The sequence below is a fragment of the Macrococcus capreoli genome, from assembly GCF_025628935.1.
Taxonomy (GTDB): Bacteria; Bacillota; Bacilli; order Staphylococcales; family Staphylococcaceae; genus Macrococcoides; species Macrococcoides capreoli.
This window is the reverse complement of the sequence record NZ_JAOTIS010000017.1, coordinates 1-50,906: the sequence shown is the minus strand read 5'-3', so window position 1 is coordinate 50,906 and position 50,906 is coordinate 1. Positions and strand designations below refer to the sequence as shown.

The 50,906-nt window shown below is 35.8% G+C and carries 46 protein-coding genes, 1 riboswitch and 1 other annotated feature; of the genes, 39 read left to right on the top strand and 7 right to left on the bottom strand.

Annotated elements, in window-relative coordinates:
- Nucleotides 1–37: 37 nt before the first annotated feature.
- Together rpsD and OCL94_RS11540 are read right to left on the bottom strand one after the other, a co-directional pair.
- Nucleotides 38–640, bottom strand: a complete 603-nt coding sequence (gene rpsD, locus OCL94_RS11545) for a 30S ribosomal protein S4 (protein WP_096076146.1) — start codon at nucleotides 638–640, stop codon at nucleotides 38–40.
- A 220-nt stretch (nucleotides 641–860) separates the two neighbouring features.
- The gene (locus OCL94_RS11540) at nucleotides 861–1,337 is read right to left on the bottom strand and encodes a GAF domain-containing protein (protein ID WP_262997077.1); all 477 of its coding nucleotides are present in this window, start codon (nucleotides 1,335–1,337) and stop codon (nucleotides 861–863) included.
- Between the two features lie 137 nt (nucleotides 1,338–1,474).
- Here OCL94_RS11540 and ezrA point away from each other — a divergent pair, with 137 nt between their 5' ends.
- The 10 genes from ezrA to OCL94_RS11490 all read left to right on the top strand — a co-directional run bounded on the left by ezrA (nucleotide 1,475) and on the right by OCL94_RS11490 (nucleotide 12,358).
- A complete protein-coding gene (gene ezrA / locus OCL94_RS11535; RefSeq protein WP_262997076.1) occupies nucleotides 1,475–3,175 on the top strand; it encodes a septation ring formation regulator EzrA in 1,701 nt (566 codons plus the stop codon).
- A 64-nt stretch (nucleotides 3,176–3,239) separates the two neighbouring features.
- Nucleotides 3,240–4,376, top strand: a complete 1,137-nt coding sequence (locus OCL94_RS11530) for a cysteine desulfurase family protein (protein ID WP_262997075.1) — start codon at nucleotides 3,240–3,242, stop codon at nucleotides 4,374–4,376.
- Entirely contained in the window at nucleotides 4,373–5,584 is a 1,212-nt protein-coding gene (thiI, locus tag OCL94_RS11525) for a tRNA uracil 4-sulfurtransferase ThiI (protein WP_262997074.1), read from the top strand. Before OCL94_RS11530 ends, thiI begins: the two co-directional genes overlap by 4 nt.
- Before the next feature lie 12 nt (nucleotides 5,585–5,596).
- Nucleotides 5,597–6,403, top strand: coding sequence for a glycerophosphodiester phosphodiesterase (locus tag OCL94_RS11520; protein WP_262997073.1), 807 nt, complete (start codon nucleotides 5,597–5,599; stop codon nucleotides 6,401–6,403).
- Between the two features lie 569 nt (nucleotides 6,404–6,972).
- On the top strand, nucleotides 6,973–7,737 hold the full coding sequence (locus OCL94_RS11515; RefSeq protein ID WP_262997072.1) for a sulfite exporter TauE/SafE family protein: 765 nt from the start codon (nucleotides 6,973–6,975) through the stop codon (nucleotides 7,735–7,737).
- A 172-nt stretch (nucleotides 7,738–7,909) separates the two neighbouring features.
- Nucleotides 7,910–8,920: a signal peptide peptidase SppA gene (sppA, locus tag OCL94_RS11510; RefSeq protein ID WP_262997071.1), complete on the top strand. Its 1,011-nt coding sequence runs from the start codon at nucleotides 7,910–7,912 to the stop codon at nucleotides 8,918–8,920.
- Between the two features lie 9 nt (nucleotides 8,921–8,929).
- Nucleotides 8,930–9,520: an RDD family protein gene (locus tag OCL94_RS11505; RefSeq protein WP_262997070.1), complete on the top strand. Its 591-nt coding sequence runs from the start codon at nucleotides 8,930–8,932 to the stop codon at nucleotides 9,518–9,520.
- Between the two features lie 75 nt (nucleotides 9,521–9,595).
- The gene (tpx, locus tag OCL94_RS11500) at nucleotides 9,596–10,093 is read left to right on the top strand and encodes a thiol peroxidase (RefSeq protein WP_262997069.1); all 498 of its coding nucleotides are present in this window, start codon (nucleotides 9,596–9,598) and stop codon (nucleotides 10,091–10,093) included.
- 63 nt (nucleotides 10,094–10,156) lie between these two features.
- Entirely contained in the window at nucleotides 10,157–11,083 is a 927-nt protein-coding gene (locus tag OCL94_RS11495) for a class I SAM-dependent methyltransferase (RefSeq protein ID WP_262997068.1), read from the top strand.
- 75 nt (nucleotides 11,084–11,158) lie between these two features.
- On the top strand, nucleotides 11,159–12,358 hold the full coding sequence (locus tag OCL94_RS11490; RefSeq protein ID WP_262997067.1) for an acetate kinase: 1,200 nt from the start codon (nucleotides 11,159–11,161) through the stop codon (nucleotides 12,356–12,358).
- 157 nt (nucleotides 12,359–12,515) lie between these two features.
- On the opposite strand, the gene OCL94_RS11485 is transcribed toward OCL94_RS11490, so the two are convergent.
- Nucleotides 12,516–13,013, bottom strand: a complete 498-nt coding sequence (locus tag OCL94_RS11485; RefSeq protein WP_262997066.1) for a universal stress protein — start codon at nucleotides 13,011–13,013, stop codon at nucleotides 12,516–12,518.
- Between the two features lie 186 nt (nucleotides 13,014–13,199).
- Between OCL94_RS11485 and ald the strand changes: the two genes are divergently transcribed.
- Complete coding sequence (ald, locus tag OCL94_RS11480; protein WP_262997065.1) at nucleotides 13,200–14,315, top strand: alanine dehydrogenase; 1,116 nt, start codon at nucleotides 13,200–13,202, stop codon at nucleotides 14,313–14,315.
- A gap of 59 nt (nucleotides 14,316–14,374) precedes the next feature.
- Here the strand turns inward: ald and OCL94_RS11475 are convergent, their stop codons facing one another.
- The gene (locus OCL94_RS11475) at nucleotides 14,375–15,445 is read right to left on the bottom strand and encodes a M24 family metallopeptidase (protein WP_262997064.1); all 1,071 of its coding nucleotides are present in this window, start codon (nucleotides 15,443–15,445) and stop codon (nucleotides 14,375–14,377) included.
- A gap of 139 nt (nucleotides 15,446–15,584) precedes the next feature.
- On the opposite strand from OCL94_RS11475, the gene OCL94_RS11470 reads away from it, so the two are divergent.
- Complete coding sequence (locus OCL94_RS11470) at nucleotides 15,585–16,268, top strand: metal-dependent hydrolase (RefSeq protein ID WP_262997063.1); 684 nt, start codon at nucleotides 15,585–15,587, stop codon at nucleotides 16,266–16,268.
- Nucleotides 16,269–16,299: 31 nt separating this feature from the next.
- Nucleotides 16,300–17,601, top strand: a complete 1,302-nt coding sequence (locus OCL94_RS11465) for a DRTGG domain-containing protein (protein ID WP_317618563.1) — start codon at nucleotides 16,300–16,302, stop codon at nucleotides 17,599–17,601.
- Nucleotides 17,602–17,642: 41 nt separating this feature from the next.
- Here OCL94_RS11465 and OCL94_RS11460 read toward each other — a convergent pair whose 3' ends face one another.
- On the bottom strand, nucleotides 17,643–17,996 hold the full coding sequence (locus OCL94_RS11460) for a YtpI family protein (protein WP_262997061.1): 354 nt from the start codon (nucleotides 17,994–17,996) through the stop codon (nucleotides 17,643–17,645).
- A 73-nt stretch (nucleotides 17,997–18,069) separates the two neighbouring features.
- On the opposite strand from OCL94_RS11460, the gene OCL94_RS11455 reads away from it, so the two are divergent.
- The 7 genes from OCL94_RS11455 to pyk all read left to right on the top strand — a co-directional run bounded on the left by OCL94_RS11455 (nucleotide 18,070) and on the right by pyk (nucleotide 27,559).
- A complete protein-coding gene (locus OCL94_RS11455; protein WP_262997060.1) occupies nucleotides 18,070–19,026 on the top strand; it encodes a DHH family phosphoesterase in 957 nt (318 codons plus the stop codon).
- A gap of 28 nt (nucleotides 19,027–19,054) precedes the next feature.
- Nucleotides 19,055–22,201, top strand: coding sequence for a DNA polymerase III subunit alpha (locus tag OCL94_RS11450; protein WP_262997059.1), 3,147 nt, complete (start codon nucleotides 19,055–19,057; stop codon nucleotides 22,199–22,201).
- A gap of 86 nt (nucleotides 22,202–22,287) precedes the next feature.
- Nucleotides 22,288–22,731, top strand: a complete 444-nt coding sequence (locus OCL94_RS11445; RefSeq protein ID WP_262997058.1) for a FadR/GntR family transcriptional regulator — start codon at nucleotides 22,288–22,290, stop codon at nucleotides 22,729–22,731.
- A 4-nt stretch (nucleotides 22,732–22,735) separates the two neighbouring features.
- Nucleotides 22,736–23,590 (top strand): acetyl-CoA carboxylase, carboxyltransferase subunit beta, encoded by an 855-nt coding sequence (accD, locus tag OCL94_RS11440; protein ID WP_262997057.1) that lies wholly within the window; start codon nucleotides 22,736–22,738, stop codon nucleotides 23,588–23,590.
- A 3-nt stretch (nucleotides 23,591–23,593) separates the two neighbouring features.
- Nucleotides 23,594–24,538: an acetyl-CoA carboxylase carboxyl transferase subunit alpha gene (gene accA / locus OCL94_RS11435; protein ID WP_262997056.1), complete on the top strand. Its 945-nt coding sequence runs from the start codon at nucleotides 23,594–23,596 to the stop codon at nucleotides 24,536–24,538.
- 208 nt (nucleotides 24,539–24,746) lie between these two features.
- On the top strand, nucleotides 24,747–25,706 hold the full coding sequence (pfkA, locus tag OCL94_RS11430; RefSeq protein WP_262997055.1) for a 6-phosphofructokinase: 960 nt from the start codon (nucleotides 24,747–24,749) through the stop codon (nucleotides 25,704–25,706).
- 92 nt (nucleotides 25,707–25,798) lie between these two features.
- Nucleotides 25,799–27,559 (top strand): pyruvate kinase, encoded by a 1,761-nt coding sequence (gene pyk / locus OCL94_RS11425; protein WP_262997054.1) that lies wholly within the window; start codon nucleotides 25,799–25,801, stop codon nucleotides 27,557–27,559.
- 177 nt (nucleotides 27,560–27,736) lie between these two features.
- Here pyk and OCL94_RS11420 read toward each other — a convergent pair whose 3' ends face one another.
- A complete protein-coding gene (locus OCL94_RS11420) occupies nucleotides 27,737–29,152 on the bottom strand; it encodes an amino acid permease (protein WP_262997053.1) in 1,416 nt (471 codons plus the stop codon).
- Nucleotides 29,153–29,473: 321 nt separating this feature from the next.
- On the opposite strand from OCL94_RS11420, the gene OCL94_RS11415 reads away from it, so the two are divergent.
- From OCL94_RS11415 to OCL94_RS11365, 11 genes are all read left to right on the top strand, one after another.
- Complete coding sequence (locus OCL94_RS11415) at nucleotides 29,474–30,592, top strand: citrate synthase (RefSeq protein ID WP_262997052.1); 1,119 nt, start codon at nucleotides 29,474–29,476, stop codon at nucleotides 30,590–30,592.
- 74 nt (nucleotides 30,593–30,666) lie between these two features.
- A complete protein-coding gene (icd, locus tag OCL94_RS11410) occupies nucleotides 30,667–31,929 on the top strand; it encodes an NADP-dependent isocitrate dehydrogenase (protein WP_262997051.1) in 1,263 nt (420 codons plus the stop codon).
- 69 nt (nucleotides 31,930–31,998) lie between these two features.
- Entirely contained in the window at nucleotides 31,999–32,937 is a 939-nt protein-coding gene (mdh, locus tag OCL94_RS11405; protein ID WP_262997079.1) for a malate dehydrogenase, read from the top strand.
- Between the two features lie 160 nt (nucleotides 32,938–33,097).
- Nucleotides 33,098–33,811, top strand: a complete 714-nt coding sequence (locus tag OCL94_RS11400) for a response regulator transcription factor (RefSeq protein ID WP_262997050.1) — start codon at nucleotides 33,098–33,100, stop codon at nucleotides 33,809–33,811.
- A 22-nt stretch (nucleotides 33,812–33,833) separates the two neighbouring features.
- Nucleotides 33,834–35,519 (top strand): two-component system histidine kinase PnpS, encoded by a 1,686-nt coding sequence (gene pnpS / locus OCL94_RS11395; RefSeq protein ID WP_262997049.1) that lies wholly within the window; start codon nucleotides 33,834–33,836, stop codon nucleotides 35,517–35,519.
- Nucleotides 35,520–35,750: 231 nt separating this feature from the next.
- Nucleotides 35,751–38,372, top strand: a complete 2,622-nt coding sequence (polA, locus tag OCL94_RS11390) for a DNA polymerase I (protein WP_262997048.1) — start codon at nucleotides 35,751–35,753, stop codon at nucleotides 38,370–38,372.
- Nucleotides 38,373–38,380: 8 nt separating this feature from the next.
- Nucleotides 38,381–39,256: a bifunctional DNA-formamidopyrimidine glycosylase/DNA-(apurinic or apyrimidinic site) lyase gene (mutM, locus tag OCL94_RS11385; RefSeq protein ID WP_262997047.1), complete on the top strand. Its 876-nt coding sequence runs from the start codon at nucleotides 38,381–38,383 to the stop codon at nucleotides 39,254–39,256.
- A gap of 5 nt (nucleotides 39,257–39,261) precedes the next feature.
- A complete protein-coding gene (coaE, locus tag OCL94_RS11380) occupies nucleotides 39,262–39,852 on the top strand; it encodes a dephospho-CoA kinase (protein ID WP_262997078.1) in 591 nt (196 codons plus the stop codon).
- 118 nt (nucleotides 39,853–39,970) lie between these two features.
- Nucleotides 39,971–40,981 (top strand): glyceraldehyde-3-phosphate dehydrogenase, encoded by a 1,011-nt coding sequence (locus OCL94_RS11375; protein WP_262997046.1) that lies wholly within the window; start codon nucleotides 39,971–39,973, stop codon nucleotides 40,979–40,981.
- Between the two features lie 142 nt (nucleotides 40,982–41,123).
- Nucleotides 41,124–41,444, top strand: coding sequence for a DMT family transporter (locus tag OCL94_RS11370; protein ID WP_262997045.1), 321 nt, complete (start codon nucleotides 41,124–41,126; stop codon nucleotides 41,442–41,444).
- Nucleotides 41,444–41,758 carry a DMT family transporter gene (locus OCL94_RS11365; RefSeq protein WP_317618562.1) on the top strand — a complete coding sequence of 105 codons (315 nt, stop codon included), beginning with the start codon at nucleotides 41,444–41,446 and terminating at the stop codon, nucleotides 41,756–41,758. Before OCL94_RS11370 ends, OCL94_RS11365 begins: the two co-directional genes overlap by 1 nt.
- A gap of 89 nt (nucleotides 41,759–41,847) precedes the next feature.
- Here OCL94_RS11365 and OCL94_RS11360 read toward each other — a convergent pair whose 3' ends face one another.
- On the bottom strand, nucleotides 41,848–42,561 hold the full coding sequence (locus OCL94_RS11360) for an SGNH/GDSL hydrolase family protein (RefSeq protein WP_262997043.1): 714 nt from the start codon (nucleotides 42,559–42,561) through the stop codon (nucleotides 41,848–41,850).
- Nucleotides 42,562–42,696: 135 nt separating this feature from the next.
- On the opposite strand from OCL94_RS11360, the gene nrdR reads away from it, so the two are divergent.
- The 8 genes from nrdR to rplT all read left to right on the top strand — a co-directional run bounded on the left by nrdR (nucleotide 42,697) and on the right by rplT (nucleotide 50,895).
- Nucleotides 42,697–43,161: a transcriptional regulator NrdR gene (gene nrdR / locus OCL94_RS11355; RefSeq protein WP_262997042.1), complete on the top strand. Its 465-nt coding sequence runs from the start codon at nucleotides 42,697–42,699 to the stop codon at nucleotides 43,159–43,161.
- A gap of 8 nt (nucleotides 43,162–43,169) precedes the next feature.
- Complete coding sequence (locus tag OCL94_RS11350; protein WP_262997041.1) at nucleotides 43,170–44,525, top strand: replication initiation and membrane attachment family protein; 1,356 nt, start codon at nucleotides 43,170–43,172, stop codon at nucleotides 44,523–44,525.
- Nucleotides 44,525–45,445 carry a primosomal protein DnaI gene (gene dnaI, locus OCL94_RS11345; protein ID WP_262997040.1) on the top strand — a complete coding sequence of 307 codons (921 nt, stop codon included), beginning with the start codon at nucleotides 44,525–44,527 and terminating at the stop codon, nucleotides 45,443–45,445. The genes OCL94_RS11350 and dnaI overlap by 1 nt, the downstream gene beginning before the upstream one ends.
- Before the next feature lie 323 nt (nucleotides 45,446–45,768).
- Nucleotides 45,769–47,697, top strand: a complete 1,929-nt coding sequence (gene thrS / locus OCL94_RS11340) for a threonine--tRNA ligase (RefSeq protein WP_262997039.1) — start codon at nucleotides 45,769–45,771, stop codon at nucleotides 47,695–47,697.
- Nucleotides 47,698–47,839: 142 nt separating this feature from the next.
- Nucleotides 47,840–48,010: riboswitch (Lysine riboswitch) on the top strand.
- A 72-nt stretch (nucleotides 48,011–48,082) separates the two neighbouring features.
- A complete protein-coding gene (locus OCL94_RS11335) occupies nucleotides 48,083–49,576 on the top strand; it encodes an amino acid permease (protein WP_262997038.1) in 1,494 nt (497 codons plus the stop codon).
- 37 nt (nucleotides 49,577–49,613) lie between these two features.
- Nucleotides 49,614–49,739: a sequence feature (ribosomal protein L20 leader region), on the top strand.
- Nucleotides 49,740–49,757: 18 nt separating this feature from the next.
- A complete protein-coding gene (infC, locus tag OCL94_RS11330; protein WP_262997037.1) occupies nucleotides 49,758–50,294 on the top strand; it encodes a translation initiation factor IF-3 in 537 nt (178 codons plus the stop codon).
- Between the two features lie 12 nt (nucleotides 50,295–50,306).
- The gene (gene rpmI, locus OCL94_RS11325) at nucleotides 50,307–50,507 is read left to right on the top strand and encodes a 50S ribosomal protein L35 (protein ID WP_012657249.1); all 201 of its coding nucleotides are present in this window, start codon (nucleotides 50,307–50,309) and stop codon (nucleotides 50,505–50,507) included.
- 28 nt (nucleotides 50,508–50,535) lie between these two features.
- Nucleotides 50,536–50,895 carry a 50S ribosomal protein L20 gene (gene rplT / locus OCL94_RS11320; protein ID WP_233680518.1) on the top strand — a complete coding sequence of 120 codons (360 nt, stop codon included), beginning with the start codon at nucleotides 50,536–50,538 and terminating at the stop codon, nucleotides 50,893–50,895.
- The last annotated feature ends 11 nt before the right edge of the window (nucleotides 50,896–50,906 follow it).

Genomic DNA, 50,906 nt, shown 5'->3' with positions numbered 1-50,906 from the left:
ACACCAATCGTTTGATTGGTGTTTTTTGTTGAACTGATTAACGAGAGTAGTACTCAACGATTAATTGTTCGTTGATTTCAGCAGATAATTCGCTACGTTCTGGAACGCGTACGAATGTACCTTCTAATTTTTCAGCATCGAAAGTTAAGTATTCAGGAACATGGTTAGATAATTCAACTGACTCAACGATGATGTTTAATTTTTGTGATTTTTCACGAACTGAAATCACTTGACCAGGTTTTAATTGGTATGATGGGATATCTACGCGAGCGCCATCTACCATGATGTGACCGTGGTTAACTAATTGACGTGCTTGACGACGTGTACGTGCTAAACCTAATTGGTATACGACTGCATCTAAACGAGAAGCAAGTAATGCCATGAAGTTAGCACCGTGAATACCTTTCATTTTACCAGCACGGTCAAAGATTGTGCGGAATTGACGTTCGTTGATTCCGTACATGTAACGTAATTTTTGTTTCTCTTGTAATTGTAAACCATACTCAGATAATTTTTTACGTTGGTTAGGACCGTGTTGTCCTGGTGCGTAAGGGCGTCTTTCTAATTCTTTACCAGTGCCGCTTAAAGAGATACCTAAACGACGAGATTTTTTCCAAGTTGAACCTGTAAAACGAGCCATAATGTGACTCCTCCTCTTATTTTGTTTTTTATGCAAAAAACAAAAACGTGATAAATGCTAAAGATCGATATAATGTCATTCCGTGCTTTCGCCTTATAGCTTCGGTTACGCAACACGCCAACATAGGGGACATCATAGAGCGTCTTAATATTTATCTGCTATCTTCGTTTATTCACATAGATGTTATTATAACATGATGAAATGCTTTGTCAACAACAAATTACACTAATTTTTCGATATGACGTTGTAATACGTCAACGAACGCTTCTAAACCTTCGTGATCCTGTTCAGTAAAGCGATCCTGAATCGGTGCATCAATATCCAGTACACCAAATACTTCATTGTTAATTATAATTGGGACTACAATCTCTGACTGACTTGCGGCATCACATGCAATGTGGCCTGGAAAGGCATGTACATCTTTAATGCGCATCGTTTTACGTTCACTTACTGCTGTGCCACAAACACCTTTACCGACAGGAATTGTGACACATGCCGGTTTGCCTTGGAAAGGGCCAAGTTGTAACTGGCCATTCTTCATCGTATAAAAACCGACCCAATTGACGTCAGTTAAAAATTCATTGAGTAATGCACTCGCATTTGCTAAATGGCTGACAATATCATCTTCACCAGACAGTAACGCATCAAGCATTTGATTTAAAGTTTTATAATCATTGATTTGGCTCATTTCAAACATAAGATCACTCCTTTTGTTATAATAAATTGTTATAGTAAGTATTAGTGTATCTAATTTGATAACTTTTCACAATTAATTGTTTTTGTAATACATAAATTACGTTATAATAGGAAAGAGTACTTTGGAAGGAATGAAAATTGATGATATATGCCATAGTGGGAATAGTCGTTATAATACTAATTATAATTGGTATTATGTTTTATTTGAGGAATCAGAAAAGAACACAAGTTGAACAAGTTGAAGCACGAAAAAATGAAATTAAAAATTTGCCATTTCAAGATGAATTAGTGAAAGTAAAAACTTTAAATTTATCAGGGCAAGCAAACAATCGCTTTGAAAAATGGAAAAGAGAATGGCAAACAGTTCTTAATGAAGATATTAAAGTTTGTGAATTAACCATTAACGATGCGGATGAAGCATTAGACAAATTTAAATTCAAAGAGAGCGAAGATAAAGTTGCTGAAAGTAACCATCTGTTAGATCAAATTGAAAAGAAATACAAACAGTTCACGGAAGATATTAATCAATATATTGCTTCAACGAAAGAAGACGATAAGAAATACGAGGAATGTAAAATTATTTATCGTGAAGCAAAACGCGATGTTTTAGCGAACCGTCATCAGTTCGGGGAAGCAGCAGACCCATTAGAAGTACAAATCGAAACATATGCCCCTAGAATTGAAGTATACGAAGGTTTGATTCAAGAAGGTAACTATGATGATGCGCATGAGCATATCACATTATTACATGATGAGATGACTGGTTTAAAAGAAGATATGGAAGATATTCCATTACTCATTCGTGATGTTCAAAAAGAGTTACCGGGTCAATTTCAGGATATTCGTTTCGGATGTCGTGATTTAAAGATTGAAGGTTATAATTTAGAGCACGTTAAAGTAGATGGTAATTTACAAACCTTAAAAGGTAAACTAAATTTAGTAGAGCCATTAATCGCTCGCCTTCAGTTAAACGATGCAGAAGCAATTATTAATGAAATCAACGATGCAATTGATGAAATGCTGGAACTGATAGAATATGAAGTGAAAGCGAAGAATAACGTTGAAACAACGAAAGAAATCATTACTGATCAGTTATTCCACGCAAAAGATATGAACTACACAATCCGTACTGAAATGGAATATGTGAAAGAAAGCTATTATATTAATGAAGAAGATATTCAAAAAGTGCGTCAATATGAAAATGAAATTCAGAGCTTAGTATCTGTATATGATGAAATATTAATGGAAACTGCGAAATCGAGCGTACGTTATACAGAAGTTGAAGATAACTTGAAGTATATTGATGAACATGTGAAAGTCATTAATGAAAACCAGGAGAAAATTCAGCAACACTTAACGAATTTACGTGAAGATGAACAAGAAGCACAGAAAAATATATTGAAAATACAAGCGAAAAAAGAAGAGATTTATCGTAGACTACTGGCGTCAAACCTTTCAAGTGTACCAGAACGATTTATCATTATGAAAAATGAAATTGATATTGAAACACGAGAAGTACATCAACTATTCAATAAACGTCCTATGAATGTGACACATGTCAGAGATAAAGTAAATAAAGTATTAGTGACAATGAATACATTTGAATCAGAAGCAGTTGATGTATTAGAACACGCACAATACGCGGAGAAGTTAATTCAGTATGGTAACCGTTTCAGAAAAGAAAGACCAGATGTGAATAAAGATTTAAATGAAGCAGAACGTTTATTTAGTAACAACCGTTATAAACGTGCTGTTGAAATTGCTGAAGCTGCAATTGAACGCGTCGAACCAGGTGTAACGGAAAAGATTGAAGCAAGTGTATTAAACCAAAGACATTAACAGAAATAATAAGAAAGTAAAAGACTTGAATTCGTTCAAGTCTTTTATTCATTGAGGTGAATATATGAACTATTTAGATAATTGTGCAACAACAAAGCCGGATCCAGAAGTTTTAAATACTTTTAACACAGTAAATACGACATATTACTTTAATCCAAGCAGTCCGCACGGAAAAGGTTTAGAAGCAAATAAATTATTGGAATCTGCACGTGACCAGATTAAAAGTTTGTTACATTTAAAACATCAAACAGTGATATTTACTAGTGGTGCGACGGAATCTAATAATTTAGTTATTACTGGTATGGCACGCAGTAAGAAACAATTCGGACAAACGATCATTACATCGAAACTGGAACATCCATCAGTATTAGAAACAGTGAGAGCATTGGAAGATGAAGGGTTTACGATTAAATATGTGAAATTTAATGAAGATGCTACGTTAGATATAGAGCATTTTAAATCATTGCTTAATCAGGATGTCGTGATGGTTTGTTTAATGCATGTTAATAACGTTATGGGAGCGATACTTCCTATAAAGGATATTCATACATTAATTCAAGATTATCCAAAGATTCATTTCCATGTAGATTGTGTGCAATCATTCGGTAAGTTACCGATTGATGCAAACTTAATGGATAGCTTTGTATTGAGTGGGCATAAATTTAATGGTTTAAAAGGGCAGGGTATACTCGTGTTTGATCAGCTTGTAACGGTTACGCATACATTGTTTGGTGGTGGCCAGGAATATGGATTTAGAAGCGGGACAGTTAATGTTGCGAGTGACGTGTCACTTGCGAAAGCGATGCGTATTGCATTAAATGAACAAGATGATTTGAATAAACGTTTACGTCATTTCAAAGCGATAATTGAAGCAACGGTGAGTGAGTATCCAGGTATTCGTGTAAATTCGGTAGCGAATGGTGCTCCGCATGTTGTAAATATATCATTTGTCGGTGTGAAGGGTGAAGTTATTGTCAATAGTTTCTCAAAACGTGGTATTATGATATCTACAACAAGTGCATGTTCTTCGAAACGCGCGAAATTAAATGAAACATTAACGGCTTTAAATGTACCGAATGATGCGATTACAGGAAGTGTACGTATTTCGTTTGATAAATATACGACGGAAGCGGACGTTCAAGCATTCATTGAGGCGTTTAAAGCAGTTTATGAAGAAATGAAGGAGTTATTAAAAAAATGAAATTTGACCACATATTAGTAAGATACGGGGAACTCACATTAAAATCAGGTAACCGTAATACATTCGTCAACCAGCTAAAAAGTAATATTAAATATACATTAATTCCGTTAGAAGGTTATAAAGTATTAGCGAATCGCGATAGAATGTATGTTGAATTGACGGAAGATGCAGACGTTGAAGAGATTATGCATCGTATTTCGAAAGTATTTGGCGTACACTCTGTAAGTCCTGTCGTTAAAGTTGACAAAGATATTGAAGCGATTAAAGAAGCGGCAATCATGCTTGCAAAAGATATTGATGAACCTGGTAAGACATTCAAAGTAGATGCGAAACGTTCAGACAAAAGCTTTGAATATGAAACATTTGATTTACAACAAGTATTAGGAAAAGCGATTCTATCCAATATTGAACATTTATCAGTAAAAGTGAAAGATCCAGACTATAAATTATTAGTTGAGATTCGTCGCGATGCCGCTTACTTATATTCACGTGTGATTAAAGGTGCAGGCGGTTTACCTGTTGGTACAGGTGGTAAGACGTTACTAATGCTGTCAGGTGGGATTGATTCACCCGTTGCAGGGATAGAAGTAATGCGCCGCGGTGTAACAATAGAAGCGATTCATTTCCATTCTCCACCTTTTACAAGTGAAGAAGCGAAACAGAAAGTTATTGATTTAACACAAATTATGGCGGAAACTGCTGGTGAAATTAAACTGCATTTAGTTCCGTTTACAGATATTCAGAAGATGATTCATAAAACAGTGCCTGAGAATTTAACGATGACTTCGACACGTCGTATGATGATGCGTATTGCAGATCAGTTTGCACGTCAAATTGATGCGAAAGCGTTGGTCAATGGAGAGAACCTGGGGCAAGTTGCTTCTCAAACGCTAGGCAGTATGTATGCAATTAATGCTGTTACGAACTTACCAATATTACGACCATTATTAACTTATGATAAAGAAGAGATTGTGATAAAAGCTAAGGAAATTGGAACTTATGAGACGTCGATTCAGCCATTTGAGGATTGCTGTACGATATTTACACCGAAAAATCCGAAGACGAATCCAAGACTGGATAAAGTAGAGAGTTTTGAATCAAATGTTGATTTCGATGCGATGATTAAAACTGCAATAGAGGGAATAGAAACATTAACACTTTCTAAAAATAATAAACAGCGTAAAAAGGACTTTTCTGACTTATTGTAAGGGGGAACGGTAATGTTAAGTAAAAATGTAGTAATCGCGCATCGTGGTGCCAGCGCCTATGCACCAGAACATAGCTTTGCATCATATGATTTAAGTCACTTTGATATGCGTGCGGATTATATTGAACTGGATGTTCAGATGACGCTGGATGGTGAAATTATTGTGATGCATGATGAGACGATAGAGCGTACGGGGTTATCACATGGTGTCATCAAAGAAATGAAGTTGAAGGAAATTAAGGAAATACGTATTGGACAATGGTTTAATGATAAATTTCCGGAGCTTGCGCATGACTATTATGCAGAACAATCGGTACCAACGCTTAAAGAAGTGTTTGAACGATATGGGAAGGCAAATTACTATATCGAAACGAAAGCGCCAGATATTTACCCAGGTATGGAAGAACAGTTGACGCGAGTATTAGAGACGTTTGAGTTGTTAACAGAAGAACGTATGGCAAATTATCAGACGGTAATTCAGTCATTTAGTCTGGAAAGTTTGATTAAGATGCATCAATTAAAGCCTGGCATTCCACTATTATTGTTGTGTAAGAAAGGAATGCTACGTGATATGAGTGATGAAGATTTGCAAAAAATTCAATCGTTCGTATATGCTGTTGGGCCGAATTATAAAGATTTGGATCAACCATTGATTGAACGTATGCACCAACTTGGCTTTTTAGTATTTCCATATACATTGAATGATGAAGGGGATATGGAGCGTCTCATTAATGAAGGCATTGACGGGGCGTTTACAAATAATCCGGACTTATTAAGAAAACAATTTAGATTAGATAATGGAGAAGTGTTTGAATCGTAAAGTGATTTAGTGAGCTAGCGATAAAAAGTAAATACCGCTAGCTCGATCCAGGAAATAGCATGAAAATGGAGTGAGCTAGCGATAAAGTGTCAATACCGCTAGCTCGGACCAGAAAATAGCGTGAAAATGGAGTGAGCTAGCGATAAAGTGTAAATACCGCTAGCTCGAGCCAGGAAATAGCATGAAAATGGATTGAGCTAGCGATAAAAAGTAAATACCGCTAGCTCGAACCAGAAAATAGCATGAAAATGGATTGAGCTAGCGATAAAGTGTAAATACCGCTAGCTCGAGCCTCAAAATAGAGAAAAAATGGAGTGAGCTAGCGATAAAGTGTAAATACCGCTAGCTCGAGCCAGGAAATAGTATGAAAATGGATTGAGCTAGCGATAAAAAGTAAATACCGCTAGCTCGAACCAGAAAATAGTATGAAAATGGAGTGAGCTAGCGATAAAAAGTAAATACCGCTAGCTCGAACCAGAAAATAGTATGAAAATGAAGTGAGCTAGCGATAAAGTGTCAATACCGCTAGCTCGATACATACTTAAGTAGTGACTAAAGGGGAGTTCAACTTGGATATACAAACTTTATTCATTTTAATTGTCTTTGGGTTCTTAGCGGCATTTATTGATTCAGTTGTCGGAGGTGGAGGGCTCATCAGTATTCCTGCATTACTTGCAACGGGTATGCCACCTTCAATTGCACTGGGTACAAACAAATTAGCCTCATCATTTGGCTCTTTCACATCAGCACTATCATTTATTCGCTCTAGAAAAGTTGATATGAATATTGTGGCGAAACTTTTTCCTTTATCTTTTCTTATGTCGATTGGTGGGGCTTTTGTTGCTACAAAACTACCGCCTGAATATCTTAAGCCATTAGCCATCATTATGTTATCGCTCGTTTTGATATATACTTTATTCAAAAAAGACTGGGGAGATATTTCAACCTATCAAAAATTAAATTTAAAGCAATTGATATTATTTGTTATTGCTATTGGATTTATTGGTTTTTATGATGGATTTCTAGGTGGGGGAACTGGAAGTTTCTTATTATTTGGCTTTTTAATGATTGGCTTTGATTTCTTAAGTGCTGCCGGCAATGCGAAAGTTTTAAACTTTGCGAGTAATTTAGGTGCTTTGTTATTGTTTATTATATTAGGCCATGTTAACTATACATATGGTTTAAGCATGGGCGCTGCGATGATTGCGGGTAGTTATGCAGGAAGCCAGTTTGCGATTCGTAAAGGTGTGTCGTATGTGAAGGTTTTATTTGTATGTGTTACTGTTTTATTAATAGGTAAAAATATATTTGATTATGTTAAAGAATACCTGTAAATTGGGTGTTCTTTTTTAGTTATATTATTTGAATTTTGTTCGAATTTTATTTTAATTTTATTTTCGGTATTAAACCTTAAATTTACCTTAAACATATGCGATATTTATTTTTTGAATTTATGCAATCTGTTATGATGAAAATGAACAAAATTCAAATTGGAGGCAAATATTAATGAGTAAAAGAGTCATAGCAATGATTATAGCAGCAGTATTATTTATTTTAGGGACTTCTGTAAGTTTCTTTACAACGGCTTTTACTTCTGATTTCTCAAAATCGTTTGAAGAAAGTATGGCGATGTCAGATGATGCATTAAATAAAAATGTCATTGAAGGTGATGATGCCGACCATCAAATTGCTCGTGTAGAAGTTGATGGCGTTATTCAGGATACTGGTGCACCTGCTTTATTTGATGAAGGTGGCTACAATCATACACAAACGTTAAAGCAATTAGAGAAGATAAAAGAGGATCAACATATTAAAGGTTTAATGCTTGTCGTCAACTCACCAGGCGGTGGCGTTTATGAAAGTGCGGAAATACATAAAGCAATCAACGCCATTAAGAAGTCTGGCAAGAAAGTGTATGTCACGATGAAAAATATGGCTGCTTCAGGTGGTTACTATATTTCTGCACCTGCAGATAAAATTTATGCATCTAATGAAACGATTACGGGTTCTTTAGGTGTAATTATGCAATCGACAAACTATAAAGAACTAGCTGATAAATATGGTGTTAAGTTCAATACTATTAAGAGTGGTCCACATAAAGATATTATGAGTCCAACGAAAGAAATGGATGCAGAAGAACGTAAAATATTACAAAGTTTCGTTGATGAAAGTTATGAAGCATTCGTTAAAGTCATTAGTGATGGGCGCCATATCGATCCCGCACAAGTGAAAAAAATTGCTGATGGTAGAATTTATTCTGGCCAACAAGCTAAAAAATTAAACTTAATAGATGAAATCGGCTTAGAAGAAGATGCACTGAAAGCATTAAAAGAAGATTTAAAAGCAAAAGATGCACAAGTCATCGAATTTAATAACGATAATTCATTCTTCGGAAAAGATTTCTTTGCAGCAAACTCGTTTGTTAAACAATTAATGGGTAAAAGTGACATTGAACGTGTACAACAAATATTAGCGAAGCGTCAAGGGCTAACGCCAATGTATTTATACGGAGAGTAGGTGAATAAGATGGCAGAACATATTGATTTTGAACAACCTGTTCATTCGAATTCAACAACACCCATTCCGGATGGACACTTCGTTGCACAGTCTAATCATGACATGTATACGAGAAAGTTAGAAGATGATATTTTGCGTTTAACACATGCAGGATTCGGTCTAAGATTTTTAGCATATATTTTAGATTTGTTATTAATTGGTGCGATAAAAGGGATAATTATTAGTCCCATTATAAATATTGGTGGTTTACAGGATGTTTATGTATGGATACCATTATTTTCAGTAGAACATATTTTAAGTACAATCATTTATTTTAGTTACTTTGTTATCATGACGTATTGCTTTAGTGCAACGTTAGGTAAAATGATAATCGGATTGAAAGTCATGAGTATTAAAAATGAAAAGCTCACGATGTCGACAGTGCTTACAAGAGAATTATTTGGGCGTTATATTAATAATTTCTTCTTATCATTACTTTATTTAGTCGTGTTGTTTAATCCCAAAAAACGTGGCATACATGATATGTTAAGCGATACTTTCGTTGTCAAAGAGGATAAAGAATACATCCGTCAATTTATTCTAAAGGAAGGTATTCGTTAAACTTGTGCGAATCATTTTATAATTCATATGATTCATGGTAAATTATTAAGTGATAACACTTAAGGAGGAACACACATGACACAAGTTACATTTAAGAATAACCCGATTACATTATTAGGTGAATTAGTAACAGTAGGTACGCAAGCACCTGATTTTTCAGTATTAGATACAGATTTAAATGTGAAAACATTAGCTGATTTCGAAGGGAAAAAGAAATTAATTTCTGTAATTCCATCAATCGATACAGGTGTTTGTGAACAACAAACACGTAAATTTAATGAAGCAGCAAGCAATGTTGAGAATGCTGTAGTTATAACAATTTCAGCTGATTTACCATTCGCACAAAAGAAATGGTGTGCTGCCAATGGTTTAGAGAATGTTGTTACTTTAAGTGACCATAAAGATTTATCATTTGGTACGAACTACGGCGTTGTTATGGAAGAGTTACGTTTATTAGCACGTTCTGTATTCGTATTAAATGAAAATAACGAAGTTGTATATACTGAAGTTGTATCTGAAGGTACTAACCACCCAGATTACGATAAAGCATTAGCTGCATTAAAATCAATCTAATATATTAATGAAACAATAGGATACTGCCCCGAGTGGGCAGTTTTTATTTGAAAGGAAATTGACATGATAGAAGAACTATTCAAATTAATCGATGATAAAGCAAAGACATTTCAACAAGAAAACGGCCATAGTTTTATTGAGAACTTAGGGTTAGCATTGGAAGATATTTATATGAATGAGCGTGATACTTTAGAGAAAAGTACAGTGATAGATCGTAGAAAAGCATTTCAATTCGCGTACTTAAGTATGTTAAAGGAAGAAATGATTCAGCCGAATCATCAAATGACACCAGATAGTATCGGTTATTTAGTGGCATACGTCATTCGTTTATTCATGCAGGACGAAAAAAATATTAAAATGATAGATTTAACGAGTGGAACAGGGCACTTGTCAGCAACAATTCATGAACAAAACCCGGAAATTACATTTGATCATGTATTAGTAGAAGTTGATCCGGTATTATCGCGTTTAAGTGTTCATTTAGCGAACTTTTTAGAAGTACCGATGGATGTCTTTCCTCAAGATGCGATTATGCCGTTACCTGAAACAGACTTTGATATTGCTGTCGGAGATTTCCCGATTGGATACTATCCAGTCGATGAAAGAAGTCACGCGATGAAGCTAGGTTTTAAAGAAGGACACAGTTTTAGTCATCATTTACTCATTGAACAAGCTGTTGCATCTTTGAAACCGGGTGGTTTAGCATTCTTAATCGTACCAAGCATGCTATTTGAAGGTGAACATGTAGAACAGCTACAAAAATTCATTGCAACAGAAACAGTGATGCAGGCATTTTTAAACTTCCCGACAAGTTTATTTAAATCAGAAAATTTGCGCAAAAGTTTATTAGTACTAGAAAATAAAAAAGTCACAGATTCAAAGCCAGTCGAAGTTTTACTAGCCAATATACCAGATTTTAAAGATGAAAGAATGATGAAATCATTTTTAGATGACTTAGAAACATGGTATTCAGAAAATCGTAACAAATAAATTCTGTATTATGATTGCTTTAAAGCTGTATTAATGATTAAATAAGTATGTTAATAATTTATTAGGAGGATTTTCATGAAGAAAATTATGGCAGTCAATGCTGGTAGCTCGTCTTTAAAGTTTCAATTATTTGAAATGCCAAGTGAGAAAGTAGTGACTAAAGGTTTAGTTGAGCGTATTGGATTAAAAAATTCGATTTTTACAATTTCAGTAGATGGTGAAAAACATACGACTACTTTAGATATTAAAGATCACGAACAGGCAGTTAACATGATGTTAGAACAAATGAAACATTATGGAATTATTGAAGATGTAAATGAATTAGATGGAACAGGTCACCGTGTTGTTCAAGGTGGAGACTTATTCCCAACATCAGCATTAGTTGATCGTGATGTAGAAGAAAAAATCGGTAAATTAATCGAATTAGCACCACTTCATAACGCAGCAAACTTAATGGGTATTCAAGCATTCAGAAGAATGTTACCAAACATTCCACACGTTGCAGTGTTTGATACATCATTCCATTCAACAATGCCTGAATCAGCATTTCTTTATAGCTTACCTTATCAATATTATACTGCGCATAAAGTACGTAAATATGGTGCACACGGTACAAGTCATAAATACGTAGCACAACGTGCTGCTGAAATGATGGAGAAGAAACCTGAAGAGGGATTAAAAATTATTTCTTGTCATATCGGTAACGGTGCTTCAATTACTGCAGTTAAAGATGGTAAATCTGTTGATACATCAATGGGCTTCACACCACTTGCTGGGGTTACAATGGGAACACGTACAGGTGATATTGATGCAGCGACAATTCCATATTTAATGGAGAAGTTACACAAGTCAGCTGAAGAATTATTAAATGTTTATAATAAAGAATCAGGTGTGTTAGGTATTACAGGTATTTCAAGTGATATGCGTGATATCGAAATTGCTGCTGAAAAAGGTGAAGGCCGTGCGCAATTAGCACTAGATATTTATGTTGATAGAATTCAAAAGTATATCGGTCAATACGCAGCAATAATGGGTGGCGTTGATGGTATCCTATTTACAGCAGGTGTTGGTGAAAACTCAGACACTATTCGTGCTGCAGTATGTGAGAAATTAGAATTCTTAGGTGTGAAAGTTGATCCTGAGAAAAACAATGGTTTACGTGGTAAAGAAGCGTTTATCTCAACTGATGATTCACGCGTTAAAGTAATGGTTATTCCAACTGATGAAGAAGTAATGATTGCTCGCGACGTTATGGAATTCGGGAAATTAGGATAATATATTAAGGACTACCTATTCGTATTGGATAGGTAGTTTTTTTGTAGAGGTGAGGGTGTGAGTAAGCGGTAGTAAAAATCAAATGCAACCGCTTCCGTAAGATGAAAATAAAATAAAGCTAAAATGACCCACGTCATTTCAGCTTTATCAATGTTACTTATTTATTTTGATCCATAAATTCTTTCGTTGCGACTTCTGGTTCGAAGTTATCTGGCATTGTTTCGGTTCTTACAACTAACACGTCACATTCAGCATGACGTACGATTGCTTCTGAAACTGATCCGATAATAAAGCGTTCCACTGCATTTAATCCAGTAGAGCCACACATAATTAAATCTGCTTGTAATTTATGTGCAATCTTTTTAGGAATGATTGTCTTTGGAGAACCATATTCAATTAACGTTTCCACTGCATTAACACCACGCGCTTGTGCAACTTTCTTATACCCGTCTAATAATGATTCAGCAAATTGAGTTGCACGTTCAGAAATTGAACGATCATATGCTTCTACACTTGCATAACTTCTTGTATCGATAACGTTAATGATATGAAGTTTCGCGTCATTACGTTTCGCTACCTCTACCGCTTTATTAAATGCCCATTCTGCTTCACTAGACCCATCCACTGCGATTAAAATATTTTTATACACTAACATGTTAATCCCTCCAGTTTCATATCTTCTATACACTTTTATTATAGCACTAAATCAATGATAATTAAGTGATTTATTTTATATTTTTGCTTTATTCAGAAAATAGCAAAAAAGTATTTGCCTTTTTAGTTTAAAGTGCTAATATGGTCATGTAAGCGTTATTATAATTTATTAAGGGGATGAATAGTAATGATTATTGGTATTCCAAAAGAGATTAAAAACAACGAGAACCGTGTCGGTTTAACGCCAGCAGGTGTACATGCGTTAGTAGAGAATGGTCATACGGTTCGTGTTGAGACAAATGCGGGTATGGGGTCGTATTTCACAGATGCTGACTATAAAGATGCAGGTGCTGAAATCGTAACAGTTGAACAAGCTTGGGATACAGAAATGGTAATAAAGGTAAAAGAACCTTTAGAAACAGAATTTAAATACTTTAAAGAAGGATTAATCCTTTTCACATATTTACATTTAGCGCCTGAAGTGGCATTAACTAATGCTTTATTAGAAAAGAAAGTGGTTGGTATCGCATATGAAACAGTTCAATTACCAACTGGAGGATTACCGTTATTATCACCAATGAGTGAAGTTGCAGGTCGTATGGCAACACAAATTGGGGCGCAATTCTTACAAAAAACAAACGGCGGTAAAGGTATTTTATTAGCAGGTGTACCAGGTGTTGAAAAAGGTAAAGTAACGATTATCGGTGGTGGACAAGCAGGTACTAACGCTGCGAAGATGGCAGTTGGTTTAGGTGCAGAAGTTACAATTTTAGATTTATCACCTGTTCGTTTACAACAATTAGATGATTTATTTGGGAATCAAGTACAAACGTTAATGTCTACACCATTTAACATCGCAGAATCTGTAAAAGAAGCAGACTTAGTTATTGGTGCAGTATTAATTCCTGGAGCTAAAGCACCGAAACTTGTAACTGAAGAAATGATTAAATCAATGAATCCTGGTTCTGTTGTAATTGATATTGCAATTGACCAAGGTGGTATTTTTGAAACTTCTGATCGTATTACAACGCATGATGATCCAACATTCATTAAGCACGATGTCGTACATTATTCTGTTGCAAATATGCCAGGTGCTGTACCGCGTACTTCTACGATGGCATTATCAAATGCTACGATTCCATATGCATTACAAATTGCAAACAAAGGTTATAAGCAAGCAGCTTTAGATAATGAAGCTATTCTTAAAGGATTTAATACTTTAGATGGACATGTAACATTTAAAGCAGTTGCAGATGACCAAGGTTTAGAATATGTAGATGCATTGTCATTATTGAATAAGTAATTGAATGTAAAAGGCACGAGTACAATGATTGATATTGTACTCGTGCCTTTTTAGGTTTTTTACTTTTCATATTGCGTTAATACTTCATATCCATCTTCTGTTACGATGATATCATCTTCAACACGAACGCCTACTTCTCCGTGTAAATAAATACCTGGCTCAATTGTAAAGCACATGCCTGGTTTTAATGTATCATCATTTGCTGATGAAATATCCGGGAATTCATGTACTGAAATACCTAATCCATGACCTAAGCGGTGTGGGAATGCCTCACCGTAACATTTTTCAGCAATATAGTCACGTGCGATGGCATCAATATCACTTACTTTAACACCAGGTTTCACTGCTTGTATTGCACGGTTATTCGCTTCAGTAACGATTGCATGTATTTCCTGATGGAATGCAGGTGGGTTACCGAATGCGATTGTACGCGTTATATCTGAGCAGTAGCCATTGTAGATGACACCTAAATCGAATAGAACGTATTCATCATTTTTAAGTTGACGATTGCCTGGTGTCCCGTGAGGACTTGCTGTATGATCTCCAAATAACACAGTCGTACTGAAACTCATGCCGCTGATACCTTCAATTTTTAAGATTTCTGATTCAAGATATTGCGCTACTTCTTTTTCAGTGACGCCTGTCTTTAACTGACTGACACCAAGTTCAAGTGCTTTATCTGCATATTGTGCTGCTTGTTTAAGAATTGTAATTTCTTCAGCAGTTTTAATGTTGCGCATATCTTTAATAATTTGATCGATTGATGCAAGTGATGTTGGTTTAAAAGTAGTGTACAATGCTTTTTCACGTTTCACTGTAACATGTTCTTCTTCGATATATAATACCGCATTATCAGGGAATTTTAAGTTAAGCTTCGCAACTTCAAACGCATCTTCAGTGTCAGAATAGCCAATTGTGTTGAGTCCAGATGCATTGACTGCATCTTCAACTTCCATGTTAGGTACTACTAGCATGGCATTATCCTGCGTAATATATAATGCAGTTAAACGCTCATGTGGATCTGATAAGAATCCGCTATAATAATTAATATTATCTGGTGTTGTAATCCATGCATATGCAATAGATTGTTCTTTCATTAATTGTTGTAAGTTGATTAATGTTTGCTTCATATTGATGCTCCTTCTTTTCTCGATACCTTTAGTTTATGCAAGTTATAAAGAATATTCAATGATTTGTTCCTTTCAATCTTTTTCATTCAAACTATTATCATGTATAATGAGGATAACAAAATGTGGAGAGGTGTTAATTATGGACATATTTTTTCACGGACAATCATGTATTTCTTTTGAGCATAATGGTAAGAAGGTTTTAGTTGACCCATTCATCACAGGAAATAAACTATCAGATTTAGATGCATCAACTGTGGAAGCTGATTTTATTTTACTGACACATGGTCACGGAGATCATATTGGAGATACGATTGAGATTGCGAAACGTACGCAAGCGACAGTCGTTGCGACACCGGAACTTGTATCGTATTTAAATGGTCAAAGTGTTGATAATGCACACCCAATGAACATTGGAGGAAAGTGGCAATTCGACTTTGGTACAGTTAAATATGTTCAAGCATTTCACAGTAATTCATTATATGACGATAACGGCAATATTATTTATTTTGGAATGCCATGTGGCTTAATTATCGAAGTGGACGGTAAAACGATTTATCATTGTGGTGATACAGGATTATTCTCAGATATGAAATTAATCGCAGAACGTCATCCAGTCGATGTTTGTTTCGTTCCTATCGGTGACAACTTTACGATGGGGATTGATGATGCGGCTTATGCCATTAATACATTCATTCAACCGAAATTAACAGTACCGATACATTATAATACTTTCCCGTATATTGAAGTAGATGTAGAGGCGTTTAAAGCGCAAGTTAAAAGTCCTGTCGCAATATTAGAAGCGGGGCATCATGTAACACTTTAAGGAATAAATGACAGAGAAACTAGGTGGCAAATTGACTAAACATGAACAAATCATTGCGCATATTTCAAGTCTTTCAGTAGGTAGTAAAATATCTGTTCGACAAATTGCGAAAGATTTAAACGTATCAGAAGGAACGGCATACCGCGCGATAAAAGAAGCAGAAAATAATGGGATTGTATCGACAATCGAGCGTGTTGGTACAGTGAGGATAGAGAAGAAAACGAGAAATTCAATTGACCGTTTAACTTTTGCAGAAATCGTTAATATTATTGATGGGCAAGTACTTGGTGGACGTAGTGGTCTTCATAAATCATTAACGAAATTCGCAATCGGTGCGATGGAAATTGAAGATGTGAGTAAATATCTCGGGGAAAATACATTGCTAATTGTAGGGAACCGTGTAGAAGTACAAAAGCTTGCATTAAGTCGAGGTTCAGCAGTGCTTGTCACGGGTGGATTTGATACGACAGAAGAAGTAAAGAATTTATCTGATCAGTTGGGCTTACCGATTATTTCATCTAATTTCGATACATTCGCAGTGGCCAATATGATCAACCGTGCTATTTATGACCAGCTTATTAAGAAAGAAGTATTAACCGCACAAGATATATTAATTAAGCTTGATGAAACAAGTTATTTAAGAGAAAGTGACTCCATTAGTGATTGGCATGCGTTATCTGAAAGCTCTAAACATACGCGATTTCCAGTATTAGACGCTAACAATAAACTGAGTGGGATGGTCACAAGCAAAGATATCTTTAATCAGAATCCATCTGAAAAGATAAAAAAAGTCATGACGAAGTCGCCAGTAACTGTCAATCTCAATACAACAGTTGCAAGTTGTGCGCATATTATGATTTGGGAAAGCATTGAATTGTTACCTGTCGTATCGCGTTATAACAATCTAGTTGGAATTGTTTCAAGAGAAGATGTATTGAAAGCAATGCAATCTGCTGATCGTCAACCCCATATGGGCGATACTTTTAACGACCAAATATTAAAGAAGATGAAATTTAATAATGACCAGATTTCTATACAGATCACACCACAAATGTCGAACCAATATGGCAGTTTAAGTAAATCGGTATTTTTGGCAATCATAGAGGAGACGGTAAAATTCCATATGAAGAAACATATTCGTGGAGATGTTTTAATTGATAGCATTAATATCTTCTTTATTCGAACGGTCCAGATTGATTCTGTATTAGATGTTGAAGTGAATTTATTAGATATGGGACGTAAGTTTGCGAAGATGGAAATTTCGATATTACAAAATAATGTCGCAGTTGCCAAAGCGATGACGATACTACAAGTGATTGAACATTATTATTAAAAAAAAAGATTGAGGCGACAATCGTCTCAATCTCTTTTTACTTATCTTCGTAACTGTTGTTTTTTGCGTAATGCTTCCCATGCTGCATCTTCATCATCAAAATGGCTTTCAAAGTGTTTTTTAGCTTTAATTGCATATTGATAATTGTAAATGGCATAAGCAATTAATAACGCGCAAATAACATAAGTTAATAATCTTGGGAATAATAATAATTGGTTACATGCAAAGGCAACCATAAAGATTGCGAAACATTGTCTTGCACGTGCTCGATACCATGCGCGTCTTACTTCTCTCACTTCTCTAAAATATTTGGCAATATTGTAAATCGTGAACATTAAAGAAAATATCATTACCGTTACGGTAATCATAATAATATAAGGATAAATCGTTTCCATCTTTAAACCTCCAGTCTTAAAAGATTATAGCATATCTTTCTAAACTGTAAATCAAACAAACTAAGGAGAAATTATGAATAAACAACAAATAAGTCAATTAATCGAATCCATTAATGCACACGAAACCATTATAATATTTAGGCATGTGCGTCCAGATCCGGATGCGCTCGGGTCACAACTTGGATTGAAATATGCAATACAGAAACTATTTCCGAATAAACGCGTTTATGCGGTGGGCACTACAGTAGACAATTTACGCTTTATTGGAGAGATGGATAAAGTACAAGATGATGTGTTTAAAGATGCATTGGCACTCGTACTCGATACAGCAAATGCACCGCGCATTGATGACGAACGCTATCAATTATGTCAAACATTAATTAAGATCGATCACCATCCACCAGTAGATCAGTATGGGCAAGTTAATATTGTTAATACAAAGAGTTCATCAACGAGTGAAATGATTTATGAAATATTAAATGATATAGGCTTTGGCAATGACTTAATAACGAGAGACGTAGCGCGTTGTTTATATATTGGAATTGTAGGAGATACTGGCCGTTTCTTATTTAATAATACGACGAGTAGAACGATGGCGATTGCAGCGGAACTGTTAACATATGACATCGATCACACACAAATGATTAATGAGATGCAGCAGCGTGATTTAAAGTCGATTCGTTTCCAGGGTTATGTACTGCAACATTTTCAATTTGAACAAAGTGTCGGAACCATTTTCATTACGAAGGACGTACTAGAACAGTTTGATATTTCTGCGAACGAGGCCTCATTATTTGTTAACAGCTTAGCAGATACGCAAGGTATACAGGCGTGGGCATTTGCGGTTGATGAGACATCAGAAATACGTGTACGATTACGCAGTAAAGGTGTAGTGATTAATGAACTTGCCGCTCAATATAATGGCGGTGGTCATCCACTCGCAAGTGGGGCATCTGTTTATAGTAAGGATGAATTAGAAGTATTATTTAATGACTTAAAGTTATTAGTTTATGCTTCAATGAAAAATTGAGTAACCGTGAAAGGAAAGTGGTGAAGCTATGGTTGTACATTTAAATATTCATTCATCATTTGATTTACTGCATTCTACTATAAGAATTGAGCAACTTATCGAACGCGTAAAAGCGCTTGGTCAGACAGCAGTCGCGATTACTGATTTGAATGTATTGTTTGGTGTGCAATCATTTTATGCCAATTGTATGCGTCATGGCTTAAAACCGATTATTGGCATGGAAGTTATCGTGACCGATGGAATTGATGATTGTCATACGGTCTTACTCGCAAAGAACAATAATGGATTTAAGAATTTAATGCAGTTATCGTCTCGCATTCAGCTGAAAAAAATGTGGAAAATCTCACCTGAAGTGCTGAATCAGTATGGGGAAGATCTCATCATCATTTATAAGCAGTTAAATGAACTTCAAGGACATTTCGTTGTGCAAAACCATGATTACTATGTTTGTCATACAAGCTCATTTCATGCGCGACAAGTGTACTTAGACGATGTACGCTATTTAACGCCGGATGGGATTGTTGATTTAAGTATCCTAAAGGCAATAGATGATAATAAAAAAATAGCGTTAGAAACTGTGCAATTGAAATCGGGCACGCATTATTTAAAAACTGAAGAAATTCTGCTTGATCTCGGGATAGCAGAAGATGTTATCCGCGCAACACATGACATTGCAGACCAATGCAATGTTGTGTTTGAAACGGCGTCGCATTTACCGAAGTTCCCTGTTCCAGACAATATGACGAGCGAAGATTATTTACTGAAGCTACTTAATAAAGGAAAGATGAAGTTACCACAGTTCGATGAACGATACGATGCACGTTTAAAATATGAATATGATGTAATTTGTCATATGGGATTTGCAGATTACTTTCTTATTGTAAGTGACTTAATTCATTTCGCTAAATCTAACAATATATTAGTAGGACCTGGCAGGGGGTCTTCAAGTGGTTCTTTAGTGAGTTACGTATTAAATATAACGACCATCGATCCGATTGCACATGATTTACTGTTTGAACGCTTTTTAAACCCGGAACGTGTAACGATGCCGGATATTGATATTGACTTTGAAGATACGCAACGTGACAAAGTCATTGAATACGTCATCAATAAATACGGTGCATTTAATGTGAGTGGCATTGTGACGTTCGGACATTTATCAATGCGTGCTGTAATGCGTGATGTCGGTCGAATTCTACAGTTCTCAGAAGGAGAATTGAAAGAAGCGAGCCAATTACTAAGTCATGGATTTCATAATTTAACGGAAGCTTATGAAGATGACGCATTCTCTCGGTTCATCGATTATAATTCACGTCGAAAAAAATGGTATACCATTGCGAAATCGTTAGAAGATTTACCGCGTCATACGTCGACACATGCAGCAGGGGTGATTATTCACGATAAACTGTTAACGGATTATGTTCCGTTAATTATGGGAGAAGAATATCCGTTAACACAATGGAATATGACAGAAGTGGAAGCAGTCGGCTTACTTAAAATAGACTTTCTTGGATTGCGTAATTTAACGATTATTCATAATATATTACGTCAAATCAAAAAACAGTATGGTAAGACAATTAATATTGAAGATATCCCTTTAGATGATAAGAAAGTATTCCAGTATTTCTCGTTAGGGGATACGATGGGCATATTTCAGTTAGAGTCGGATGGCATTCGTAACGTATTGAAACGACTGAAACCTGAGACATTTGATGACATCGTTGCAGTGCTAAGTCTTTACCGACCAGGGCCGATGGAACAAATTCCAGTATATATTGCACGTCGTCATCAACAACAAGATGTACATTTATTGCATGAAGATTTATCAGAAATTTTAGCACCAACGTATGGTGTCATTATTTATCAGGAGCAAATCATGCAAATCGCCAATAAATTTGCTGGATTTTCATATGGTGAAGCGGATATATTACGTCGTGCGATGAGTAAGAAGAACCATCAAACGTTAATTGAAGAACAACAGCACTTTGTTAATGGCAGTATGGCTAACGGTTATTCTGAGGCAGATGCTATTGCGATTTACGAGTTAATTCTTAAATTTGCAAATTACGGTTTTAACAAAGCCCATGCAGTCGCTTATGCGAAAGTATCTTATGTGATGATGTATTTTAAAGTGCATTACCCAAATATTTTCTATGCAGCGACTTTAAGTAATCAAATCGGCGTTGAAACAAAGACACGAGAAATCATCTCTGAAATAAAGTCGCGTCTAATACAAATTTATCCGGCTGATATCAATCGTGCTGGCTGGTATTATCAAGCACAAAAAGACGGTATAATGATGTCACTCGGAATGATAAAAGGTGTAGGTTACAAAAGTGTTGTTGAAATTGTTGAAGAACGCAGGAAAGGACCATATAAAGACTTATATGATTTTTGTGCGCGTATTCCAAAACGTGTGAAATCCAAAGCGTTATTAGAAGCGTTAATTCATGTCGGTGCTTTTGATACATTCGAACAAAACAGAGCAACGTTACTCGCTTCGCTTGATGCGATTCTTGATGTTGAAAAAGAAGCTTTCGGTGAAATGAACTTTTTAGAGTCGCTCGGTTTAAATAAAAAGAAAACATATCATTATCATGAAGAGATGTCAGATGACCAGAAAGCCCATTATGAACTGCAATATTTAGGTTTCTATATTTCGAAGCACCCAATCGAATCGTTATTTAATAAACTGCAATATTTACCCTTGTACCGAATCAGTCAACAATTAAATGATCACTATATATTAGTCTGGATTGAGGACATTAGACGCATTCGTACGAAGAAAGGTCAACCGATGGCTTTTGTGAATGCGATGGATGGTATACAGCATATTGATTTAGTTTGTTTTCCAACGACATTTTATCAGTATGAAACGCTGCTTCAAACGAATCAACCGATTATTATTAAAGGCAAATTTGACCAGAAGAAAGATAAACAGTTAATCGTGAATGAATGTATTGCAGTAGATCAATTTATCAACCAAATGCATCAACGAGCAAAGCAACTTTTTGTGAGAGTGCCCATTGTTAACGCGGCGTTGTTACAAACGACCGGTGATATTGAAGTGATTGATTTTGAACAGCGGCAGGCAACAACGGTCGGTTTTATTCATCATTCACAACTGCAATCATTTATGGCGGATTATGAGATGCAGGATATTCGATTAATTTAACTTTTCAAATAATAATATTTTTGATATAGTATTCCTTAGTGGTCTGACCACTAAGGTTTTTTTATTGACGATAAGGAGGTAAAGGTGTGAATCCTATACCAAACAAAGGCTTTAATGCAGTGATTACTGCTATTAATGACATTATAAAGACTAAAAATTTAACGGCCGGGGACAAGTTACCGTCAGAACGTTATTTAAGTGATAATCTTAATATTAGTCGCTCGAGTGTTCGAGAAGCATTACGCGCCCTTGAAATGTTAGGCGTTATCGAGACGCGTCGCGGAGAAGGTACGTATATTACTGAAATGGATAACAATCAATTTATTGAAATGATTGCGGGATATGTGATTACAACAGAAACGCAACAAACGGAAATTACTGATTTCATACATATAATAGAAAAGATGGCGCAAGTAGATGGCGCTGCGCAAAGTGATTTAAGTCAAGCGATTGAATCACGCAATACAATCATGTTTCGTGTCTGGAAATTGCTTAAACAGTTTGAAAAGACTTATGAAATAGAGGGGTAAAAGCATGTTCAAAGATATATTTAAGCGCAATAAAAAGAAAAAATATGTAGCTGTACAACATATGAAAGATACTGACGTTCCTGAAGGGATTATGGTTAAATGTCCAAAATGTAAGAAGATTATGTATACGAAAGAACTCAGTACCAATTTAAATGTCTGCTTTCATTGTGATCACCATATGGTGTTAAGTGCCTATGAACGCATTGAGGCAATTACTGATAAAGATAGTTTTGAAGAATTTGATCGAGTGATTGCATCTCAAAATCCTCTTTCATTTCCGAATTACGCCGAAAAGCTTGAAAGCGATAAACAGAAAACGGGACTAAATGAAGCAGTTGTGACAGGTGTTGGACGTATCGATGGCAATCCATATGGTATTTGTGTGATGGATTCAAGGTTTAGAATGGGTTCGATGGGAACTGTTGTCGGTGAAAAAATTAGTCGTGTGATTGATTATTGTACAGAACATCGTTTACCATTTGTTATTTTTACTGCAAGTGGTGGTGCGCGTATGCAGGAAGGTATTCTTTCTTTAATGCAGATGGCTAAGACGAGCGTAGCGATTGAACGTCATAGTGATGCGGGATTATTATATATTTCTTACATGACGCATCCGACGACTGGGGGGGTGTCAGCAAGTTTTGCCTCCGTTGGCGATATCAATTTTGCTGAGCCGGAAGCATTGATTGGATTTGCAGGTCGCCGCATTATTGAGCAAACCATTAATGAGAAGTTGCCAGATGATTTTCAGACGGCAGAATTTTTGTTAGACCATGGGCAACTTGATAAAGTGGTACATCGAAAAGATATGCGTAAGACGTTAAGTCAGCTGATTGCAATGCATTCAAAGGGGGAGTAAGAAGTGGCTTTAGAATTTGAAAAACCATTACTGGAACTGGATCGTAAAATTGAAGAATTAAAAAAATATATGTCAACAGAAGGTATCGATTTAAGTGATGAAGTAAAGACGTTAGAAATCTCTCGCAACGAAAAATTTAACGAAATTTATAATCATTTAACACCGTGGCAACGTGTTCAAATTGCACGATTACCAGAACGCCCAACAACGATGGACTATATACAATGTATATTTGATGATTTTATTGAATTACATGGCGATCGAAACTTTAGAGACGATCCTGCAATTATTGGAGGGTTAGCACGTTATAAAGGTCAACCTGTCACTGTGATTGGTCATCAGCGAGGAAAAGACACGAAAGATAATATTTATCGTAACTTCGGTATGGCACATCCGGAAGGTTATCGAAAAGCGTTACGTTTAATGAAACAAGCGAATAAGTTTAATCGTCCGATTATATTATTTATCGATACGAAAGGTGCTTATCCAGGGAAAGCTGCAGAAGAGCGTGGTCAAAGTGAATCGATTGCACGAAATCTTGTTGAAATGGCTGGACTTACTGTGCCTGTCATATCAATCGTTATTGGTGAAGGTGGAAGTGGTGGTGCACTCGGTTTAGGGATTTGTAATCGATTGTTGATGCTCGAGAATTCGACGTATTCTGTTATTTCTCCGGAAGGTGCTGCAGCATTGTTATGGAAAGACAGTAGTTTAGCCCAGCTCGCTGCTGAAAGTATGAGAATTACAGGGCCGGATTTACTGGATTTAAATATCGTTGATGCGCTTATTACAGAAGTGAAAGGTGGCGCACATCTTGATATACAAATGCAAAGCGAATATATTGATCGCGCTTTAGAACAACATTTAAACGCATTATTACAATTAACAGGTCAACAACTTAAAGCGCAGCGCTATGAAAAATTCAGAAATATTGGAAGTGAAATGTAAATTTATTGTGCTGTATTTAAACAGTTTGTAAATTTATGAAAAACAATTGAAAGCTTATTTTCAAACCCGTGGAAGCCGATTTTCACGGGTTTTATAAATGTTCACATATAAAACGTTTACATCTGTTATAATACATGATTTTGATGGATATACGCGTTAGATTGTGTTAATTTAAGAGTATCAATAGACAAAAGGTGAGGATAATACTATGAAAAAGATAGCGGTATTAACAAGTGGTGGAGATGCTCCAGGAATGAATGCAGCAGTACGTGCTGTCGTACGTAAAGCAATGTACCATGATATTGAAGTATACGGTATTTATCAAGGTTATCAAGGATTAGTGAATAACAATATTCATAAAATGGAACGTGGTACTGTTGGGGATAAAATTCAACGTGGTGGTACATTCTTACAATCTGCCCGTTGTCCTGAATTTAAAGAACCGGAAGTACGTAAAGTAGGTATCGAGAATTTAAATAAATTAGGAATCGAAGGCTTAATCGTTATTGGTGGTGACGGTAGTTACCGAGGTGCACAACGTTTGAATGAAGAAGGTATTAAAACAATCGGTATCCCGGGTACGATTGATAATGATATTAATGGAACGGACTTTACAATTGGATTTGATACAGCATTAAATACGATTATCGAAGCAATCGATAAGATTAGAGATACAGCATCAAGTCATGAACGTACATTTATTATTGAAGTAATGGGTCGTGATGCAGGGGATTTAGCATTATGGTCTGGATTAGCAGGCGGTGCAGAATCAGTATTAATACCTGAACATAAGAAAGATATTAAAGAAATCGCTGATAAAATTCAACAAGGGATAGAACGTGGTAAGAAACATTCTATCATCGTTGTTGCTGAAGGTGTTATGAGCGGACATGAATGCGGTGAGCAATTAAAGAAATACATTAATGTAGATACACGTATTTCTGTATTAGGTCATATGCAACGAGGTGGTTCACCATCAGGATTAGATAGAGTACTTGCCAGCCGATTAGGTGGATATGCAGTTGAATTATTAATGAATGGCGAAACAGGATTAGCTGTAGGTATCCAGAACAATAAATTATCAAAAACTTCATTTGATGATATTTTCTCTGCAACACATACAATCGACGAACAAATGTATGCCTTATCTAATGAATTATCTATTTAATTTATGTTGATTGAATGAAATAAATTATTAATATGATTCATTTAAGTAGAAAACAATTATAGATTTAAAAAAAGTTACCGGAGGCTCATAAAATGAGAAAAACAAAAATAGTATGTACGATAGGACCAGCATCAGAATCTAAGGAAATGTTAGAAAAATTAATGCTTGCTGGGATGAACGTAGCACGTTTAAACTTCTCACATGGTAGTCATGAAGAACATAAAGCAAGAATTGATGCAATTCGTGAAGTTGCACAAAAATTAAATAAAACAGTCGCAATCCTGTTAGATACGAAAGGACCTGAAATTCGTACACATAACATGGAAAACGATAAAATTGAACTTGTTAAAGGTTCAACTGTTGCGATTAATATGAAAGAAGTACTTGGTACACCTGCAGAATTTTCTGTAACATACGACAATTTAATTAATGATATTCATGTTGGTTCAACAATATTATTAGATGACGGTTTAATTGAATTAACAGTGAAAGACATTAAACACGATGAAGGTCGCATTATTTGTGATGTAATCAACGCTGGTGAATTAAAGAATAAAAAAGGTGTAAACTTACCGGGTGTTAAAGTGAACTTACCTGGTATTACAGATAAAGATGCACAAGATATCATTTTCGGTATTGAACAAAAAGTTGACTTTATTGCAGCTTCATTTGTACGACGTGCAAGTGACGTATTAGAAATTCGTAAAATTTTAGAAGATAGAAATTGTGACTTTATCAATATCATTCCTAAAATTGAGAATGAAGAAGGTATTGAAAATATTGATCAAATATTAGAAGTATCAGATGGTTTAATGGTAGCCCGTGGCGATATGGGTGTTGAAATTCCAGCTGAAAAAGTACCTTTAGTACAAAAAGATTTAATTCAAAAATGTAACGTTATGGGTAAACCAGTTATTACTGCGACGCAAATGTTAGATTCTATGCAACGTAATCCACGCTGTACACGTGCGGAAGCGAGTGACGTAGCGAATGCGATTTATGATGGAACAGATGCGGTAATGTTATCAGGTGAGACAGCAGCTGGTTTATATCCTGAAGAGTCTGTGAAGACAATGCACAATATTGCATTTGCAGCAGAAGAAGCACAAGATTATAAACGTTTATTATCTGAAAGAACGAAATTAAACCAAGCATCATTAGTCAATGCGATTGGTGTTTCTGTAGCACATACTGCTTTAAACTTAGATGTACAAACAATTGTAGCAGCTACTGAAAGTGGAACGACAGCGCAAACAATTTCAAAATATCGTCCACATGCACATATTATTGCTGTGACGCCATATGAAGAAACAGCACGTCATTTAGCATTAGTATGGGGTGTTATTCCAGTTGTGAAAACAGGTAAATCGACGACAGATGAGTTATTAGACAAATCTGTTCAAGCAGCGATTGAAGTTGGAACAGTTGAGAATGGTGATTTAGTTATTATTACTGCAGGTATTCCTACTGGAGAAGCGGGTACTACGAACTTAATGAAGATTCACTTAATTGGTGATGTTATTGCTGCAGGACAAGGTATTGGTAGAACAGCAGCTGTAGGTAAAGTATTAGCGGTAAAATCTGCTGAAGAATTAGCAGGACATGATTTATCTGATAAAGTGATTGTAGCTCCAGCAACTGATGCAGATATGGTACCTTATATCGAGCAGGCATTAGCGATCGTAACTGAAGAAGGTGGATTAACATCTCATGCAGCAGTAGTAGGATTAACATTAGGTAAACCGACAATCGTAGGTGTAGCGGATGCATTAGAAAAATTAGAAACAGGAACATTAGTAACAGTTGATGCAGAACATAATAAAGTGTATGTAGGCCATGCAAAGTTAAATTAAGAGGCCGTCGAACTTGCGACCAGTATGTATATTTTGGTTAAGGAGATATGAATATATTCATATCTTCTTTTTTTATATGAGTGCGCTGCAAAATATAGTTTGTAGCTTACTCGATCACAAAAATAGGAATGACTGAGCCACAACAACAGTTTGCAGCTCAGTCACCCCTTTAATTATTTATTTATGATAATCATGTGGATCAAAGTTATTTTTCTTAAATCCACCTTGTGCAGCATACATAATTGCTAATAATACAAACCATAACGGTGATACAAATAGTCCCATACGCGTATCTTCTGCCATGAATAATAATCCAAACATGAATAGGTAGAATGCTAAGATTGCAATGGCTGACATTTTGCCACCCGGCATCTTATATTTGCTCGTTTGATGTAATTCGGGTCTGCGCTTTAAGTACACTAAATATGCTGCGAGTATAATTGACCATACAACGATGAAGAATACTGTTGCAACAGTTGTTACTAAAGTAAAGACTGCGTTTGCATTCGGCATAAAGTAGTTTAACAATACTGATAACAGTAATAATACACTTGAGAATACTACGGCATTTGCAGGTACACCCGCTTTATTAGTACGTTGGAAGAAGCTATCATTTCCTTTTGAGTAGTTCTTACTTAATCCAAATAACATACGGCTATTTGAGAAGATACCACTGTTACAAGATGATGCTGCTGACGTAATAACAACGAAGTTAATTAAACTTGCTGCAAATCCAATTCCGATTAATCCAAAGAATTTTACGAATGGACTTTCATTCGGATCAATTTTATCCCACGGTGTAATACTCATAATAATAATTAATGAACCGATATAAAATAATACGATACGCATCGGCACGCTGTTGATGGCACGTGGTAATGTTTTTTCTGGATCTTGTGCTTCACCTGCTGTAACACCAATTAATTCGATACCGACGAAACTAAAGATTGCCATCTGGAAGCTCAGTAAGAATCCATTTGCGCCATTCGGGAATAGTCCACCATGTGACCATAAATTTGTAATCGTTGCTGTTCCGAAGTTCGTTTTGAATCCGATAAACAGTAATACAACCCCTGTAATGATTAAAGCAATAATTGTAATAACTTTAATTAATGCAAACCAGAACTCAAGTTCTCCGAATAATTTCGCTGTTAATAAATTTAAGAACATTAATACGACGATACATAACAATGATGATAACCATGTAGGGAAGTCTGGCCACCAGAACTGAACATATTTCGCGATGGCCGTTACTTCTGCCATTCCAGTGACAACCCAGCAGAACCAGTATGTCCACCCCGTAATATAACCAGCAAAGTCACCTAAATAATCTCTTGCGATATCAGTAAATGAATGATAATTCAAATTAGATAAGAGCAGTTCCCCTAAAGCCCTCATAAATAAGAATAAGAATAACCCGATTGTTAAGTACGTTAACAATATCGATGGTCCGGCTAAATGTATCGATTTACCAGCCCCTAAAAATAACCCTGTACCAATTGCGCCCCCAATCGCAATCAGTTGAATGTGACGATTTGATAATGAGCGTTGTAAGTCATTATTGTCTTCAATGTTGTGATTAATCTTTGACATATAAATCCCCTTTTCTCCATAAAGTAATTATATTATCTTATTATTTTTAGAAAATTACAAACATTATTTTAAATATTCTTAATATTTTTAAGAATTAATAAATAAATTTGAGTAAATATAAATAAGTAAAGTCGCATAAATAAACGGTTTTTACTAATTAAATGATGACGACTTTTAAGATTATAAGAAAAAGTTATCACAAAAGATAAAATTTTTCTAAGTTCCTAATTCATTCACAAAACATTATGTATTGGATATAATGAAACTGTGAAAGCCATTACATTGGGCATAACAAAATTATGGTACAAAGGGGAGTTATAGATGGCAGAATTAGTGAAGGGTTTAGAGGGCATCGTTGCTTCAAATACAAAAGTGAGTTCAATTATTGGAGACCAATTAACATATGCTGGTTATGAAATTGACGACTTAACTGAAAATGCAAAGTTTGAAGAAGTTGTGTTCTTATTATGGAACTTTAGATTACCGAATGCTGAAGAATTGAAGCAATTCCGAAAAGAATTGTTTGAGAATATGACATTACATCCAAGAATGTATAGTCACTTTGAAGATTACGCGGCGGATCATGTTCATCCAATGACAGGTTTACGTACTTCATTATCATATTTAGCTCATTTCGATCCAAGAGCAGATGAATTTAATGAAGCGGCGCATATGAATAAAGCGATTCGTATTCAAGCAAAAGTAGCTTCACTTGTCGCAGCATTTGCCCGTGTGCGTCAAGGTAAAGAAGTCGTAAAACCGAAAGAAGATTTAAGTTATGCAGCGAACTTCTTATATATGTTATTTGGTGAAGAGCCAACGGAAGTACAAGAAGAAGGATTTAATAAAGCGTTAATTTTACATGCAGATCATGAGTTAAATGCATCTACATTTACTGCACGTGTTGCGGTTTCTACTTTATCTGATATGTATTCTGGTGTCGTAGCTGCAGCTGGTGCTTTAAAAGGACCATTACATGGTGGGGCTAACGAACAAGTTATGAAGATGTTAAATGAAATTGGCTCTTTAGATAACGTGGAAGCATATGTTGCAGACAAAATAGCGAAAAAAGAAAAAATTATGGGATTCGGACATCGTGTTTACAAAAATGGCGACCCACGTGCAAAATACTTAAAAGAAATGTCTCGTAAAATTACAGACGAAACTGGTCAAAAAGAATTATTTGATATGTCTGTAAAAATTGCAGACATTCTTAAAGAAGAAAAAGGTTTATTACCGAACGTCGATTTCTATTCTGCGACAGTTTATCATTCTATGGGTATCGAACATGATTTATTCACACCAATCTTTGCAGTTTCACGTACAGCTGGGTGGATTGCACATATTCTAGAACAATACAGTGATAATCGCATTATCCGTCCACGTGCAACGTATGTTGGCGAAGTGGGTCGCAAATACGTACCAATTGAAGAAAGATAATAAATAATATATTGTAAGAACAAAGGTAAAAGCATAATCGATTTATAAATTATATTACTTGGAGGCAATAAAAAATGGCTGAAAAAATTACAAATACAAATGGTGTTTTAAACGTACCAAATAATCCAATCGTACCCTTCATTATTGGTGACGGAACAGGACCAGATATATGGAACGCAGCGGTTCGTGTATTAGATGCAGCTGTTGAAAAAGCTTATAATGGTGAGAAGAAAATCGAATGGAAAGAAGTATTAGCGGGTCAAAAAGCTTTCGATAACACAGGCGAATGGTTGCCACAAGCAACATTAGATACAATTGAAGAATATTTAATCGCGATCAAAGGACCATTAACAACTCCAATCGGCGGTGGTATTCGTTCATTAAACGTAGCTTTACGTCAAGAATTAGATTTATTCGTATGTCTTCGTCCGGTTCGTTATTTTGAAGGCGTGCCTTCTCCGGTTAAACGTCCTGAGGATACAGATATGGTTATTTTCCGTGAGAATACTGAAGATATTTATGCTGGTATTGAATACAAAGAAGGTTCAGATGAAGTTAAGAAAGTCATCGAATTCTTACAAAATGAAATGGGCGCTAAAAACATCCGTTTCCCGGAAACTTCAGGTATCGGTATTAAGCCGGTTTCTAAAGAAGGTACTGAACGTTTAGTGCGTGCTGCAATTAACTATGCTTTAGAACAAGGACGTAAGTCTTTAACGTTAGTTCATAAAGGGAATATTATGAAATTTACTGAAGGTGCGTTCAAACAATGGGGTTATGATTTAGCTGAACGTGAATTCGGTGATAAAGTATTCACTTGGAACCAATATGACAAGATTAAAGAAGCTGAAGGCGTAGAAGCTGCTGATAAAGCACAAAACGAAGCAATTGCAGCAGGTAAATTATTAGTGAAAGATTCAATTGCTGATATCTTCTTACAACAAATCTTAACACGTCCTGCTGAGTTTGATGTTGTTGCTACAATGAACTTAAACGGTGACTATATTAGTGATGCATTAGCTGCACAAGTAGGTGGAATCGGTATTGCACCTGGTGCAAACATCAACTACGAAACAGGTCATGCAATCTTTGAAGCAACACACGGTACTGCACCGAAATATGCTGGATTAGATAAAGTAAACCCATCTTCAGTTATTTTAAGTGGTGTATTATTATTAGATCACTTAGGGTGGAAAGAAGCGGGTGAATTAATTACGAAATCAATGGAGAAAACAATTGCATCTAAAGTTGTAACGTATGATTTTGCACGTTTAATGGAAGGTGCAACTGAAGTGAAATGTTCAGCGTTTGCAGATGAATTATTTAAAAATATGTAGTAATTAATACAAGGATAGTAGAATGAATTTTTTCATGATTACTATCCTTTTTTTAAAATTAAAGGAGGAATTACGATGGCGAAGAAAAAGATTTCGATTATCGGTAGTGGTTTCACAGGTTCAACTGCAGCGTTTATTGCAGCGACGAAAGGTTTAGCAGATATCGTCTTAGTTGATACGTATGGTAGTTTAGATCCAACGACAGGTAAAGCTTTAGATATATTACAAGCGATGCCAATTCTTCATCAGAATGTAAAGGTTCAATCTAGTAATGATTACGCTGATACGAAAGATTCTGATGTTGTACTCATTACTTCAGGTGTCGCGCGTAAACCAGGAATGTCGCGCGATGATTTAGTTCAAACAAATCAAAGTATCGTAGAAGCCGCGACGAAAGAAATTGTGAAATATTCACCGAACTGTATTATTATCGTATTAACGAACCCGGTCGATGCAATGACATATGCAGTATATAAAGCTTCTGGCTTTGAACCACATCGCGTTATCGGACAGTCAGGTGTACTTGATACTGCACGTTTTAGAACGTTTGTTGCAGAGCAATTAAATGTTGCTGTCACAGATGTTACTGGCTTCGTGTTAGGAGGTCACGGCGATACGATGGTACCTTTAATTCGCTATTCATCTGTGAGCGGTGTACCATTATCAGATTTAATGGATGAGGCGACAGTTGAGGCTATCGTTGATAGAACACGTAATGGCGGTGCTGAAATTGTGAATTTATTAGGCACTGGATCAGCATATTATGCACCTGCAGCGGCAATGATTGAAATGGCAGAAGCAATTATTAATGATAGCCACCGTGTATTACCTGCAATTGCATATTTAAATGGCGAATTTAATCACAATGATATTTATATTGGCGTGCCAGTTATCTTAAATAAAGATGGTGTTGATAAGATTGTCGAACTACAATTGACAGATGAAGAACAGAAAGCATTTGATATTTCAGCAGCATCAGTGAAAGCAACAATTCAATCGTTAAAGTAGTATTATAAATAATATACTTTTGAATCAATACTACATCATCCTCCAAATTGTAAAGATAGTGTAAATTATTCAAGGTGACCATTAAGATTATTGATTTGTTGTAGCAATTCAATAATCTTTTAATATATAATGAAATTGTATAATTATTTGGAGGGATTGGATGAGTCAGAAAGTTTTAGTAGTCGACGATGAGCAATCAATCGTAACGTTACTACAATACAATTTGCAACAATCAGGTTTCGAAGTTGTAACAGCATATGATGGCGAAGAAGGTTTAGAGAAGATTTTCAGTGAAAAACCAGATATCGTCTTACTTGATTTAATGTTACCTAAAATGGATGGCGTTGAAGTATGTAAATCTGTTCGCAACGAAAAGAATCAAGTACCCATCTTAATGTTAACTGCTAAAGATGACGAATTTGATAAAGTACTTGGATTAGAACTAGGTGCAGACGATTATATGACAAAGCCGTTTTCTCCAAGAGAAGTCATTGCGCGTATTAAAGCGATATTACGACGCTCGAATGCATTAAAGATGGTTGAAGAAGAGAAAGAAAATAAAGAAATTGTTATCGGTAAGATTAAAGTATTACCTGAGCATTTTGAAGCGTATCGTAATGATGAATTGCTTGATTTAACACCGAAAGAGTTTGAATTATTAATATATTTAATCGAACGTCAAGGTCGAGTGATCACTCGTGAACATATGTTAAATTCAGTATGGAACTATGAATTTGCTGGAGATTCACGTATTGTTGATGTTCATATCAGTCATTTACGTGAGAAAATTGAAGAAAATCCTAAACAGCCACAATATATTAAGACTGTTCGCGGTCTAGGGTATAAATTAGAGAATCCTAAACGTAATGATTAGTTTTAAAAGTAGATTGTTACTTATGCTTACAACATTTATTGTTGTAAGCTTTCTTTTAATCGGTACACTTTTGCATTTAACACTAGCTGATCAGCTGATTAAGCTCGATAAAGCGACGTTAACAAAAGATGCACAAATCTTTGATGCGTACGTTAGTGGCGATGTACATGTTAAAGCATTGATTAAATCGTATGAAGAATCATATAAGAGTTCGATATTAATATTAAATCAGCAGGATGAAATATTATATAAATCAGATGGCATTACAAAGCAACACTTTGATAACTTTATTCATAAATACACAATTAAAAATGACGACAAAGTGAATTATCGTTACGAAGGCGCGATTGAAAAAAGTATATTACGCTATAAAAATAAAAATACGGTCTACATTTTGAGTGATAATACGACCGTGAATGAAATAAAATCTACAATTATTAAATATTTCAGTTATGCTCTGCTTTGTATGCTGCCGATTATATTTATTATTGTACGATACGTTAATAAAAGTTATATTCAACCGATAAAAGAAGTAACATATGCATCAAGACTATTATCGGAAGGTAACTACAAAGTGCGCGTTCCAGAAAGTAGTGTAACAGAAACGAAAGACTTGTTTAAATCAACGAATATTCTTGCAAGAACATTACAGGATTTAAACAATGAACAGAAATTACAGCGCAACCGTCTTGAAACGACGTTACAAAATATACCAAGTGCGACAATGCTCGTGAACAATCATGGTGAAGTTGCGATTGCAAACGAAACGTATATTAATTTATTTAATAAGAGACAACCGATCGAACATGGTCATTACGAAACAGTCATTGACAATAAATACATTAAGCAGATGATTAAAGAGGCCATTGCTACTGAGAAACCTGTTAATGAAACATTAAATATTACGGTTAATGTACATAAGAAATATTTTGACGTTGCAGTTGTACCGGTATTATCAAAGAAACGCAAGAAAATAGAAGGTATCGTTATCGTATTACACGATATTACGCAGCTGAAATCGTTAGAACAAATGCGTAAAGACTTCGTGGCTAACGTATCTCACGAATTGAAAACACCGATAACGAGCATTAAAGGGTTTACAGAAACATTAATTGATGGTGCGAAAAATGAACCTGAAACGCTCAATATGTTTCTTGATATCATATTGAAAGAATCTAATCGTATTCAAGTTCTCGTCAGCGAATTGTTAGAACTGTCTAAGATTGAACAGGCGAATCACTTTGAAATGTCTAAAGTCAATTTACCACAGAAAGTATTTAACAGTGTTGAAGTTGTGCATCCTCTTGCAGAAAAGAAAAATATTAAATTTGACTTAAACTTTGAGAAAGATTTATATGTATTGGCGGAACCGAGTAAATTAAAACAAGTTGTTATCAATTTATTATCAAATGCAATCAATTATTCTTATGATAATGCGACAATTACTGTGAAAGTATTCCAAAAAGACCGCAACTGTATTTTAGAAATTACCGATGAAGGGATCGGGATTGAACCTGAAGAACAAATGCGCATTTTTGAACGTTTCTATCGTGTTGATAAAGCGCGTAGTCGTGATTCAGGAGGTACAGGTTTAGGATTAGCGATTGTAAAGCACATCGTTGAAGTATTTAAAGGTGAAATTGAAGTAGAAAGTGAAGTAGGTGTCGGTACGACGTTTAGAGTAATATTAAAACAGCATTTGTATTAAGTTAAATATTCATATTTTTAATGAAAATTTACATTTTGTTTACACTAAATTAATAAATTTACGTTAACATAATAAACAGACCCCTTCATTTTAGATGATGATGAACACAAGTGATCCTGAAGCAATCACTTGTGTTCTTTTTTTATGAATTTTATTGAATACTATTCCTATAAATATGTCAGAATCACAAGATGTGATAGACTAGAAGAGACAGTAGATGGAGGTAGAATAATGAAAGAAAAATTGATATTAATTGATGGTAATAGTATCGCGTTTAGAGCATTTTATGCATTGCCTTTACTAAAGAATTCATCAGATTTACATACGAATGCAATATACGGTTTTACGTTAATATTAGAAAAGTTAATAAAGGAAGAGCAGCCGACACACTTTTTAATTGCTTTTGATGCAGGGAAGACGACGTTCAGACATGCAACGTTTGGAGAATATAAAGGAGGACGACAAAAGACGCCTCAGGAATTAAGTGAACAATTCCCGCATATTCGTCGTTTAGCAGAAGCATACCAGATTAAACATTATGAACTGGACAATTATGAAGCAGATGATATTATCGGTACACTGTCAAAAGAAGCAGCGGCAAATAATATGGAAACGATTATCGTAACGGGTGACCGAGATTTAACGCAACTGGTTAATGAATATGTTACTGTGTATTACACGAAAAAAGGTGTAACTGATATCGATAAGTATACACCGGAATTTATTCATGAGAAATACGGCTTCGGTGCTGAGAAAATCATCGATTTAAAAGGATTAATGGGTGATAAATCCGATAACATTCCAGGTGTCCCTGGTGTTGGTGAGAAGACCGCAATTAAACTGTTAATGGAATATGATACTGTTGAAGGCGTTATTGCCAACTTAAGCAATATTACAGCTAAAAAACTGAATGAAAATTTAACAAATCATCAAGCAGATGCATTGATGAGTAAAAAGCTTGCAACAATTGAAACGAATGCACCTATCGAAGTGTCATTAGCGGATACACGTATTCCCGAAAAAGATGAAACAAAGAAGATTGAGTTATTTAGAGAATTAGAGTTTAAACAAATGCTAGAAAATATTGATACGAAGAGTCAAATTGAAAGTGATAAAACGATTACAATCGCGTCAGACTTTGCTGCGATGGACTTTAAACCGGTAGAGCATATTGACTTACACATTATTTGTTATCAGGATAATTACTTAAAGAATGAAATATTATCAATTGGATTGATTTATGAAGGTAAGACGTTTGTTGAAACACCAGAAAGTATCCAACAGAATCAATCATTCATTGCATTACTTGAAAATAGTGCTGTGAAGAAAACAGTTTATGATGCAAAAGCGGTAAAAGTGTTATTTGAACGATTAGGGATTCATATAGAAGGGTTAGCTTTTGATGTCATGCTTGCGAATTATTTACTCAATCCATCCACAACAGTTGTTGATGTGGCACAAGTAGGACAGGAGTTTGGAATGCATTATGTTGAAAGTGATGATCATATTTTTGGTAAAGGTGCAAAAGCACATATTCCGGATCAAGCGATATTACATCAACATATCGCAACTGAAGTACATTGTATACATGATGTCGCACCACTCATTAAAGAAAAATTAATAGCCCATGAACAATTAGCATTACATGATGAACTTGAATTACCGCTCGCATTAGTGTTAGCAAAGATGGAAATGCAAGGGATTAAAGTGAATAAAGCGACTTTACAGGAGATGCAAGGTGAAATTCAGGAACGATTAGATGTACTGACACAAAGTATTTATGACCATGCCGGTAAAGCGTTTAATGTCAATTCGCCGAAACAGCTCGGTGTGATTTTATTTGAAGAGTTACAATTACCGATTATTAAGAAGACGAAGACGGGTTATTCGACGGCTGTAGATGTATTAGAGAAGTTGCAAGGCAGTCATGCGATTATCGACGATATTTTAGTTTATCGTACATTGTCTAAGTTGCAGTCAACTTACGTTGAAGGTTTACAAAAGTTGATTGGTGAAGATGACAAGATTCATACGCGCTTTAACCAGGTTATCGCACAAACTGGACGTTTATCTTCAATTGATCCAAATTTACAAAACATCCCTGTGCGTTTAGAAGAAGGACGTAAGATTCGTAAAGCGTTTGTACCGAGCGGAGATGATATGGTTATCTTTGCTGCCGATTACTCTCAAATCGAATTACGTGTGCTTGCACATATTACTGAAGATAAGAGCATGATGGAAGCATTTACGCAAGGTATAGATATCCATACGAAGACAGCGATGGAAGTATTCAATGTGGAAAAGGATGAAGTAACGAGTAATATGCGACGTCAGGCGAAGGCTGTAAACTTCGGTATCGTATATGGTATTAGTGATTACGGCTTAAGTCAGAGTTTAGGTATTACGAGAAAAGCGGCGCAACAATTTATAGATGATTATTTAGATTCATTCCCGAATGTTAAGCAATACATGGATGATATTATTCAGAAAGCGAAGCAGGATGGTTATGTAACGACATTGATGCATCGTAGACGTTATATCCCTGATATTACGAGCAGAAACTTTAATTTAAGAGGATTTGCAGAACGTACTGCAATGAATACGCCGATTCAAGGTAGTGCAGCAGATATTATTAAGTTAGCAATGGTACAATTTGATAAAGCGCTTAATGCAACAAATTTCAAAGCGAAGATGTTATTACAAGTGCACGATGAATTAATATTTGAAGTGCCAAAAGATGAACTGGAAGCATTCAGTTTATTTGTGAAAGATATTATGGAGAATGCAATGGAACTTAATGTACCACTTGAAGTTGAATATGATGCTGGTGAAAGTTGGTATGAAGCAAAGTAGGTGAAGGGATGCCGGAGTTACCAGAAGTAGAACATGTTGCACGAGGTTTAAGACCGCATGTGTTAAATCACAAAATAATCGATGTTACTTTTTCTGAAGCGGTGAAATCAGGGAAAGCATCAGGGAAAGAAACAATCATAAAACAGATAGCGCTTGATGATTTCAAGAAATTTGTAACAAATACAACAATCGAGTTAATAGAACGTCGCAGTAAATATATTATTTTTCATCTGATGAAGGAACATCCTCAAACGATATATTGCGTCGGCCATCTTGGAATGGCCGGTGCTTTCTTTGTGAAACCAAGTGTAGAAGATATTCCAATACCGAATTACAAGAAGCATTGGCATGTTCAGTTTAAATTATCAAATGGGCAAATGATGATTTATTCCGATATTAGGCGTTTTGGTGAATTTAAAATATTAGATGAATCAGCATTTAAAACATTTAATCAGAACATTGCACCAGAACCGTTTGATGAGCATGCAATGGATTATTTCTTAAATCAGTGTAAACAAAAGAAATTTAAGAATAAGCCGATCAAACAAGTCATTATGGATCACAGTGTAGTCAGCGGATGTGGCAATATTTATGCGTGTGAAGCATTGCATTTAGCGCGAATATTACCAATGCATATCACCCATACATTATCAACGCAGAAGAAAAAGAAATTATTTAAGTGTATTGTAGATGTATTAAATAAGGGTATTCAATATGGCGGATCGAGCATTTCTGATTACCGTAATGTTGAAGGTGAAAGTGGCGATATGCAGAATAAGTTTAATGTTTATGGATTAAAGCAGTGTAATACGTGTGGACATACAATTTCTACAATAGTGATTGCAACGCGAAACACGCATTACTGTGAAAAATGTCAAAAGTAGGTGTAATTATGACTGTTATTGGATTGACAGGTGGAATTGCCAGTGGTAAATCGACTGTGGCGAAGTTTCTAGCAGAACATGGCTTTGTTGTTGTCGATGCAGATATCGCCAGTAGAAAAGCAGTAGCACCCGGATCAACTGGATTAGCAGAAATTAAGACAGTCTTTGGTGAAAAGGTAATACAGGAAGATGGTACACTCGACCGAAAAGCACTGGGTGAGATCATTTTCAATGATCCGTCAGAGCGTGCAAAGTTAAATGCAATCGTTCATCCACTTGTGAGAGACATCATGGAAGTTGAGAAAAATGCGGGTCTAACTCAAGGTAAAGTAGTCGTTATGGATATACCTTTATTATTTGAAAATAAATTAGAACATACTGTAGATGAAGTGTGGGTCGTTTATGTACCCGAAACGATACAAAAAGAACGATTAATGGCCCGCAATCACTTGACCATCGATGAAGCAATATCACGTATTAAATCTCAAATATCGATCGAAGAAAAGAAGCAAAAAGCGGATAAAGTCATTGATAACAGTGGATCGTTAGTGGAATTATATACCCAACTTAATTGTCTTGTTCAACCGTACAAATAGTTAGAAATTTTTTAAAATTAAGAAATTATTTTTTCTTAAGAAAACGCTTCCTTAACGATTTCATTGTGCTATACTAATGAAAGAGATTAGTATAACACATTGCGAAGGAGAAGATATAATGAAAACAAGAGTAGCGATTAATGGGTTAGGAAGAATTGGGAGAATGGTGTTCCGTGCAGCATTATTGAATGATGAGTTAGAAGTAGTTGCGATCAATGCAAGCTATCCTCCAGCAACACTAGCACATTTAACGAAGTACGATACTACTCATGGTAAGTTTGAATTAGATATTGAACCTGGTGACAACGCATTAGTTGTTAATGGAAAAGAAATTAAATTAGTTTCTGAACGTAATCCTGAATTATTACCATGGAAAGAATTAAATATTGATATTGTTATCGAAGCAACAGGTAAATTTAACGATGCTGAAAAGGCTTCAGCACACATTAAAGCAGGTGCAAAAAAGGTATTATTAACTGCGCCAGGAAAAGGAAATGTTCAAACAATCGTTCGCGGTGTGAATTGTGCGCAATTAGATGTCGATACATACGATGTCATTTCAAATGCATCTTGTACAACAAACTGTTTAGCACCAGTGGCTAAAGTATTAAATGACAAATTCGGAATTAAGAATGGATTAATGACAACTGTTCATGCGTATACAAATGACCAAAAGAACTTAGATAACCCACATAAAGATTTACGTCGTGCGCGTGCATGTGCACAAAGTATCATCCCGACGTCAACAGGTGCTGCAAAGGCATTAGCATTAGTATTACCTGAATTAAAAGGTAAATTACACGGTATGGCATTACGTGTACCGACAACAAACGTATCTTTAGTAGACTTAGTTGTAGATTTAGAAAAAGAAGTAACAGTTGAAGAAATCAATGAAGCGTTCAAAGCAGCAAGTGAGAATGAATTAAAAGGAATTTTAGATTTAACTTACGAACCATTAGTAAGTGTAGATTTCAATACAAATCCAAACAGCTCAATCGTTGATGGTTTATCAACAATCGTTATGGAAGGTACGAAAGTAAAAGTATTAGCATGGTACGATAACGAGTGGGGTTACTCTACACGCGTTGTTGAATTAGCAAAATTAATGGGAGAAAAATTAGCGAAGTAATATAGATGATTGGCACCTCTCTTTTGAGAGGTGTTTTTTTGTTTAAACATGAGTATCGAAATTGGTGAATCCCCAATAACGATAACCCTTTTTCTTTAATATGATATACTAATTTTTATTATAGTAATGAAAGAGGTTAGTCATGAACTGGATTAAAATAATCGTAGCTGCTATTTTTGAGGTGTGCTGGGTAGTGGGTTTAGCACATTCGGATGTTTGGTATGAATGGTTATTAACATGCATTAGTGTTTCTATTAGTTTTTATTTATTACTTAATGCGTCGAAATATTTACCTGTCGGAACAAGTTATGCTGTATTTGTTGGATTAGGTGCAACACTTGTGACGATTGCTGATGTCGTATTTTTCAATCAGCCATTAAGTATGTTAAAGATACTATTAATGAGCACATTAATTATCGGTGTCGTCGGTCTTAAATTAGCAACACCAGAGGAGGCGAAGTGATGTATTGGTTATCTTTAGTGATTGCGGGTCTATGTGAAGTGTTAGGTGTGGTCGTGATAAATATGTATGTTAGTACGAATAAATTGCGTTATGTCTTATTATTGATCGTCACATTTGCATTTAGTTTACTATTCCTCTCTATTGCATTGATTGATGTACCGATGAGCACAGCTTATGCAATATGGACAGGTATTGGAGCGGTCGGTGGAGCGATCGTTGGAATATTGTTTTATGGTGAATCGACAAACGTTTTACGATTATTCTTTATGGGATTAATATTAGCTAGTACGATTGGATTGAAGCTGTTGCATTAAGTGGGGCGATGAGAGAGTTCGCAATAGTCTGGAGTAATGTGAACCACTAAGTCACTATCACCAAAAAACCGAAAACTAGACTCAAAAGTCTAGTTTTCGGTTTTTCTTATTACTGGATATCGCCCAGCGAACGCTGTTTCAATTACTTCTGCCATAATGTCATAGCCTAATACATGTGGGTGTAGGCCATCGTCTGTGAGTTCATCACGTAAGTAGTCGATACCGTCTTTAGTTTCTGTCATTTGTTCATAATAATTAATGTATAGTGCGCCGTATTGTGTACATAAGCGAGCGATTTCCTGATTGATTGACTGCACTAATTGAGCACGCACGATAAATCCTTCTAAATTCGGACGGTTTGTCGACGTCAATGTTGTCACTGCGATGTTGATATTACGTGCTTGCGCCATTTCAATCATCACTTCGATATCTGCTAATATTCTATCCTTAATTTGCTGCTGATTTGCTTCACTTTGATCTTCATCCAGTTCTTTCGTATTGTTTATCCCAATTGATAATACAATCCAATCGGGTTTCAGCTGCAGGCTATCTGCTTCAAATCGATCGCGTACCCATTGCGAACGGTCATTACCAATACCTCGATTGATTATGCGTTTATTGTTTGAAAGTGTTAAATAACTTTCGATATCCCAGTAATCCGTAATCGAGTCTCCGATAAACACGATGCCTACTGGGTCATGATGATATAGAATCACTTCATTTCTTCTGTTGAAACTTTCTCTTAATTTGTTCACAGGGTGTCCATCTTCTAGTTTAGGTAATGCTATAAAGTTGGGTCTCATCGTTATACTCCTTACTGTTTATTTTTTATTATCGGTATTACTATGTTTACCCAAATCAGTGTAATCTTATAGATTTTTAATTATTTATTATTATTGTATAATTAAACAATAACTATGAACAGAGAGGTGATTGTCTTGAAATGTCCTAAATGCGGGTTTAATCAATCAAAAGTGATTGATTCACGACATGCTGATGACTTAACTGCAATTCGAAGACGTCGTGAATGTGAATCTTGTGGCACACGATTTACGACATTTGAACGCATTGAATTACAGCCATTAATTGTAGTGAAAAAAGACGGTACAAGACAAGCATTCAATCGAGATAAAGTGCTACATGGACTCGTCCGTGCATGCGAAAAACGTCCGGTTGCTTTTGAAGCGTTAGAAAAGATTACTACAGAAGTTGAAAATACTTTACGTGAAAAAGGCGTTTCAGAAGTTTCTTCTGTAGATATTGGTGAACGTGTAATGGAGCATTTAATGAATTTAGACCAGGTTTCGTATGTTCGATTTGCTTCAGTTTATAAAGAATTTAAAGATGTCGATCAGTTGTTGACTACAATGAGCGGATTATTGAACGATAAGAATAAGAAGTAGGTGTGACGATGCAACATTATTTTACTGCATTAAACGGAACGGATCAATTTACAGTATCGACGAATTATATAAGCACGCATCTTACGGATGATGTATTGAAAGCATTGTATACGCCGCTTATTGGTATAGAATGTGTAGGTGTCTACCAGTTTTTAAGTCAATTTTTGAATGATTATAATCAAGTGAGTAATGATTACACACATTATATTATTTTAAGTGAATTAAAGATGAATTTATCACATTTTGAAATGTTGCGTAAACGGCTTGAAGCGATTGGATTGTTAAAGACATATATGAGAATTGATGATCAGAATCAAAAGTTTATTTATAAACTCATAAGTCCGGTTATGCCGGCACAATTTTTTAATGACCCGATGCTTTCTGTGTTCTTATATCAACAAGTGGGGAAACATCGTTACCAAATGTTGAAAAGCAGGTATTTTACGAACAACATAGATTATGATGGGTATCGTGATATTTCAAGCAAATACATGGATGTATTCGGCACCCCTAAATCTCCGGAACCGGTCGTCTTTGAATATAATAGCGAAATCATTAAACAAAGCGAACCATATGGTATACCAGTGCATCAACAGACGTTTGACTTTGATATGCTAGAAACATTGCTTGCCCAGAATTTAATTACAAGCGAACAGCTGCCAAAGAAAACGCGTGATTTAATTTCGCAACTTGCAGCTTTATATGATATCGGTCCGACTGAAATGCGTCAAATCGTCTTGAAATCACTTACGAGTGACCAGACGATATCACACGAGGATTTAAGAAAAAATGCCCGAGACTTTTATAAGATAGAACATGACGGAGCACTACCGACGTTGCAAATACAAGAACAGACGACGCAACAAGTGGTTGAACAAAAAGAAGCGAATACATTGCTCAACTGGTTTGAGATGCTTGATACAACGAGTCCGGTGGAAATGCTTGCTTCATTTAGTAAATCGGAACCGACAATTAAACAAAAACGTATGATTGAATCGATATTAGAACGTGAGCAATTACCGTATGGCGTACTGAACATCTTGATTCAATATGTTCTGTTCACGAAAGATATGAAATTACCACAAAGTTATATCGAAGAAATTGCGTCAAACTGGAAGAAGCTTAATTTACAATCTAGTGAAGCGGCGTATCGTTACGTTAAAGCAATGGGTAAAAAACGCGAAGAACGTAGTAAAGATACGTATCGTCAGAAGCAATATACACCACCTTCAAAAGAAATTACTCCGAAATGGTTAACGGATGAACAAGATCAAGTGGCATCATCGTCACAATCAGATGATTTAGAAGCAGAACGTCTTAAATTACAGGAAGAATTAAATCAATTATGGGAGGAGGATAAATAATGAAACCGATGGGATCGATATTAAACGCCAATAATGAAATCTTTAAACGCATAGAGAAGATTAAACAAGAAACGATTCGTGACCCGCAAATTAAGGCATTTATCGACAGTAATAATGTGACACAGCAAATGATAGATAACGATTTATCCGTACTTCAGGAATATAAAGATTCTTCTATTATGTGCGCCGACTGTTTGTCTTACGGACAATGCAAAAATTTTGTGCCGGGTCATACACCGGAATTGTATATTGATAACAACCATATAAAAATCAGACATTTACCATGTCCATCAAAGCTAGCATTTGATGAAGAACAGAAGATGAAACAATTTATTACTGCCATTCATATGCCTAAAGATGTGTTGAAAGCAAAACTTGCTGATATATATTTAGATGATAAGACGCGTATAGATATCGTCAGACGTGCCGGCTTAGTATGCAGAGAAATTGCTAAAGGAGAAGATACGAAAGGTATGTATATTCATGGTCCATTTGGGACAGGGAAATCCTTTATTCTCGGTGCAATTGCGAATGAGTTAAAAGCGCAACATATTTATTCAACGTTACTGTATTTTCCGGAATTCATCCGCGAACTGAAAAATGGATTTAATGATGGCACGTATGCGGAACGATTAAATAAAGTGAAGCACACTCCTGTATTAATGTTGGATGATGTTGGCGCTGAGGACTTAACACCTTGGGTACGCGATGAAGTATTAGGTCCGATACTTAACCACCGAATGATGCATAATATGCCGACATTCTTTAGTTCAAACTTTGACTTCAAAGAACTCAGTCATCATCTGTCCATTACGAAACAAGGGGCAGAGTTGACGAAAGCACGCCGTATTATGGAACGTGTTGAAACATTGAGCGATGCTTATCTGTTAAGCGGAAAAAATTATCGTCGTCAAAAATAAGATTGAAAATTACAATAATATGTGTATAATAGAAATTAACAAACAACAAAAATTAAATTCGTATATATAAAACGTGTAAGGACATGATGTTGTGTCGATAATTTTAAGAGAGCTGATGGTGCTGCAAATCAGTAATTTAGACATAAGATTACTCCCTTACGACAACGGCAACTAATCATTGCCCGGCTCAAGACCGTTATCTTATGTAGAGTTGCTGATGCATTGTCAGTAATTAGGGTGGTACCGCGAATAGACTTCGTCCCTTTTTGGGATGGGGTCTTTTTTTGTTGTTTAAAAAAATAATGAAAAGTGAGGCGTTATGGATGAGTGAGATTAAAGTGAAGTTCCCAGATGGTAATGTGAAAAGTTTCGAGGCAGGCGTGACAACGGAAGAAATCGCCGGTTCAATTAGTCCGGGCTTAAGAAAGAAAGCTTTAGCAGGTAAATTCAATGGTCAGATGGTGGATTTATCGACGGCGTTAGAAGTTGATGGGGATATTGAAATCATAACGCCGGAATCACCTGAAGGTATTGAAGTATTACGTCATTCAACAGCACATTTAATGGCGCAAGCGTTAAAACGCATGTATGGTAAAGTGCATTTCGGTGTAGGGCCTGTCATTGAAGAAGGTTTCTATTATGATGTTGATACAGAACATAAAATTTCAAGTGAAGATTTACCTGAAATCGAAAAGACAATGCGTCAAATCGTAGGTGAGAATATTACAATCGAACGCCGTGTCGTAAGTCGCGATGAAGCGAAAAAAGTATTCGCAGATGATCCGTACAAGCAAGAGTTAATTGATGCAATTCCAGCCGAAGAAAATGTAACATTGTATAGCCAGGGTGAATTCACAGATCTTTGCCGCGGGGTACATGTTCCATCAACAGCTAAAATTAAAGAATTTAAGTTACTATCTACTGCCGGTGCATACTGGAGAGGTGACGCGAACAACAAAATGTTACAACGTATTTACGGTACAGCTTTCTTTGATAAGAAAGCGTTGAAAGAACATCTTCAAATTTTAGAAGAGCGTAAAGAGCGTGACCACCGTAAAATTGGTAAAGAATTAGAATTATTTACGACAAGTCAACTTGTGGGTGCAGGGTTGCCACTTTGGTTACCAAATGGTGCGACAATTCGTCGTGAATTAGAGCGCTATATCGTGGATAAAGAAGTGGCTTTAGGCTATGATCACGTATACACTCCAGTAATGGGTTCAGTTGATTTATACAAAACGTCTGGTCACTGGGATCATTACCAAGAAGACATGTTCCCTGTAATGGATATGGATAATGAGCAGATGGTATTACGTCCAATGAACTGTCCGCATCATATGATGGTGTACAAAAACAAACCGCATTCATACCGTGAGTTACCAATCCGTATCGCTGAACTTGGTACAATGCACCGCTATGAAGCAAGTGGAGCGGTAAGTGGTTTACAACGTGTTCGCGGAATGACTTTAAATGATGCGCATATCTTCGTTCGTCCGGATCAAATTAAAGAAGAATTTATTCGTGTTGTACAGCTTGTGATTGATGTGTATAAAGATTTTAAATTTGAAGATTATAAATTCCGTTTAAGCTACAGAGACCCAGAAGATACTGAAAAGTACTTCCAGGATGATGAAATGTGGGAGAAAGCACAAGCAATGCTGAAAGAAGCGGTTGACGAAATGGGCTTAGATTATGAAGAAGCGCCAGGTGAAGCAGCATTCTACGGACCTAAATTAGACGTACAGGTAAAAACAGCTTTAGGTAAGGAAGAAACATTATCAACAGTTCAATTAGACTTCTTATTACCACAGCGTTTCGATTTAGAATATATCGGTAATGATGGTGAGAAACACCGTCCAGTCGTTATTCACCGTGGTGTTATCTCTACAATGGAACGTTTCGTTGCATTCTTAACTGAAGAATATAAAGGGGCATATCCATTATGGTTAGCGCCAAATCAATTAGAAATTATTCCTGTATCTAATGAAGTACATTATGATTATGCAAGAAGTTTATATGATGAATTGAAGTCACATGGTGTACGCTGTCATATCGATGACCGTGAAGAGAAAATGGGATACAAGATTCGTGAAGCGCAAATGCACAAAGTTCCTTATCAAATCGTCGTGGGCGATAAAGAAGTAGAAAATAAAGAAGTGAATGTTAGACAATACGGTTCTAAAGATTCTAAAACGATGGAACGTGACGAATTTATCTGGTCAATCGTGGATGAAATTCGTTTAAAAAAATAAAAATGGACATGACGATGTTATATACACATCAAATAGGGTAAAGTGATTTCGTGTATGAAACCGTTTAATGTTTTAAAGGAATAAAAAAGTAGTTGAATTACGATTCGATGTACTGTATATTAGAAAATAACTTAATATTCCTCGTTGAGGTAGAGGTCGCACTGTTTATGAGTAGATGATGGATATGTCATACACGTAAACGAAATTATTCGAAAGGGAACAGTGCCGAAGGAGTAATGTGTATGAACATTATGTCCTGGGCTAACATTTAATAGGTGTTAGACTGTCACGTAAGTGATGCGCTACTAAATTTTGAAATTTGAACTTTCAAATGAGTACGCGTATCATACGCGTACTCATTTTTTATATTTGAAAGGGTGTTTATATGAATAGTGGTAATAATGAAGTACAAAGAAGATTGAAACAGCGCCATATTTCGATGATTGCAATAGGAGGATGTATCGGTACGGGATTATTCATGACGTCAGGTGGCGCGATTCGTGAGGCAGGACCTGGTGGTGCACTATTAGCATTCACCATCATCGGTATTATGGTTTATTTCTTAATGACAAGTTTAGGAGAGATGGCAACTTATTTACCGATTTCAGGTTCATTCTCTACATATGCAACGCGTTTCGTTGACCCGTCATTAGGATTTGCACTGGGCTGGAACTATTGGTTTAACTGGGTAATTACCGTAGCAGCAGATGTGAGTATTGCAGCGAGTGTTATTAAATACTGGGCACCGATGGATTTCTTGCCAGGCTGGGGCTGGAGTTTAGTCTTTTTAGCGATTATTTTATTTTTAAATACATTATCAGTTAGAGTATACGGTGAAAGTGAATATTGGTTTGCGATTATTAAAGTCGTAACGGTTATTTTATTTTTAGCGATTGGTATTTTAACGATTGTCGGTATTTTAGGTGGTAAATATATTGGATTTGATAACTTTACGACAGGAGACGCACCATTCGTAGGACACGGTTTAACCGGTTCATTCTTAACAATTCTAGGTGTGTTCTTAGTTGCAGGATTTAGTTTCCAGGGGACAGAACTTGTTGGTATTACAGCAGGTGAATCTGAAGAACCAGAAAAGACAATTCCGAAAGCAATCAAACAAGTATTCTGGAGAATATTAATCTTTTATATTCTTTCTATATTAGTGATTGGTTTAATTATTCCTTACACTAACCCGAACTTAATGGGTGGAGAAAGTGTAGCGAAATCACCTTTTACATTAGTATTTGAGAATGCTGGACTTGCATTTGCAGCATCATTTATGAATGCAGTTATCTTAACATCAATTCTTTCTGCTGGTAACAGTGGCATGTACGCATCTACACGTATGTTATATGCGATGGGGAAAGATGGATTAGCATCTCGTAAATTCTCTGAAACAAATCGTAAAGGTGTACCGATTCCGAGTTTACTCGCAACATTTGTCGTTGTCCTTATTATTTTCTTAGTAGAACGTGTAGCTAGTGGTGCTTATGAATATATCGTTGCAGCAAGTGGTTTAACTGGGTTTATAGCATGGCTCGGTATCGCCATTAGTCACTATCGTTTCCGTCGAGCATTTTATGCTCAGAACAAAGATACATCAGTACTAAAATATAAAGCAATGTGGTTCCCATTTGGACCGATTTTTGCCTTTGTATTATGCTTATTTGTTATTCTTGGACAAGATACGGATTTCGTATTAGGCGGAAAATTTGATTTAAATGGGTTCTTAATCACTTATATGGGTATTCCGATCTTTTTAGCATTTTTCTTCTATCATAAATTGAAATATAAAACACGAAAAATTCCATTAACAGAAGTTGATTTATCACAAGATCATGATATGAGTGAATATGAAAAAATAGATGTTGACTTATAAAATATGACCTGTTATACTTAAGTCTGTTGAATACGAAACGGACAAGTAGAAGCATCCCGCTTCTCGCCCTGAAGACGCCATGAGCAGTTACAGGGTTAAATAACATGGTTAGACATGTCTATTTTTTAGCGGGTGCATTATGCATTCGCTTATTTGTTTGTCTTCGTAAATCAAATAGGAGGTGTCAACCATAGCTAAAGATCAAACTCAAATCAATGAGCAAATTCGTGCGAGAGAACTTCGTTTAATCGGTCATGATGGCGAACAACTTGGTGTTAAAACTAAATTTGAAGCACTTGAAATTGCAGAACGTGTGAACCTTGATGTCGTATTAGTTGCTCCAAATGCGAAACCGCCTGTAGCCAAAATAATGGATTACGGTAAATTCAAATTTGAACAACAAAAGAAAGAAAAAGAAGCACGTAAAAATCAAAAAGTTGTAGTTGTTAAAGAAATTAGATTAAGTCCAACGATTGAGGATCATGATTTCAATACGAAACTTAAAAATGCGCGCAAGTTCTTAGAAAAGCAGGATAAAGTTAAAGTATCAATCAGATTCCGTGGTCGTGCAATCACGCATAAAGAATTTGGTCAACGTGTGTTAGAGAAATTTGCAGAAGAATGTAAAGATCTTGCGACAGTTGAACAAAAGCCAAAGATGGATGGCCGCTCAATGTTCTTAATGTTAGCGCCAATCGTCGACAAAAAACAAAACTAGGAGGAACAAAACATGCCTAAAATGAAAACTCACCGTGGTGGAGCGAAACGTGTTAAAAGAACTGGTTCAGGGAAATTAAAACGTTCAAGAGCTTACACTTCACATTTATTCGCAAACAAATCAACAAAACAAAAACGTGGTCTTCGTAAAGCGTCATTAGTATCTAAAGGCGATCAAAAACGAGTAGCACAAATGTTAACTTACGTAAAATAAAAATTAGAAACACTAAGGAGGAATTATAATGCCACGAGTTAAAGGTGGAACAGTTACACGCGCCCGTCGTAAACGTACAATCAAATTAGCTAAAGGTTACTTTGGTTCAAAACATACATTATATAAAGTAGCAAAACAACAAGTAATGAAATCAGGTCAATATGCATACCGTGACCGTCGTCAAAAGAAACGTGATTTCCGTAAATTATGGATCGCACGTATCAATGCGGCTGCACGTATGAACGACATCAGCTACAGCCGTTTAATGAACGGATTAAAAGTTGCTGGAATTGACATCAACCGTAAAATGTTATCAGAAATCGCTATCACTGACGAAAAAGCATTTGCTGAAATCGTGAAACAAGCGAAAGATGCATTAGCTAAATAATATCGCTTAGC

Excerpts from the sequence above, each read along its gene's own strand:
- rpsD (WP_096076146.1), bottom strand. The coding sequence starts at position 640 with ATGGCTCGTTTTACAGGTTCAACTTGGAAAAAATCTCGTCGTTTAGGT.
- OCL94_RS11540 (WP_262997077.1), bottom strand. The coding sequence starts at position 1,337 with ATGTTTGAAATGAGCCAAATCAATGATTATAAAACTTTAAATCAAATG.
- OCL94_RS11530 (WP_262997075.1), top strand. The coding sequence starts at position 3,240 with ATGAACTATTTAGATAATTGTGCAACAACAAAGCCGGATCCAGAAGTT.
- thiI (WP_262997074.1), top strand. The coding sequence starts at position 4,373 with ATGAAATTTGACCACATATTAGTAAGATACGGGGAACTCACATTAAAA.
- OCL94_RS11520 (WP_262997073.1), top strand. The coding sequence starts at position 5,597 with ATGTTAAGTAAAAATGTAGTAATCGCGCATCGTGGTGCCAGCGCCTAT.
- sppA (WP_262997071.1), top strand. The coding sequence starts at position 7,910 with ATGAGTAAAAGAGTCATAGCAATGATTATAGCAGCAGTATTATTTATT.
- OCL94_RS11505 (WP_262997070.1), top strand. The coding sequence starts at position 8,930 with ATGGCAGAACATATTGATTTTGAACAACCTGTTCATTCGAATTCAACA.
- tpx (WP_262997069.1), top strand. The coding sequence starts at position 9,596 with ATGACACAAGTTACATTTAAGAATAACCCGATTACATTATTAGGTGAA.
- OCL94_RS11495 (WP_262997068.1), top strand. The coding sequence starts at position 10,157 with ATGATAGAAGAACTATTCAAATTAATCGATGATAAAGCAAAGACATTT.
- OCL94_RS11490 (WP_262997067.1), top strand. The coding sequence starts at position 11,159 with ATGAAGAAAATTATGGCAGTCAATGCTGGTAGCTCGTCTTTAAAGTTT.
- OCL94_RS11485 (WP_262997066.1), bottom strand. The coding sequence starts at position 13,013 with ATGTTAGTGTATAAAAATATTTTAATCGCAGTGGATGGGTCTAGTGAA.
- ald (WP_262997065.1), top strand. The coding sequence starts at position 13,200 with ATGATTATTGGTATTCCAAAAGAGATTAAAAACAACGAGAACCGTGTC.
- OCL94_RS11475 (WP_262997064.1), bottom strand. The coding sequence starts at position 15,445 with ATGAAGCAAACATTAATCAACTTACAACAATTAATGAAAGAACAATCT.
- OCL94_RS11470 (WP_262997063.1), top strand. The coding sequence starts at position 15,585 with ATGGACATATTTTTTCACGGACAATCATGTATTTCTTTTGAGCATAAT.
- OCL94_RS11460 (WP_262997061.1), bottom strand. The coding sequence starts at position 17,996 with ATGGAAACGATTTATCCTTATATTATTATGATTACCGTAACGGTAATG.
- OCL94_RS11455 (WP_262997060.1), top strand. The coding sequence starts at position 18,070 with ATGAATAAACAACAAATAAGTCAATTAATCGAATCCATTAATGCACAC.
- OCL94_RS11450 (WP_262997059.1), top strand. The coding sequence starts at position 19,055 with ATGGTTGTACATTTAAATATTCATTCATCATTTGATTTACTGCATTCT.
- accD (WP_262997057.1), top strand. The coding sequence starts at position 22,736 with ATGTTCAAAGATATATTTAAGCGCAATAAAAAGAAAAAATATGTAGCT.
- pfkA (WP_262997055.1), top strand. The coding sequence starts at position 24,747 with ATGAAAAAGATAGCGGTATTAACAAGTGGTGGAGATGCTCCAGGAATG.
- pyk (WP_262997054.1), top strand. The coding sequence starts at position 25,799 with ATGAGAAAAACAAAAATAGTATGTACGATAGGACCAGCATCAGAATCT.
- OCL94_RS11420 (WP_262997053.1), bottom strand. The coding sequence starts at position 29,152 with ATGTCAAAGATTAATCACAACATTGAAGACAATAATGACTTACAACGC.
- OCL94_RS11415 (WP_262997052.1), top strand. The coding sequence starts at position 29,474 with ATGGCAGAATTAGTGAAGGGTTTAGAGGGCATCGTTGCTTCAAATACA.
- icd (WP_262997051.1), top strand. The coding sequence starts at position 30,667 with ATGGCTGAAAAAATTACAAATACAAATGGTGTTTTAAACGTACCAAAT.
- OCL94_RS11400 (WP_262997050.1), top strand. The coding sequence starts at position 33,098 with ATGAGTCAGAAAGTTTTAGTAGTCGACGATGAGCAATCAATCGTAACG.
- pnpS (WP_262997049.1), top strand. The coding sequence starts at position 33,834 with ATGCTTACAACATTTATTGTTGTAAGCTTTCTTTTAATCGGTACACTT.
- polA (WP_262997048.1), top strand. The coding sequence starts at position 35,751 with ATGAAAGAAAAATTGATATTAATTGATGGTAATAGTATCGCGTTTAGA.
- mutM (WP_262997047.1), top strand. The coding sequence starts at position 38,381 with ATGCCGGAGTTACCAGAAGTAGAACATGTTGCACGAGGTTTAAGACCG.
- OCL94_RS11375 (WP_262997046.1), top strand. The coding sequence starts at position 39,971 with ATGAAAACAAGAGTAGCGATTAATGGGTTAGGAAGAATTGGGAGAATG.
- OCL94_RS11370 (WP_262997045.1), top strand. The coding sequence starts at position 41,124 with ATGAACTGGATTAAAATAATCGTAGCTGCTATTTTTGAGGTGTGCTGG.
- OCL94_RS11365 (WP_317618562.1), top strand. The coding sequence starts at position 41,444 with ATGTATTGGTTATCTTTAGTGATTGCGGGTCTATGTGAAGTGTTAGGT.
- OCL94_RS11360 (WP_262997043.1), bottom strand. The coding sequence starts at position 42,561 with ATGAGACCCAACTTTATAGCATTACCTAAACTAGAAGATGGACACCCT.
- OCL94_RS11350 (WP_262997041.1), top strand. The coding sequence starts at position 43,170 with ATGCAACATTATTTTACTGCATTAAACGGAACGGATCAATTTACAGTA.
- dnaI (WP_262997040.1), top strand. The coding sequence starts at position 44,525 with ATGAAACCGATGGGATCGATATTAAACGCCAATAATGAAATCTTTAAA.
- thrS (WP_262997039.1), top strand. The coding sequence starts at position 45,769 with ATGAGTGAGATTAAAGTGAAGTTCCCAGATGGTAATGTGAAAAGTTTC.
- OCL94_RS11335 (WP_262997038.1), top strand. The coding sequence starts at position 48,083 with ATGAATAGTGGTAATAATGAAGTACAAAGAAGATTGAAACAGCGCCAT.
- rpmI (WP_012657249.1), top strand. The coding sequence starts at position 50,307 with ATGCCTAAAATGAAAACTCACCGTGGTGGAGCGAAACGTGTTAAAAGA.
- rplT (WP_233680518.1), top strand. The coding sequence starts at position 50,536 with ATGCCACGAGTTAAAGGTGGAACAGTTACACGCGCCCGTCGTAAACGT.